This is a genomic window from Cupriavidus sp. 01L45, from assembly GCF_056399885.1.
Window position 1 is genome coordinate 1 of sequence record NZ_JBFTSG010000002.1, and the last position, 54,358, is coordinate 54,358.

Sequence of the window (54,358 nt, forward strand, 5' to 3'; positions counted from 1 at the left end):
TGATGTCTGCTACCGGGGGCCCCACCACGAATCCCGGAGGCTGGCAGATCCGTGGCCGCTCAAGCCGGTACCGGCAGAAGCCCGCCGGCACTCTGGGCCGTACGACGAAATCATCGATATTCGAGAGCCTGATTGCTCTGCCCCCGGCAGGGTCGGCTTTCTTCTCGTTAGTCTTCTTTGCCGAGGCAAAGAAGAGTGACCGGCGCCCCCCGCAGGGGGATGTCGTATTCCTTTGAGTGCAACATGCCACCACCGCTCAAAGAAACAACGACCACCCCAGCAGGCGGACGTCGTATGGCTGTTGGGTGCAATAACCACCACCGCTCAAAAAAACAACGACCACCCCCAACAACCTCCCCCCATCACTCCAACACCCCCCGATGCCGAGTCACCGCCAACAGGACAATCTCGTCCAGCCCGGCATCCTCACCACTGTCCATCCGCGCCAGCAACGCGCGCCGCATACGCGGCTCCCAGAAACGCTTGATATGGCTGGCGATATCCGCCACCGCTTCCTCGCGGTCCGGCATGGCCTCGAAGAAGGTGCCAATCTGGTTCGCCATCTTGACAAGGTTATCGGAGTTCATGCCTGTTCCGTCCTGCTGTGCAAACGTTGGGGATGAGAGTAGACCACGTGGCGCCCGGCGCGCACAAAACCGGCCAGCGTAACGCCGGCATCGAGCGCCAGACGCACCGCCAGCGCGGTCGGGCCTGAGACGGCGGCCAGCACGCCAACGCCGGCACTGGCGGTCTTCAGCACCATTTCGTAGCTGGCGCGGCTGGTGACCAGCACGGCGCCGCGCGAGCGGTCCTCGCCAGTGCGTGCCAGCGCGCCGATCAGTTTATCAAGCGCGTTGTGGCGGCCCACGTCTTCGCGGACCAATGCTACCTGGCCGTCAGCGCGCAGCCAGGCGGCGGCGTGCGTGGAGCCGGTATGGCGCAGCAGTTCCTGGCGCGTCTGCAACTGCCCGAACGCGGCGTACAGCACCGCATCGCTGAAGCTCGCCTTGCTGCTGACCGGCGCCGGCGCGCGCATGACTTCCTGCAGCGATTCCGTGCCGCACAGCCCGCAGCCGGTGCGGCCCGCCATGGCGCGGCGCCGATCCTTGAGCGCGGCGAAGGCTTCCGCCGCAATGCGCAACTGCACCGCGATACCCTCGGGACGGACCTCGGTCTCAATCTCATAAACGTCGCGCGGGCTGGCCACCAGCCCTTCGCTCAGGCTGAAGCCCAACGCGAAGTCTTCGAGATCGGCCGGCGAGGCCAGCATGACCGCATGCGAGATGCCGTTGTACTCGAGCGCGACCGGCACCTCCTCGGCGATCTCGTCGTCCTCCAGCGCCAGCTCGCCCAGGCGGCAGCGATTGACGGCGAAGGTGCTGTGCGTAGGCGGCTCGGCATCGCTGAAAGACGCCACCGCATCGGGCCTGGCCATGGCGAGTTCGCAGAGCGTCATGCCGAACCCGCCTCGGCGCTGGCCGCCTGCAGCAACTGCATCTGCTGCTCGTGGAAGTCGCGGTACTGCCGCTGCCATTCGGACGGCTGCGCCACCGGCATCACCTGCACCGCGGTGACCTTGTACTCGGGGCAGTTTGTGGCCCAGTCCGAGTTGTCGGTGGTGATCACGTTGGCGCCGGACTCGGGGAAGTGGAAGGTGGTATAGACCACGCCCGGCTGCATGCGCTCGCTGACGATGGCGCGCAGCACCGTTTCGCCCGCGCGGCTTTGCACGCCAACCCAGTCCCCGCCCTTGATGCCGCGTTCCTCGGCGTCGTGCGGATGGATCTCCAGCCGGTCTTCGTCGTGCCACATCACGTTGTCGGTGCGCCGCGTCTGCGCGCCCACGTTGTACTGCGACAGAATGCGGCCCGTGGTGAGGATCAGCGGGAACTTGCGATTCACCCGCTCGGCGGTGGGCACGTAGCGCGTGATGATGAACTTGCCCTTGCCGCGCACGAATGCGTCGATATGCATGGTGGGCGTGCCCTCGGGCGCAGCGTCGTTGCACGGCCACTGGATGCTGCCGAGTTCCTCCAGGCGCTGGTAGCTGACGCCACTGAAGGTGGGGGTCAGCCGCGCGATCTCGTCCATGATCTCGGACGGATGCTTGTAGTCCATCGGATAGCCCAGCGCGTTGGACAGCAGCACGGTGGCTTCCCAGTCGGCATAGCGCGCCTTGGGCGGCATCACTTTGCGCACGCGCGAGATGCGGCGTTCGGCGTTGGTGAAGGTGCCGTCCTTTTCCAGGAAGGACGAGCCCGGCAGGAACACGTGCGCGTACTTGGCGGTCTCGTTGAGGAAGATGTCCTGCACCACGATGCATTCCATCGACGACAGCGCGGCTGCCACGTGCTGCGTATTCGGGTCGGACTGCACGATGTCCTCGCCCTGGCAGTACAGGCCCATGAAGCTGCCCGACAGCGCGGCCTCGAACATGTTGGGAATGCGCAGGCCCGGCTCCGGGCTGATCTCCACGTTCCAGGCGGACTCGAACAGGCCGCGCGTGGTGGAGTCCGATACATGGCGATAGCCCGGCAGCTCGTGCGGGAAGGAGCCGATATCGCAGGAGCCCTGCACGTTGTTCTGGCCGCGCAGCGGATTCACGCCCACGCCTTCGCGGCCGATATTGCCGGTGCACATGGCCAGGTTGGCGATGCCCATCACGGTGGTGGAGCCCTGCGCGTGTTCGGTCACGCCCAGGCCGTAATAGATCGCGGCGTTGCCGCCGGTGGCATACAAGCGCGCCGCGCCGCGCAGTTGTTCGGCGGGGATGCCGGTAATCTCGGCCATCGCTTCCGGCGAGTTCTCCGGCAGCATGACGAAATCGCGCCATTGCTGGAACGCACGGTCCTCGCAGCGCTCGGCGATGAACGATTCGGCCATCAGGCCTTCGCTCACGATCACGTGCGCCATCGAGGTCACGACGGCGACATTGGTGCCGGGGCGCAGTTGCAGGTGGAAGTCGGCGCGCACGTGGGGCGAGTCGACCAGGTCGATGCGGCGCGGATCGATCACGATCAGCCTGGCGCCGGCGCGCAGGCGCTTTTTCATGCGCGAGGCAAACACCGGATGGCCATCGGTGGGGTTGGCGCCCATCACCATGATGACGTCGGCCTTCTCCACCGAGCGGAAGGTCTGCGTGCCGGCAGATTCGCCCAGCGTCTGCTTGAGGCCGTAGCCGGTGGGCGAGTGGCAAACCCGCGCGCAGGTATCGACGTTGTTGTTGCCGAAGGCGGCGCGCACCAGCTTTTGCACCAGGTAGCCTTCCTCGTTGGTACAGCGCGAGGACACGATGCCGCCGATGGAGTCGCGGCCATGCCTGGCCTGGATGCGCTTGAACTCGGAGGCCGCGTGGCTGATCGCCTCTTCCCACGACACTTCGCGCCACGGGTCGGTGATCCTGGCGCGGATCATCGGGTTCAGGATGCGGTCCTTGTGGGTCGCGTAGCCAAAGGCGAAACGGCCCTTCACGCACGAGTGGCCCTCGTTGGCCTGGCCGTTCTTGTACGGCACCATGCGCACCACTTCATTGCCCTTCATCTCCGCCTTGAAGGCACAGCCCACGCCGCAGTAGGCGCAGGTGGTGACCTTGCTGTGCTCGGGCTGCCCCATGCGGATGATGGAGGTTTCGGCCAGCGTGGCGGTGGGGCAGGCCTGCACGCAGGCACCGCACGACACGCAGTCGGAATCCATGAAGCTGTCGCCCTGCCCCGCCGTCACGCGCGAGTCGAAGCCGCGGCCGCTGATGGTGAGCGCGAAGGTGCCCTGGGTTTCCTCGCAGGCGCGCACACAGCGGTTGCACACGATGCACTTGGAGGGATCGTAGGTGAAGTACGGGTTGGATTCGTCCTTGGCCTCGGCACGGTGGTTGGCGCCGTCGTAGCCGTAGCGCACTTCCCGCAGGCCCACCACGCCGGCCATGTCCTGCAGTTCGCAGTTGCCGTTGGTGGGGCAGGTCAGGCAGTCGAGCGGGTGATCGGAGATATACAGCTCCATCACGCCACGGCGCAGGTCGGCCAGCTTGTCGGTCTGCGTCTTCACTTTCATTCCGGCTTCGGCCGGGGTCGTGCACGAGGCCGGGAAGCCGCGACGGCCTTCGATTTCGACCAGGCACAGGCGGCACGAGCCGAAGGACTTGAGGCTGTCGGTGGCGCACAGCTTGGGCACGTTCACGCCCGCCTGCACGGCGGCCCGCATCAGCGAGGTGCCGGCGGGCACGGTGACGTCGAAGCCGTCGATCTCAAGGGTGACCTGCTGTTGCGAATCGCTGGCCGGCGTGCCGAAATCGATTTCGTTTCGTGTATTCAAGGCGGACTCCCGCTGCGGCCGCGGGCCGCGTACTGGTGATTCAGAGGGCGCAGAGGCAGCGCCGGTTCGGTATGCCGTAGCGCTGCGTTCAGGCAGCCTTGGCTGGCACGGCCACGCCAAAGTCTTCCGGGAATCCGTCGAGCGCCGACAGCACCGGGTACGGCGTCATGCCGCCCATGGCGCACAGCGATCCGCCCAGCATGGTGTCGCACAGGTCGCGCACCAGCTTCACGTGCCTGACCGGCTGGTCGCCCGCGATGATCTTGTCGATCACTTCGACGCCGCGCGTCGAGCCGATCCGGCACGGCGTGCACTTGCCGCAGGATTCGATGGCGCAGAACTCCATCGCGTAGCGCGCCTGCTTCGCCATGTCGACGGTGTCGTCGAACACCACGATGCCGCCGTGACCCAGCACCGCGCCGAAGGCCGCGAACGCTTCGTAGTCCATCGGCGTATCCAGCCGCGAAACCGGCAAGTAGRCGCCCAGGGGACCGCCCACCTGCACCGCGCGGATCGCCCGCCCGCTGCGCGTGCCCTGGCCATAGTCCTCCAGCAGCTCGCGCAGGGTCACGCCGAAGGCTTTCTCCACCAGCCCGCCCTGCCGCACATTGCCAGCGATCTGGAACGGCAGCGTGCCGCGCGAGCGGCCCATGCCGTAATCGCGGTAGAACTGCGCGCCGCGCGCGAGGATCAGCGGCACGGTGGCCAGCGAGATCACGTTGTTGATGATGGTGGGCTTGCCGAACAGGCCTTCGATCGCCGGCAGCGGCGGCTTGGCGCGCACCACGCCGCGCTTGCCTTCGATGCTCTCCAGCAGCGCCGTTTCCTCGCCGCACACATAGGCGCCCGCGCCCTTGCGCACCTCCAGGTGGAAGCGCCGGCCGCTGCCGCGGATATCGTCGCCCAGCCACCCGGCGGCATGGGCGATGCCGATGGCCGCTTCCAGCATGGCAATGGCGTGCGGATATTCCGAGCGCACGTAGATATAGCCGTGCTGCGCACCCACCGCGAGGCCGGCGATGGTCATGCCCTCGATCAGCATGAAAGGATCGCCTTCCATCACCATGCGGTCTGAGAAGGTGCCCGAGTCGCCCTCGTCGGCGTTGCAGACCACGTATTTGGTGGGCGACTGCGCGTTCAGCACGGTCTGCCACTTGATGCCGGTGGGAAAGGCTGCGCCGCCGCGGCCGCGCAGTCCGGAATCGGTCACTTCGCGCACGATCTGCGCACCGTCCAGCGCCAGCGCGCGGGTCAGGCCGGCGTAGCCCTCATGCGCGATGTAGTCATCCAGCGAGAGCGGATCGGTAATGCCCATGCGGGCGAAGGTCAGGCGCTCCTGCCCCTTGAGGAAAGGGATCTCCCCGGTGGGGCCGAGCGCCAGCGCGTGCGCCCCGCCCGCCAGGAAGCCGGCGTCGAACAAGGCGGCGACATCGGCCGGCGTGACCGGACCATAGGCCACGCGTCCGGCGGCGGTCTGCACCTCGACCAGCGGTTCCAGCCAGAACATGCCGCGCGAGCCGTTGCGCACCAGCTCCACGGTGGCGCCGCGCGCCGCGGCTTCGCGCGCGATGGCGCGCGCCACGTCGTCGGCGCCCATGGCGAGCGCGCTGGAATCGCGGGGAACGAAGACGGTCACGCTCATGCCTGCACCTCCGCTGCCCGATCCTGCGACGCATCCGCGCAAGCCTTGACCAAAGCATCGAAACGCTGCGGCGTCACGCGGCCTACCAGTTGCTCGCCGACCATCACGGCCGGGCCGCAGGCGCACTGGCCCAGGCAATAGACCGGCTCCAGCGTGAACTCGCCATCGGCGGTGGTTTCATGAAACCCGCAGCCCAGCACGCGCTCGGCGTGGGCGGCAAGCGCCTCGCTGCCGACCGACTGGCACGCTTCGGCACGGCAGACCTGGATCACATGCCGGCCCGGCTTGCTGTCGCGGAAGTGATGGTAGAAGGTGACCACGCCGTGTACCTCGGCGCGCGACAGGTTGAGCGCGCGGGCGATCTCGGGCAGGGCGTCGGCGGGCACGTAGCCTACCGCGTCCTGGATCTCGTGGAGGATCGGCAACAAGGCGCCCGGCATGTCGCGGCGCGTGGCTACGATGTGCGCGATCCGGTCGCGCCGGGCTTCAGCAGCTGGTGAGGACATCGGGTCTCCTGGTGACGCAGCACGGCCCGGCGCTAAAAATGGACCCAAAGTCCGGGGCCGGGGGCAGACGGTGTGGCGCATTGGCTTGCGCGTCTGGCCAGGAACTGCTGCGGGGCGCGGCAAACCGGTTTCCGGCTGCCACTATATATGCTATTTTTTTCATATCTTGGGGGCACTGAACGGGCATAAGCCATGTCGCCTTGCTGTTTTAGCTGGCCTTTTTCGGTTTATCTGCCTCTTTGAGCGGACTATAGGCAGTTGGCCGCGTTCGAGCAATATGCTATTTTTCTCATATGATTCGCATCTCGATCCTGCCCCATCTGCAAATTCGCGACGACCAGCAAGGCGCCGGCCCGGCACTTGACGTGTCCCGCCTCGTGGCCTTGCTGGGTCTGATTGAAAGCACCGGCAGCATCAGCCAGTCGGCGCAGGCAACCGGGCTGTCCTACCGTTACGCCTGGGGCATCCTGCGCGATGCGGAGGCGCTGTTCGGCGGCGCGCTGATTGCCAAGACACGGGGTCGCGGCACGGCGCTCTCGCCACTGGCCCAGCAACTGGTGTGGGCCAGCAAACGCATTGCCGCGCGGCTGTCCCCCACGCTGGAAAGCCTGGCGTCGGAACTGGAGATAGAGCTGAAGAAGCTGGTCGACCAGTCAGGCCCCACGCTGCGGCTGCACGCCAGTCATGGTTTCGCGGTGGCCGCGTTGCACGATTTCCTGGATGCGCACCAGGTTCGCCACGACCTGAAGTATTGCGGCAGCCTTGAGGCGGTTGCGGCACTTGCGCAGGGCGCTTGCGATATAGCAGGCTTTCATGTCCCGATCGGCGAATTCGAGCAAAAGACGCTGGATCGCTTCGCCACGTGGATCCGCCCGGAGACGCATCTGCTGATCCACCTGGCGGTGCGCTCGCAAGGCATCTTCGTGCGCCCCGGCAATCCGCTGGAGGTCAACACGCTGCAGGACCTGTGCCGCGCCGATGTGCGCTTCGTCAACCGGCAGACCGGTTCCGGCACGCGGCTGTTGCTGGACCTGATCCTGGAAGCACGCGGCATCGACAGCAGCCGGATCGAGGGCTATAGCAATGGCGAGTTCACCCATGCGGCGGTGGCTGCCTATATCGGCAGTGGCATGGCCGATGCGGGGTTCGGCGTGGAAACGGCGGCGCGGCGCTTCGGGCTGGATTTCGTGCCAGTGCTCAAGGAGCGGTATTTCTTTGCGATCGAGCGGGAGCGCCTGCAGAGCCCGGCGCTTGCCGGCGCCGTGGCGGCGCTCAGGAGCGGCAGCTTCCGGCAGGTGGTGGATGCCCTGCCCGGCTACGACGGCAGCCTGACCGGCACGATACTGACGCTGGACGAAGCCTTTCCCGAGGACGCCGGGAGACGCGGCCAGGGCTAGGACTGCGCGGCATCCTTGAGCAGCATGGGCAGCTTGTTGTCCCGCCCGGCCCATTGTTCGTGCCCGGGCAGCGGGCCCTTGGCCTTGAGCAGCGGCTTCCAGCCAGCCTGGCGCGAGAGTTCAGCGTTGAGGGCCAGGAAATGGTGCTGGCCGGCTGGCAGATCCTCGTCCGAGTAAATCGCGCCCACGGGACACTCGGGCACGCACATCGAGCAATCGATGCATTCGTCGGGGTTGATCACAAGGAAATTCGGCCCTTCGTGCAAGCACGACATAGGGCAGACATCGACGCAGTCGGTGTAGCGGCACTGGATGCAGGCATCCGTAACGACGAAGGTCATAAGGCTGGGAGGCGCGGAAAGACAGCGGCAAGGATAGCGTTGCCGCGCCGGCACGGGGGAGACGTGCTTTGTGCGAGTCAGTCAAAAGACTTCATGTGCGCCATCAGGATCTTGCAGCCTGCCGGCGTCCGCCTACCGCCAAGGTGCGCCCGGCGCGGCGTCCACATGTTCGACGCGAATGGCCGGCGCCCAGGTGCCTGGCTGGTTTGCGCGCAGCACCACGCCGGTTACTGTCACCCGCTGGCTGCCCAGGGCCTGGGCCTGTTCCACGGGGAATTTTTCGAGAACCCATGCCTCGCCGTCGGCGGTAACCAGCATAGGCTGCTGGAACAGCGCGCTGCCCTTGACCATGACCGTGCCCGTCAACGCAATGGACCTGCCGGCGGGCACCGCATGCACACACGCGGCAAGCACGACGGACAGTGCGGCAATCAGGATCAGGATTCGGTGCATGAGGTTCGATGGGTTGGCGGGCCGGGCGGCGGATGCCGCCGCCCGGGGGCCGCCGGAGGCGATCCGGCGTGTCCGCGCGTTGCGCGCTCAGTATCAGTACACCACTACGGACAGCGTGGTGCCAGCCGGCACGCGCACCGTTTCGCTGTACGTCGTGCCCACATTGCCGCGGACTACCGGGAAGCTGCCGTACGGCTGCAGCGTGGCGGCAACCGCGCTGGGCAGCTTGCGCACCGAGCGGTACTTGGCCAGGTCCGGATCGATCAGCGGCAGCGTAAAGCCGCCGTCGACGCGGGCCGGGTAGCCGTATCGCGCCGGCGACGAGGCCGCGGGCATCAGCGAGTTGCTGGTGACGGTCCAGCGCAACAGTTCCTGGTCGAAGCCGGAGTCCGGACGCGCCGCCTTGATGGCCTGGTCGAGCACGGTCTTCGAATCCATGCTGCTGGTGCGGTTCAGCAGATCCTTGTAGAAGGCCAGGCCAAGCTGCCGGTCGAGGAAGCCGCCAAAACTGCCCGACACCGAATAGCTCTCGCAGGTCGCGCCGAAACCGGTGAACTGCAGCAGATTGCAGTTGAAGTTGCCATTGCCTTGCGACAGGTAGTCGAGGAAGCGCACGTCACGGATCGCGTTATAGCTGGAATCGATGCTGTAGCTGGCGAAGTCCTCCATCATCATCGCGGACATTTCTTCCAGCCAGGTATCGAATGCATACTTCTGACCGGCCTTGACGCCGCGGCGATAGAAGTTCTGCATATGCATTCCCTCATGCGCCATGGTCATCTTCATTGCCTTCATGCCTGCTGCGCCGGCCAGCTGGAGCGTCTCGGAGTCGAGATAGAGCGACAGCGATTCGTTGCTGCGCGCATCCGAGGCAGCCGTCAGGTTATGCAGTCCCCAGAAATAACCCACGGTACCGCCCGCCTTTCCATTCTTGTCGAAGTTGAGGATGACGATATCGATCGGCTGGCCGCTGGCGGCAATCAGGTTGTTGTAGCTGTGCGCGCCCCACAGCGGGCCGCCGACCTGGGTCAGCATGTCGTAGATGCCGCCGGCGCCGACGAAACTGGTGAGCAGATCGTTGACGATTGGGCTGCCGATGTTGGACGCTTCGGCGTTTTCCACCCAGATGTTGACGACCGTCCCATCGCTTGCAGGCAGTTGCTGGGTCAGCGTAGCCAGGCGGCGCGTGCCGTCAGTGTGATACCAGGTCTTCGTGGAATTGAGCGCGGAAGCGTGCGGCGGCGGCGGCGCCATCTCGGAAAAGCTGGCAACGCGCTTGCCGCCGGCCAGTGCCGCCCAGCCGGCGCGATTGAACTCGGCGATATCGCGCCGCGTGCGCTCGTCCTGCGTGGACGACAACGACTCGGCCGACTGGATCGAGAGATTGGCCAGTTCGGACTGGATGACCGACAGCGACAGCGCCGGCATGGCTTGCTCGGCCGCGCCATTGGTGTAGAGCAGCGTCACCGATTTTCCGCTCACGCCACCGATGGAAATCGGCAGATCGGCTGCGGCGCCGGTGGTATTGGAGGCCGACCAGACGCCGACACCCGAGCCCGAGTAATTGCTGCCGTCCGCGGCGCTGCAGCCGTTGCAGGCCGGAGCGAGGGCCGGCATGACCGGCACCGCGGGCACAGAGGGCACAACGGGCGCAGCGGGTACGCTGCTGACCGGCGCGGCCGTCTGGCTGGTAGCGGGTGCATCGCCACCGCCGCCGCAGGCGGCGACCGAGGCGGCGGCAAGCCATGCTGCGAGCAAGCCTGCGCGGAGGCGGAAAGTGGTTCCCGTCATACTGAAAGCTCCGATTTCTGTTTTTTGGGCGCCGGCACCGGCGGAAGATGCCGGGGCCAGCACAAATATCGGCATCCGGGGACAAGAGCTTTAGGAACCGGCGTCATCGCAGAGCGTGCAAACCGTCCTGGCATGGGTACGGCGCGGACCGCGCAATCGTGCAGGAGGTGGCCGCGAAGCCGGCGGCTTCAGGCCTTGGCGGCACCGCGCCAGCGCCGGTACATGGCCATCAGCGGCGTCGCCGATGAACCATGCAGGGCCACCGACAGCACCACCACGCACAGCGTGGCGTCGGCCAGCAGGGCCACGTAGCGGGGATCGGCGCCGTGCGCCAGGGCAAAGGCGAGGTAATAGACCGAGCCGATGCCGCGCACGCCGAACCAGGCAATGAGCCGCCGCTGCGCTGGCTGCAGCGCGACCCCGATGGTGGATATCGCGACGGCAAGCGGACGCACGGCCAGGATCAGCGCGAGCCCCAGGGCCAGGTATTCCCCGCGCAGCAGCCGCGTGGAAAGCAAGGCGCCCACCACCACCATCACGCTAAGCTCGGCGAGCCGCTCCAGGTCCAGCGAGAACTCGCTGACGGTATGCGCCAGGTAAGCGGCGGCCTTGTCCTGGTGCACGGCCACGCGCTCATGTTCGGCAGGCGTCATTGCGCCCAGCACTTCGTCGGGCGCGACGTCCTGGTTCTCCTCGTGTTCGACGTGACGCATGGCGATGCCGGCGGCGAACACCGCCAGGAAGCCATAGCCATGCACCGCCAGCGCGGTGCCGTAAGCCAGCCCGATCAGGCCGATGGTGAAGAAGCTCTCCATCCCCAGGGCGCCGCCCAGGCGCTTGCGCAGCGCCAGCACCACGCGGCTGCACAGCCAGCCCAGCCCCCAGCCCACCGCCAGCCCCGCCAGCGTGGCCCACAGCAGGTCGAGCCATAGCCAGCGCAGCCAGGCAGCGCCCGGCAGGCTAAGCGCCAGCATGACGAAGGGAAAGGCGGCGCCATCGTTCAGCCCGCCCTCCCCGCTCAGGCTGAACCGCGTCCGGTCACGGTCCTGCGTGTCGTCGACCTGCACATCGGAAGCCAGCACCGGATCGGTGGGCGCCAGGATAGCCGCCAGCAGCAATGCCACGCCGGGCGGCAGCCCCATTGCCCAGATCCCGATGACAGCCAGCATGGCAATGGTGAGCAACATGCCCAGCGTGGCCAGCCGCAGCGGAAGGCGCCAGATGCGATCGCGCGGATGCGCGCGCAAGCGCAAACCCACCGCGAACAGCGAGACCAGCAGGGCGATTTCCGTAACGATCTCCAGCACCGCCACATGCTCGCGACGGGTGATATCGAAATGGATCAGACCGAAGCCGAACGGGCCCAGCAACATGCCGAACAGCAGGTAAAGCGCGGAGAACGAAATGGGCAGGCGCTTCACCACCGAGCCGATCAGCCCGATGGCGACAAGCAGCGCGCCGATGATCCATGCCCAGGTGCCGAACAAGCGATATCTCCCATGGCGAGCGCGTTCACGAAAGGACGCCGGCCGCAGGTCCGCGCGGGCAGGCTGGCACGGCAAACCCGTGGCGCCAGGCCCCGCGGCGCGCTACAACAAGGGGACACCGTACGTCTATGCAAGGTATATGCAAGAATGACCGGCGGCGCTTGAAAAAATCACCTGCCAGGAAGCCTAGCCCATGCCCAGACCGCGCTTTCTTTCACTGCTGCCGGTGCTGCCGCTGATGGGGCTGGGCGCGTGCTCCACGTCGGACGTGCTGAATGGCCTGACCCAAAGCAATGCCTATGCCCTCACCGCCAGCGTGCCCTATGCCGACGGCGCGCGCGGCAAGCTCGACATCTATGCGCCCCGCGAGCCGGCCTGCTCCGGCAAGGCGCCGGTGGTGGTGTTCTTCTACGGCGGCACCTGGAACAGCGGCGAGCGGGCCGACTACGCCTTCGTCGCGGCAGCCCTGGCCGCGCGCGGCATCCTGACCGTGATTCCGGACTATCGACTCTACCCCGAGGTCAGCTATCCGGATTTCCTGGTGGACAACGCCCGTGCCGTCGCCTGGACACGGCGCGAGATCGCCAAATACGGCGGCGATCCGCAACGGCTGTTCGTGATGGGACACAGCGCGGGCGGCTACAACGCCGCCATGCTCGCGCTCGATGCGCGCTGGCTTGCCCGCGTCGACCTGAGCCCCGGCCAGTTGCGCGGCTGGATCGGGCTGGCCGGGCCCTACGATTTCCTGCCGATCGTCAACCCGCAGGCGAAACCGGTGTTCCATCACCCCGACTACCCGCCCGGCTCCCAGCCTATCGACCATGCCGACGCGCGTTCGCCGGCCGCCTTTATCGGCGTGGACGAAGGCGACCGCCTGGTCAACCCGCAGCGCAACTCAGCGCAAATGGCCCAGCGCCTGGAGCGCAACGGCGTGCCTGTGCAGTACCGCAGCTATGCGCGGCTCTCCCACACCTTACTGATCGGTGCCTTCTCCGACCCGCTGCACTGGCTGGCCCCGGTGCGCGACGATGTCGCCGACTTCATCCTCCGGCGCGCCGATTGCGGGAGCGCCACATGAATGTGAAATCGCCCTGCATCAAGATCTGCAAGTTCGACGACGCGACCGGCTACTGCAGGGGCTGCCTGCGCACGCGCCCGGAATGCAAGGCGTGGAAGGCACTCAAGAAGAAGCGCCGGCGGAAGATCATCGAAGCCAGGCCGCGGCGCGAGGCCGAGTTGCGGCAAGCGAAGAAGACGGACTGAGGCGAGGCGGAAGCGCAGGCTTCCGCCTCGCCCGGAGATCGGGCAGGGCAATGCTGGCGCGGCCCTGCCCGGATGATCAATAGACTTCCGGCACGATCATGGTGTCCGGCACCGGCTGGCGCATGTAGTCCTCGTGCCGCTCGCGCTGCGGCAGCACCACGGGCGGCTGCGCGCGCTCCTCGTAAGGCATCTGCCGCAGCAGGTGATGGATGCAGTTAAGGCGCGCCTTTTTCTTGTCGACCGCCTGCACCACCCACCACGGTGCCTCGTCGATATGCGTGCGCTCCAGCATGATTTCCTTGGCACGGGTGTAGTCCTCCCAGCGCCGGCGGGATTCGAGATCCATCGGGCTGAGCTTCCACTGCTTGAGCGGATCGTGGATGCGGCTCAGGAAGCGCAGGTGCTGCTCCTCGTCCGAGATCGAGAACCAGTACTTGATGACCTGGATGCCCGAGCGCACCAGCATGCGCTCGAACTCCGGCACCGACCGGAAGAACTCTTCGTACTGGTCGTCGGTGCAGAAGCCCATCACGCGCTCGACGCCGGCGCGGTTGTACCAGCTGCGGTCGAACAGCACGATCTCCCCCGCCGCGGGCAAGTGCGAGACATAGCGCTGGAAATACCATTGCGTGCGTTCGCGATCGTTGGGCGCGGGCAGCGCGGCCACACGGGCCACGCGCGGGTTGAGCCGCTGGGTGATGCGCTTGATCACGCCCCCCTTGCCCGCCGCGTCGCGCCCCTCGAACAGGATCACGACCTTGTGGCCGGTCTCCACCACCCAGCTCTGCAGCTTGACTAGTTCGCCCTGCAGGCGGAACAGTTCGCGGAAATACTGTCGGCGCGCGGCACGCTCTTCATCGTCCAGCCCGCCGCCGCCCTCGCCGAACAGCGTATCGACATGGTGGTCTTCCAGCTCCAGTTCGAGTTCTTCATCATAGTGATCGGCCACCTCGCGGTGGATGCGCCGAATCAGCTCGTTCTCGTCTGGTCTCATCGCTCACTCCTGTTCGCAACAACGCGGTGCCTGGCAGGCTAGCAGCAGGTTATGACGCCCGCATGAAATCCGTCCCCGGGACGCTAGTAATCCCCCTGCTTGCGGAAAGCCCAGCGGCCGGCCAGCACGGTGAAACTGGCCACCAGCACCACCAGCACCCAGAAGCCGTGCGGATGATCGGCCAGCGGAATGCCGCCCACATTCATGCCGAAGAAACCCGCCACGATATTGATCGGCAACGCCAGCACGGTGACCAGCGTCAGCGTGAACAGCGTGCGGTTCGTCTGCTCGTTGAGCTTGGCCGCGATTTCTTCCTGCAACAGCTTGATGCGCTCGACCAGCGCCGCCAGGTCGTTGAGCACCAGCGAGAACTCTTCCGTCGAGTCGCGCAGGTCCTGGATATCCTGCTCCTGCAGCCACGCCGGCGGTCGGTTGAGCAGGCGGAACAGCGCGCCGGGCTCGGGCGCGAGCAGCCGCTGCAGGCGCACCAGTCCGCGCCGCATGGAGCCGAGTTCGGCGCGGTTGCCATGCAGGCGCTGCGAGAGCAGGCGATCCTCGACCTGGTCCACGGTGCCGCTGGTTTCGCGCACGATGCGCACCAGCACATCGGCCTGGTCGCGCAGCAAATGCACCAGCAGCGCCAGCGGCGTGTGGAACAGCTCGCCCTGCCGCACCGAGGCGCGCAACTGGTCGACCGAGCGCAAGGGCTTCATGCGCGCCGTCACCAGGATGCGGCGGTCGGCGCAGGCCCATAGCGTGGAGATGTCGGTGGAACTCACGCCGAAGTTGTAGATCACGTCGTTGACCACCGCAAGGAGCGCCACGTCGAGCCGCTCGATGCGGGTGGAACGCGAGCCTTCGCGCAGTGCTTCGAAAAAACCTTCTGGCAGGTCGAGCTGGTTCTTCAGCCAGCGCTCGCAGGCGCTGTGCGACAGGTTGAAGTGCAGCCAGAGAAACTCGTCGCCCGGCGGGGGCTGCTTGAGCCACATGGCCGCGGCGGCGGAATCCATGGGCTGGCCCGGCTCGCCGGGCAGGAAGCGGAAGCCGCTGACCAGACCGACCGGATCGGAGCCGTAGCTGGCTTCGACGATACCCGCATGCATGTGGTGCCTCTTCGAAAGCGCGTATTCGCGAAGATGGGACATTAGCATGAGGGGATGAACGCATGAAGGCCGGCGCGCGGCGCCGGCCTTCATTGGGTCACTGCCGGACGCGAAGCGCTTAGCCGAACTTGCGGCGCGCATCCAGCGCGAGGCCGGAGCCAATGCCGCCGAACAAATCGCCCTCGATCCGCTGCGCCCCCGGGATCAGTTCGGACAGCCGCTCGCGCAGCAGGGGCACGCTGCTCGAGCCGCCGGTAAACAACACCGTGTCGATCGCGTCAGCCTGCACGCCCGCATCGCGCAGCATCGCTTGCACCGTTACCTCGGTCTTGCCGACCAGCTTGCCGATGGACTGGTCAAAGTCCACCCGGGTGATCGCCATGGTTTCTCCCGGCGCGATACGTCCCAGGTCGAGTTGCGTCTGCGCTTCGCCCGACAAGGCAATCTTGGCCGCTTCCACCTGGATCGCCAGCCAGTGGCCGGCGCGCTGCTTGATCAGGCTGATCAGGCGGTCGAGCTTTACCTTGTCGGCCGCATCGCGATAGTTGTCCATCACGTGCGACCACGCCTTGCGCGTGTACACCAGGTTGATGGTGTGCCAGCTGGCCAGGTCGAAATACTGCCCCGAAGGCATCGCCTTGCCGTTGCGCAGTTCGCTGCCCAGCCCCAGGAACGGCATCACGCTCGCCAGGCTGAGGCTCTTGTCGAAATCCGTGCCGCCGATGTGCACGCCGCCATTGGCCAGGATATCGCCACGGCGGTCGGTCTTGCCGGCGCGCTCTGGCGACAGGCGGACCAGCGAGAAGTCCGAGGTGCCGCCACCGATGTCGGCCACCAGCACCAGTTCCTCGCGGGAGATCGTGGCTTCGTAGTCGAAGGCCGCGGCAATCGGCTCGTACTGGAACTCGATGTCCTTGAAGCCGGCGTCCGCGGCAATCTCGCGCAGCGTCTGCTCGGCAAGCTGGTCGGCCTTCGGGTCTTCGTCGATGAAGAACACGGGGCGCCCCAGCACGACCTTGTCGAAACCCGCGCCGGCCGAGGTCTCCGCGCGCTGCTTGAGTTCGCCGATGAAATGCGACAGCAGTTTGCGGAAAGGCATGGCCTGGCCCATGACTTCGGTGCTGTCTTCCATCATCGAAGTGCCCAGCAGGCTCTTCAGCGAGCGCATCAGCCGGCCTTCATAGCCTGCCAGGTAGTCGCCGAGCGCGGCCCGGCCGTAGCTGACCAGCGGATCCTCCGAATGAAAAAAGATCACCGAAGGCAGCGTGAACCTGCCATCTTCCAGCGGCAACAGCGTGGGTTGTCCCGGCCGGCACCAGCCCACCGTGGAATTGGACGTGCCGAAATCGAGGCCGCAAGCGTTTGACATCATGTTTCTGGTTTCTTCCCTACTGCATAGTTAAGTCCGGGTCGGGATGGCTTTTCCCGCGCCGGATGTCGCGGCCAGCATGATAGCAAGCCCTGCATCCTCACACGCGGCCTTCGACGTGATCAGACAGGCGCATTCAGCAGCGCCAGTATCTGCTGGTGCAATTGCCGGTCGCCGCAGGCCACCACGGTGCCGCCCTGCTGTGCGTCGCCGCCGGTCCAGCTCGTCACGACGCCCCCGGCGCCTTCCACGATGGGAATCAGCGCCTGCACATCGTAGGCCTTCAGGCCGGCTTCCACCACCGCATCCACATGGCCCGCGGCGACCATGCAATAGGCGTAGCAATCACCGCCATAGCGCTGCATCCTGGCGGCATCGGCCACGCGGCGGAACGCGGCGAACTGCGCCGCATCGTCGAACATTTCCGGCGTGGTGCACATCACCTTGGCCTGCGACAGGTCGGCGCAAGGCCGCGTACGCAGAAGCTCGCCGTTAAGCCAGGCCTGCCGGCCGTCGCCGCTGAAGCGCTCGCGCGTGAACGGCTGGTCCATGATGCCGAGCACCGGACGCTGGCCATCGTTGAGCGCGATCAGCGTGCCCCACAGCGGCAGCCCGGTGATAAAGGCACGGGTGCCGTCAATGGGGTCGAGCACCCAGGTCAGTGGCGAGCTGCCGGCCACGCGGTCTTCTTCCTCGCCCAGGATGCCGTGCTCCGGATACCGTGCCCGGATCAGGTCGCGCATGGCGCGCTCGGCCGCCTTGTCGGCCTCGGTGACCGGATCGAAGCGGCGGCCGCCCTTGTCCTCCACCGCAGGCGCGCTACGGAAGTACGGCAGGCTGGCGTTTCCCGCCGCCTGCGCAAGGCCAGTGGCGAAGTCCATGTATTCGATAAGCTGCTCGGCGGTCAGAGGCATGCGGAGATCCTGGGTCCGTGGATGGTGGCTGGGAGACGGATGGCGCGGCGCGGCCGAAGCCAGCACGCGCAGCGTTGCGTTGGGCGCGCTGCCCGCCAGCATTGTAGCGGCACCCGCGGCCGGACTTCCCAGGCCGGAGCGGCCAGGCAGGGATTACCTTTGGTGTCCCGCCGGCACGGTGCTACTGTGAAGCGTGGGTAGCCGCCCATGCGTCGCCCGACAGTCCGTTCTTCCTTCTGCCGAGCCAGCCGAGTGACTTTTGGGATACCCATTGCCGACGCGCCCGCGTGCCAGAAAAATTTCCCGTTTCGCGTGTAAGTTCGTGCCGCCACCGTCGACAAAGGCACACAAACCGTTTGCATCAGCACGCGCTGCCGCCACGGGAACATTGGAGAACGACGGTGGATACTGCCTCCCAGCTATCGCGGCCCGCGCCCGGCCGCCACGGACATGCGTCCGCCCCCAGCCAGCCGGCATGGGTACGCCTGACCCACTGGCTCAACGCCATCGCCATCATCATCATGGTGATGAGCGGCTGGCGCATCTATAACGCATCGCCGCTGTTCGGCCTGCACTTCCCCAAGGGCATCACGCTCGGCGGATGGCTGGGCGGCGCGCTGCAATGGCACTTCGCGGCCATGTGGCTGCTGGTCGCCAACGGGTTGTTCTACCTGCTGATGAACGTCATTACCGGACGATTCCGCCGCCGCTTCCTGCCGCTGTCGGTGCGCGAGGCATTGCGCGATGTGGCCGCGGCGCTGCGTGGCAGGCTGGCGCACCCGGACCTGGCCCAATACAACGCGGCCCAGAAGGCCATGTATCTCGGCGTGGTGCTGGTCATCGTGCTGACGGTGCTGTCCGGCCTGGCGATCTGGAAATCGGTGCAATTCCCGCTGCTGCGCGAGCTGATGGGCGGCTACGACGCCGCGCGCTGGGTCCATTTCGTGTGCATGAGCGCCATTGTGCTGTTCACCGCCGTGCATGTGGCCATGGTTGCGCTGGTGCCGCGGACCTTGCTGATCATGCTGCGCGGCCACTGAACGCCATCCCGCCGAATCCAGAGAGCCGCCTCGCGGAGAATCACCATGAACAAACCCAAACCCATCGTCACGCTCGACCGGAACCTGATCCTGCACGATGCCGTGCGCGAACTCGATATGCCCTCGCGCCGCCTGTTCGCCAAGCGCGCCGTCACGCTGGGCGGCCTGTCGATGCTGACCGGCTGCAGCCTGACCGACGATGCCTCGGTGGAACGCTTCCTTACCGCGGTATCGCGCTTCAACGATCGCGTGCAAGGCTGGCTGTTCGATCCCGGCCGGCTCGCGCCTACCTACGACGAATCCCGCATCACGCGGCCCTTCCCGTTCAATGCTTTCTACGGCGAAGACGAAGTGCCCGAGGTCGACGCCGGCGACTTCCGCCTGGAAGTGGGTGGCCTGGTGGCACGCAAGGCGTCCTGGACGCTCGAGCAGCTCTACGCGCTGCCGCAAACCTCGCAGGTCACCCGGCATATCTGCGTGGAAGGCTGGAGCGCCATCGGCAAGTGGGGCGGCACGCCCTTCTCCGAGTTCCTGCATCGCGTGGGCGCCGACACCAGCGCGAAGTATGTGGGCTTTCGCTGCGCCGACGATTACTTCACCAGCATCGACATGCCCACCGCGCTGCACCCGCAGACGCTGCTGACCTTTACCTACGACGGGCAGACACTGCCGCCCAAGTACGGCTTTCCGATGAAGCTGCGCATGCCGACCAAGCTTGGCTACAAGAACCCCAAGCACATCATGGCGCTGTACGTCACCAACACGTATCCCGGCGGTTACTGGGAAGACCAGGGATACAACTGGTTCGGCGGATCCTGATCCGCTTGAAATTGGCCGGCATGGTGCCGGCTTGCACACCGGCTATCAGCCCAAGGAGAACACCATGAACAAACTGTTCGCAACCGCCCTGCTCTCAACCACCATGCTGTTTGCGGGCCACGCCTTCGCCCAGGACGCCATGAAGAAGGATGCCGCTCCCATGGCCAACGACAGCAGCATGGCAAAGGACACCATGAACAAGGACGCGATGAGCAAGGACAAGACGAAGAAGAGCAGCGACAAGATGAGCAAGGACAAGGCGGGCAAGGACAGCATGAGTAAGGACAGCATGAGCAAGGACGCCATGGGCAAGGATGCAATGAAGCAGTAAGCGGAAGGGCAGCCCGCCTGCCGGGCTGGCTGGCCGGCGGCAATGTGACGACGCCCCGTCTTTTGCGCGGGGCGTCGGTGTTTCGGTCATGCGGGAACCGCAAGCGCCACTCGCGGCGCATCGGAATGCATCGGGACATACCCGCAGCGGCGTCCGCTGAAAGCCGGATGAAAGCACGCAAGCCTACCGTGCTTGGTAAGCCATTGAGGCGCGCCCGACGTGCGCGCACCTGCTGTCGATGACGATCTGCGGGGGAAACCTGCACAGCGACCCGCTGCGCCGGCGTCCTCCGATTCGCGCGCCAATTCAAAACACAGCGCGCGGCCTGGCATGCGGACTCCGCCTTACGGCGGATGCTCCGCCCGGGTTTCACTGCAGGCGAGGGAGACAGCCTCATGGAACTATTCGAACACCTGGCCCTTGGGTTCTCCACGGCGCTGACACTGCAAAATCTTGGCTACTGCTTCCTCGGCTGCCTGCTGGGAACGCTGATCGGCGTGCTGCCCGGCATCGGGCCGCTGGCCACCATCGCCATGCTGCTGCCGGTGACCTACACACTACCGCCGGTGGCCGCGCTCATCATGCTGGCCGGTATTTATTACGGCGCGCAGTACGGCGGCTCCACCACCGCCATCCTGGTCAACCTGCCGGGCGAATCGTCGTCCGTGGTGACCACCATCGACGGCTACCAGATGGCACGGCGAGGGCGAGCGGGCGTGGCGCTGGCCACCGCCGGCCTGGGCTCGTTCTTTGCCGGCTGCGTGGCTACCCTGATCCTTGCCGCATTTGCTACGCCGCTGTCGGAACTGGCGTTCAAGTTCGGGCCCGCGGAGTACTTCTCGCTGATGGTGCTGGGCCTGATCGGTGCCGTGGTGCTGGCCTCGGGCTCGCTGCCCAAGGCGGTAGCCATGATCGTGCTGGGGCTGCTGATGGGCCTGGTCGGAACCGACGTGAATTCGGGCGCGGCGCGCTTCTCCTTCGACATTCCGGAACTGACCGATGGCGTCGACTTCGTCGCGCTGGCCATGGGCATGTTTGGCTTCGCGGAGATCATCGCCAACCTGGAACAGAAGGAGCACCGCGAGACCTTCACCGATCACGTCACCAACCTGTGGCCGACCAAGGCCGACTTCAGGCGCATGGCGCCTGCCGTGTTGCGCGGCACGTTCCTTGGCTCCGCGCTGGGCATCCTGCCGGGCGGTGGTGCTGCGCTGGCTTCGTTCGCGGCCTACTCGCTGGAAAAGAAAACCTCGAAGTACTCGCATGAGTTCGGCAAGGGCGCCATCGAGGGCGTGGCAGGTCCGGAATCGGCCAATAACGCCGCAGCCCAGACCTCCTTCATCCCGCTGCTGACGCTGGGCATTCCGCCCAACGCGGTGATGGCGCTGATGGTGGGTGCGATGACCATCCACAACATCCAGCCGGGCCCGCAGGTCATGACCAGCAACCCCGCGCTGTTCTGGGGCCTGATCGCCTCTATGTGGATCGGAAACTTCATGCTGATCATCCTGAACCTGCCGCTGATCGGGATCTGGGTCAAGCTGTTGCAGGTGCCCTACCGCTTCCTGTACCCGGCCATCCTGACCTTCTGCTGCATCGGCGTGTACTCGGTCAACAACCAGACCTTCGACGTATTCACGGCGGCTGGCTTCGGTGTGATCGGCTACCTGTTCATCAAGCTCAAGTGCGAGCCCGCGCCGCTGCTGCTGGGGTTCGTGCTGGGGCCGATGATGGAGGAGAATTTCCGCAGGGCGCTATTGCTTTCACGTGGCGAATTCACGGTGTTCGTGACCCGTCCGCTGTCGCTGGGATTGCTGATTGCCGCGGCGCTGCTGGTCTGCATTGTGGCGCTGCCGTCGATCAAGGCCAAGCGCGAGGAAGCATTCCAGGAGGAATGACACGGGCCGGCGGGTGCCTGACTGGTAACAGCGCTAGGGAAAGCACAGGCACGCGCCTACACTGAGGAGGTGCCGGTCCGGCACTGTCGGTCACCGAGGGGGTACTTCATGAATTATTGTCCCAGGCCGCCTGGTCAGCGGAAAACGCCGGCCACGCCCTGGAAGACGCACTTCCAGCAACCCGGCGAGAAAGGCCGGACCTCCCAGCCCGGCCAGTTCGATCCGCGAACCGAGCAACCCGCCGACAAGAAATAGCATCAGCGATGCGATAGCGTTTTCAGGCCCGTGCCGCCATGGCTGCGGGCCTTGTCGTTTTATCGCGCGCAATATGCTCTCCGGCGGCACGGCCGGTCATGTTCCCGCTACGACGCACTGTGCGCTTCCGCGCGGTCATGTCCCGCCCAGGTCAGGCGCCATCCGGAGGTGGCCGTCTTGGCCACCAGGCCCGAATCCTGAAGCAGCAGCAAATGGTGACTTAGCTTGGATGCCTCGGCATTGCCCAGCGCCTTGGCGAGTTGAAGATCCGTCATCATCGCCTGGCTGTCGGACCGCAGTGCTGACAGCACCCGGTCCGCGAAGGACATGTCACGCCTCATCTTGCACTCCCGCTATTTTTGAACGCCCTGACAGCTGACTAGCGAACGTCGCTTCATCAAGCAATGCCAGGCGCTGGGCGCGCGCATAGCGGCAGCACCCGGGCCTCCCGCCAAGGGGCAGGAATGGCAAGGTCCGGCCGACGCACCGCTTCAGTCCCGTCCAGATTACTTCTTCTTGCCCGTTGCGCCATCATTGCCGACGCGCGACTGGACTGCACCGAACGGGGCGGCAGGGGCGACCGGCTTCTTGGGTTGCTTGGGCTTCTTGGTTTCGCGATTGCCGCGTAATTGACCTTTGGCCATGGTGATGCTCCACGAGTGGTTACTGCATTGCTTGCCAGGCGGCAGATCCAGCATACCCGCTTACTCCCGCATTCAGGGAATTATCACGCGCACCGGGAAGCGTTTCGCACCATGAAAATCGCCATTCGTTATCGCTATCGCGCGATAACAGCATCGCCTTCCATTATGCGGAAAAGTAAATCGGACACCACCGGGCAAACAGCGTATGCTCGTTGAAGAAAGGAGATCAACATGTCTCAAAATCATGCGATCTACAAGGGGTTCAAGGTTTCGGCCAATGTGCGTCGCTCGTTCGACGACAGTCCCGATGCCGAACTCGCGCGGGCGAAATTTCTCGCGACAGTGACCATCACCCAGGTCAGCGGCGACAGCGGTTCGCTCAGGCTGGTGCCCCCGCTGCTCCAGCATATCGCGCAGACGCCGCACGATGCCATCGACCTGGCCGTGTCTTATGCCAGGACCGTCATCGACGATATGTCCACCTTCGTCAAACGAAAGTAATCCCGCCCCGCGCTTGTTTCTCCCGTCCGATGCCCGCGCGCTCCAGCGATGCCCCACCGGCGTCTTTCCACGACGCGGCATCCACGCACGGACTTCGCCCCGGCCCCTCGATTCGCCCGGAATTGCAGTCCATCGCGCGGCCGCCCTGACCGGCACAGCCGCAGCCACGCCCGGCAACACTTCCCCACGAAAACACAGGAGACGACCATGGAAAGACAAATCAAGAACAAGGCGGAGTTGCGCGCGATGATCCGCGCAGAGCAGCAAAAATGGACGGAGTGCAACGGTGCCTGCTTTGGCGACGTATGCTGGCAGGCGCCGGATGCAGGCGGATGCAACTGGGACCTCTCGACCATGGAAGGCGGCGACAGCGCCGCCTGCCTGGAGAAGATCCGGCCTTTCACGACCGCGCTGCGCGAGCAGTACAACATTCCCAACGAAGGGAAATAAGGCGGGCGAGCGCCTGGCGTGCTGAATCCGGAATGCGTTGCAGACGGGATTCAGGACTTTATTCGACCAGGCGCTCGATCCGTGCCTTGGCGTTTTCCAGCGCGTCGGCCTTGGCCAGTTCGCGGGTGCCGAATGCGCTGCCCTGGTTTTCGAAGCGGCCGTGCGTGTCCAGGGTGTAGATCCAGTGCCATTGACCGAAGGTGCGCTGCGTCAGCTCGAAGTTGACGTAGTGCCCCTTATAGAAAAAACTCTCCGGCATCGTCCACCTCGCGCTGTTGCGGCCTGCCCGGCGCCCGGCCCCGGCATCCCTGGGATACGATTGGCGGCGCTTCGCCACGAAAGTGCCGCAAGCGGCGCCACGCGCAACGCCTTGCCTATCGTACGCCCAAATCCGGACGCAAGCGCCGATAGACGGAAAATGGTATCATTGCCAGTCTTGGCCGTTTGCCGACCGCATCTAGTCATCGGCGCCAACGTGCCGGTCGCCGTACATCATCAGAACATTAACGGCGGCCTGTCGGGCGTACACCCGATTCGTTCAGGGCGGCAACCGCCCATCACCCTTCCGACCCGGCGGCATGTCCGCTCCGCAACCTGTGCGCATGTACCTGGCGCATCAGCCTGCGCAAGCACGGTCCACTCATCACCAGCCACCTTCCTAGCGCAACAGCGCCGGGCCTGACGCGGCTGGCAACTCAATCACGGCGACCGATCGCCCCAAGAGAGCACGCGGCGCATCATGAGATGCGCTCAACGTTGCCTCAGATCGTCCGCCCGCACAAGGGCAGCACTTTGAATCAAAGCTTCAATCAAGGCATCAACCGCAGCAACAGCGGCAATCCGTACACCGTATCGGTGTACCCAATCCAACAAGAGCCAGGCGTGTGGTTTGCGACCTACCTGATCGCCGAATACAAGAACGGCTCCGAATGCATCGTTGCCAACGTTTCGATGCGCCATGCCACGCATGGCACCGAAGCCCAGGCAAAACAGGCCGCCCGACGCGCGGCCGAGAGCGTCGCTGCCGGCATGCGCCTGCAATAAGCCGGCCACATAAAAGCAACCCGCATGCGTCTAAACCTAATGTGCAGCAGCACTTGCTGCAAAAGGATCATCCTTGGCTAAAGAAGAACTGGTGGAATTTGGTGGACAAGTATCGGAAGTATTGCCGRACAACCGCTTCCGCGTCATTCTGGAAAATGGTTTCCAGGTGTGGGCATATTCGTCCGGCCGCCTGAAGAAGAATCGCATTCGTATCCTGGCCGGCGATCGCGTGACGCTGGAAATGTCGCCCTACGACCTGACCAAGGGCCGCATCAATTACCGTCACAAGTATTGAGACCAAGGCCAGACACGCTGCCGCGCCGTCAGGCTGTAGACCCGCGGCCCCCTCCCAACTCTCTTATGAAAGGAAGAAACATGTCGATCAGCGAAGAATGGGAAGAGATGCACCTGACGCCGGGCGGCTGGGTAGGCGGAAGCTACCGCCACGTGCCTGGGCCCGAGGTCACGGTGGAACGCCCGGCCGATGAAGTGCTTACCGTACGCAGGCATGTCGCCGCCACCTACTGCGGCCCGTCGCGCGCAACCGAAGACAGGACGCCGCGCACGGAAGACATGGCACTGATCGAAACGCTGCTGGCACGCTTCGGCAGCCCGGCGTTCGGGGTCTAAGCTCCGATTACGCCTGGCCACGGCGCGCAACGCGCCCGTGCCTTCGCCGTGAGCGGCGGAAGCTCAGCCGGGAAAACGCATGCGTGGGACGCTGGCACCAACGCGAGAGCCGACCGGGCGCAATTCGCCCTCCCAGGGTTCCGCGTCCAGGTCCAGCACGAAGTCTCCCTCGCCGGCCTTGTCATACAAATTGTCACGAATCGCCTGCCCGATCGCCAGCCGGCACAACGCCTCGAAGCTGTCGACGGCCGTGCCGGCCAGGGCTGCCTCCCTGGCCTGAACCCCGAACGAGCGCCTGCCGTCGCCGACGAAGCTGGTGAAACGCACGCCTGTCGGATGGCTGGAGTCCAGAAAGCTGACAGCCACGTGGTAGGCGATGCCTTTGCCTTGCCCCGGTAGCGTGCAGAGGAAATTGGATGGTGTGGCAACCTTGTTCATGACGTATGCGCCCTCGGGCCGGCGCGATGCGCACGGCAATATTTGACAGGTAGACCCGACGCCACGGGCATCGCACCGGACGTCGCACTGGGCAACGCCGCGCCGCTGCGCCGGAATCATCTCCGGCACAACCCTTACAGCGTGGTCACCGACTCACCGGGTATCAGCCCGTTGATAATATCTTCGCCGAACTTCACGGCCCCCCTGCGCGCCGTACCGATATTCTCCCACGGCGTGCTTTCCAGGCGAAACACGCGAGTGCGTTCGCTGCCGGGCCGATGACCCTCGATGCAAATGACCACCGACGCAGTAAAGCTGCGGTCAGGCTTGGTCCGGGGCCACGATTGCGCGGGTTGAATCTTGTACACCAGGGGATAGAGGTCGAATCCCTTGTAGCTGGCGGAAGGCGTATTGTTCATGTAGTGCTCCAGGCGGCTGGATGCCGCCGATGCGGGCCTCGTAAAAATTCGCACACACTGGACAATGCCGGGACCCATTGCGCGGCCACGCGGGGCAAGCTAGGGAGCCATCAGGCGATCGACGACAATCGCGATCGCTTTCCCTGGCCTGTCCTGCTTGCAATGGACACCAAGGCGTGCGCGCAAAAACCGGTCAAGGCTGCGTTGCAGTTGATATAAGGCGCGCTGGTCGGCACTGCTCAGCTGTTCCGCGACTTCCTGCGCCATCTCGATTTCAAGCGTCCTGGCGGACCAGGCAAGGCTTCCGGCATCAGGGATCTGCCAGTTCGCGGTGACTACGCGCTGTCCTGTCATCCAGGTCCTGACATCTTGCCCGGTGATCTCATCAAGCACGGGCTTCACGAAGGCAACGAGATCTATCATGGCACCGGCCAGGCGCATAAGCGGCCCGTCGCCTGGCCGATGGGCGATACAGCCGCGGCGGGCGAACCCGCTCCACCCTCGCACCACAGCGGACCCTGCCGCATATCGCGACAGGCGTCAGAGCGATACGACGGATTGCCCGGGGATCGCGCCGTTGATGATGTCCTCGGCGTATCGGACGACACCACGGCGCGCGGCACCGATATTGTCCCAAGGCACTGTATCCAGGCGGAAAGTACGGGCTTTCTCGCCCTCGGGTTCACCACCTTCCCGGCAGATCACAACGGCGGCATCGAAGGTCCTGTCGGGCCTGCGCTCCGGCCACGTGCGCACCACCGCATGCTTGAATACGAGGGGGTACAAATCGAACCCTTTGTAGCTGGCAATCGGATTGGCGTCCATGATGCGCTCCGCAGTTACATTGATCCCCACTCTACTCCTATAGGCGCAGCATCATCACCTTTATTTTGGCGGCTCTGGAGATATGGAAGGCGCCGGGGAAGGCGACCCGGCGGACGGCGTGGCTGGCGTGGCGGCAACAGGTGCGGCCGCGCCCGGAGCCGTCCTTGCTGGCGCCGCCTTCGCCGGCTCGGTCAGGGTCAGCAGCATGTCCGCATACCAGGCCGAATTCAGTCCGAGCACCTCGTCCTCCGCCAGGTCGCGCGAACCCACGTCGAAGCGGGCAGAGTGAATACCCAGCAGCATCCACGGCAGGTCCAGTTTCTCGCCCCGGCCATCGCGCATGCGCGAGACCACCAGCGCACCGCTCGTGCCGCGATGGGTCCTTGCATCCGTGAGGAAAAAACCCTGGCCCTGGAAACGCAATCCGTAAGCGGATGCGACCACCGCCTGGCGCGCCACCGGCAGATGATGAAGCGCATCATGAAAACCCAGCGGGAATCCCACGATCAACAGCGAATCGCCCACCTCGACGTGGTCCGACGGCCGCGCCAGGTGCTCCGGCGTGAAAGCCCTGTAGACAAGCTTCGGCGGCAGYGCCTTGCGCTCCAGCTCCACCACCCCGACGTCGACCGGACCGCCGCCATCCTCGCCTTCCCGCCAGACCGCAAGGCCATCGCGGTACAGCGGAATCGAAAAGCCGATCGAGTCGGCCATGTTCTCCGGCTGGCTATGCAGTTCGATCTCGATGCGGTCGGGGTGATGTTTGCTCGGCTCGTCGAGCAGCACATGGCGGCTGGTCACCACGAAGAGCCGCCCGTCGCGCTCGAAAAAAAAGCCACTCGCATTGGTGAGCGGTTGCTGGCCGTCGAAAGACGAGACCCGGACGGCGGCAAGAAGGATGGATTCGACCACAGGCATGATGATTTGGCGCAGGCGCCTCGCTGATTCCCGGTCGGTAAAAAAAAAGCCCCGCTAGGCGGGGCTTTTTCTAGGCGATTCGATTCGGCTCGATCAGATCGGCTCGATCTTGGTCGCTGCGGGGCCCTTTTGGCCAACGCCTGCGACGTAACGCACCTTCTGGCCTTCTTGCAGCGACTTGAAACCGCCGCCTTGAATTTCCGAGAAATGCGCGAACAGGTCGTTGCCGCCTGCGTCAGGGGTGATGAAGCCGAAGCCCTTGGAGTCGTTGAACCACTTGACGGTACCGGTTTCCATGCTGGATATCCTTTAAACCTTAAAAGTTCTGGATGAGCCTGTTGCTCACCAGGCATGACGATCAAGGAAGGAACATGGAGCAAACGAACCGCCGCTTGGAGGGACGATCCATAACATCTGAGTAACCGCTTGAAAGATCCTGCATCAACAACAATACAGGCATGGAAGGGGCATGTCAACGTGCCCGCAAAGAAAGTGCGCCAAGGATGGCGGGTGGGCCCGATTTAGCGTCCGGGCACCCCTCGCCCGCGACGGTTTGTGGCCACATGAACGTGCTACAGTCACCCACCTACCGCTGCCGGATTCCGCATGTCGCCTTGCCCAGCCTGCCTCGCCATCGAAGCCAACCGCGGTGGTTCGCCGGGGCATGCCATGCTCAGGATCACCGACACGCAGCGCATCAAGGTGCCACGCCGCCCCGCGAGCACTATCAGCACTTTCGTGTGCCAGGCTTGCGCCACCAGCTGGATCTACCGCGACGAAAAGAACGTCGATACGCAGGGCTGGCAACTTGCCCTGCAACAAACGCTGGCTCAGGACCTGCGGTGACATAGGCCGGCAGGGCCATTTCCCATCGTCGTCGGCACGCTGCTCCCGCTGGCCCTCACCACTCACTGCCGCGATCTCACTGAGACCGTGCCGCACGCCCGCRCAAACCGCGCTGCGGCGGCGCGAAGCACGCGGCGCGGTAATCTTTCAGGACCTGGATGATCCAGCGCATCGGACTCTTTTTCACCATCAGCCTGCTGCGTTTGCTCGCCGCACTACCCTACAGCGTGTGCGCACGTATCGGCATGGGCCTTGGCGCCCTGCTCTATCGCATTCCGAGCCGGCGCCGCAGCGTCGTGCAGACCAACCTGCGGCTGTGCTTTCCGGATGCTAGCGAGTCGCACCGGCATGCTTTGGGCGAGGCACATTTCAGCCATGTGATTCGGAGCTACCTGGAACGCGGCGTGCAATGGTATGGCGACGCCGGCAGGCTGAACGACCTCGTCGAACTGGACTCCGCCATCGAACTCGGCAATGCCGACGCCGGCCCGACCATTTTCCTGGGGTTCCATTTCGTGGCGATCGAGGCCGGCTGCATGTTCTATTCGACCAGGCACCCGGTGGCCTCGCTCTACTCCAAGATGTCCAACCCCTTGCTGGAACAGTTGGCTAGGCAGCAGCGCGGCAGGTTCGGCACCGAGATGATCCCGCGCAACGGCAGCGTGCGGCAGGCACTGCGGGCGCTTAAATCCGGCACGCCGCTGATGCTCGCCGCGGACATGGACTTTGGCTTGCGCGACTCGGTATTCGTGCCGTTCTTCAACGTCCAGGCCTGCACGCTTACCTCGGTATCCCGCCTCGCCGCGCTTAGCGGTGCGCGTGTCATACCGTTCACAACCTCGGTCCTGCCCGGCTACCGCGGCTACAAGCTGAAGATATTCGATGCGATGGCGGGCTATCCCTCGGGCGACGAGAAGGCCGACGCGCTGCGCATGAACGCATTCCTGGAAACCCAGGTGCGCGCCATGCCGGAGCAATACTACTGGGTGCACCGCCGCTTCAAGCACCGCCCGGATGGCGAGGCGCCCGTCTATTGAGACGGCACCGCTCCACCCGTGCGAGCAGCCGCCGTTTAGTCCTGGTGGCCGTCCACGCTCACGCGATAGAGCGTGGCGCCCACCTTTTCCAGCAGCGCCCGCGCCGCGTCGGAAAACGCCTCGCTGGCTAGCAGCGCTGCCAGCCCCGCCACGGCGTCGTCCACCGATAGCTCGACCGTCTCGTCATTGGCAATGCGTTCGAAGGTGCTGATCACTACTGTCGGATCCATCCAGATTCCCCTGCAAAGGTCGAAGTCCGCCGCCTGGGCATGATGCCCACGCTGGCAAGCAGCGCGAATGGTAGCACCGCCACGCCCTCTGCCGGCATCTGGCTAGCCGCCATGGCAATGCGGCACCGCCCGGGCCGCAGCGCGACAGCTTGTCGTGGACAGGATTTGTCAGTGCCTTGCGGGCAACGCGCGCAGCCGGCGATTCACCTCGAGCAATGTCTCGCAATCGTCGCTGCCGGCGGCAGTGCGCTGCTGGATATACGTCGTGATGGCAAGCAGGGGACGCTTGCGCTCGCTGCACGACGAAGCGCCGGAACGGGCACAAGACACCGCCACCTCCCTATCCAGGCTATCCCGCACGATCGCGATCAGATCCCCGCACTGCGCCGCCTCCACGGAAGACGCCGGCTCGGCCACCTCGGCGCAGGCGACGCCTGCCCGCAGGCCGAGTGCGACGGCGGCAATGCCGAGCGCCACCTGCCATGCCTGGCGGGCCGATGGCTTCCTGGCTATCGTGGACATTATCAAAGCGGCGGCAGCGTGGCATATATTGCAAACCGTGGCCCGCGGGGGTTGTAGAAAATACAAACTGGGGGATCCTTGTCCGGTAAGTGCCTGCCCGCGGCCTGGCAGGCGGGGCCGCTCGCGCGCCTTGGGCGCGGCACAAGCGTAAGTGCCCCGTCTCCATGCAGGATTCATTCCCTTGGCTAACATCTTCAGATGTGCCGGGCACGATTGCTGCGTCGCATTGCGCACAACCCTGGCGGCCGGGCTGATTCCCCCGCTCCCCCGGCCGCCTTGCGCGGACTATCGCTGACCTGCCTTCCAAGGTGTACGAGATGCCAGGACCATTGGAAAAATACCGCCAGAAACGCAACTTCAGCGTCACCAGCGAGCCCAGGGGGACAAAGGTCAAGCCTGCCGCCAGGCTGTCCTTCGTTGTGCAAAAACACGCGGCCCGGCGCCTGCACTACGATTTTCGCCTGGAACTCGACGGTACGCTGAAAAGCTGGGCGGTGCCCAGGGGGCCAAGCCTGGACCCCGCCGACAAGCGCATGGCTGTGCAGGTCGAGGACCATCCACTCGACTACGGCTCCTTCGAGGGCGTGATTCCTGCGGGGCAATACGGCGCGGGTAAGGTCATCGTGTGGGATCGCGGCACCTGGGTGCCCACCGGCGACCCGCATGCGGGATACCGCGAAGGCAAGCTGAAGTTCTCCCTGCATGGAGAAAAACTGCACGGGCACTGGACGCTGGTACGCATGGACGCAAGGCGCGACCAGGATGCGGACAAGCCCGCCTGGCTGCTGATCAAGGAGCGCGACGAAGAAGCGCGCGCGGCGGCTTCATTCGACATCGTGCAAGCACTGCCCGACAGCGTGCTGCCCGGCAAGCGCAAAGCCAGCGCGAAGCCAGCGGGCAGATTGGCGCAAAACGCGGAACGCAAGTCCGCGCGTGCCGTCAGCCAGGCCACGGCCTCCCTGGGTCCCGACGATATGCCGTCCGCCGCCAGGTCGGCCGCCCTGCCTCTCATGCTGGCACCGCAACTGGCGACCCTGGTCGACAAACCACCGGCGGCCGATGACGAATGGCTATACGAGATCAAGTTCGACGGCTACCGCCTGCTCGCCCGCGTCGAAGGCAAGAAGGTGCGCCTGTTCACGCGCAACGGCAACGACTGGACCAGCAAGCTGCGCGGACTGGCGCAGGCTGTCGCAGGCCTTGGCCTGCAGTCCGGCTGGCTCGACGGCGAGATCGTGATCGCCGACAAGCACGGCAGGACCGATTTCCAGGCCCTGCAGAATGCATTTGAAAACGCGCAACTCGACGAAATCCGGTACTTCCTGTTCGACCTGCCGTATTGCAACGGCTTCGACCTGCGCAAGGTGCCGCTATCCGTGCGCAGGGACATGTTGCGCCGCGCGCTGACAGCCAGGCCTTGCGATCACCTGCGCTTTAGCGAGAGCTTCGAGGCCAGCGCCGCCGAGTTGCTGCCGGTTGCCTGCAAACTCCGGCTCGAAGGCGTGATCGGCAAGCGTGCCGATGCGCCCTACGTGTCGACACGCTCACGCGCCTGGATCAAACTGAAGTGCAYGCAGCGCCAGGAGTTCGTGGTGGTCGGCTATACCGATCCCGCCGGCTCCCGCCAGGGGATCGGCGCGCTGCTGCTCGGCGTGCATGACGAGCGCGGGCGGCTGCGCTATGCCGGCAAGGTCGGGACTGGCTTCGATGCGGATACGTTGTCCAGCCTTTCGCGCAGGCTCGTTGCCCTGCGGCAGGATGCCTCGCCGCTGGATTCCGCTTACGCGGGCCAGCCGGCAGGCAGGATGCCATCGCACTGGGTGAAACCAAAGCTCGTGGCCGAGATTTCCTTCGGCAGCTGGACGCAGGAAGGCCGTGTGCGCCATGCCGTATTCCACGGCCTGCGCACCGACAAGCCGGCCACCGCGGTCGCGGTGGAACGCGCTGCGCAGATCGGGCCGGATGGCAAGCGGAAGCACAAGAACAAGCCTGCGACACGCTCCACCGGGACAGCCAAGGCAACGCCCGAAGCATCTGCCGCACCGCGCGCGCGCATCAGCCATGCCGGGCGCGTCATCGATGCTTCGACCGGACTGACCAAAGGCGACCTCGTGGGGTACTACGAGGCCATCGCCCCGCTGCTGCTGCCGCATCTGCGCGGACGGCCCGTGGCGCTGGTGCGCGGCCCCAGCGGCATCGACGGCGAGCTGTTCTTCCAGAAGCATGGGGATGCATTGCGCATGCCCGGCATCAACACACTCGATCCCGCGCTATGGCCGGACCATCCGCCGTTGCTTGAAATTGCCACGGAAGCGGGCATCGTCGCGGCAGCCCGGTTCAACGTGATCGAGTTCCATACATGGAATGCCAACAAGCGCGCGCTTGGCAGGCCGGACCGGGTGGTCTTCGACCTGGATCCCGGCGAAGGGGTGCCGTGGAACCACGTACGCGAAGGCGCCGCGATGATGAAAACCGTGCTGGATGAGCTGGGCCTGCGCAGCTTCCTGAAGACCAGCGGTGGCAAGGGCCTCCACGTAGTAGTACCGATCTCCGCGCGCCACGACTGGGAGACCGTCAAGGAATTCGCCAGGCAAGTCGTGTTGCACATGACCAGCATCGTGCCGGAACGCTTCGTAGCCAGGAGCGGGCCCCGCAACCGCGTCGGCAAGACCTTTATCGACTACCTGCGCAACGGTTTCGGCGCCACCACGGCGGCCGCCTTTTCCGCGCGGGCGCGTCCCGGGCTTGGCGTTTCCGTGCCACTTGACTGGGACGAGCTGGACAGCATCGAATCCAGCGCGCGGTGGACCGTCACCAATCTGCACGAACGCCTCCGCGCGCGGCAGGAGGATCCCTGGGCCGGCTATGCCACCACCAGGCAGACACTGACCAAGCCGATCAAGCTGATGATGCTCTGAGCGGCCCTGCCGGTCCCTGCCTGATGGCCAGCAGCCGGAGCACGCTCCATGGATTGAGCAGGCATAGCCCGCGTGCCGCAAGCAGGCCGAGGCACTTTACCTGCCGGCGACTTGCCGGCGCTCTCCCGCGGTTCGCGCTACCGGCTCGCGGGCAATGCCGCAAGCCCATCGAGCAGCGCCTTGTGGAAGGCCTGGGGATCCTGCATCTGCGGCGCGTGGCCCAAGTCCGGAAACTCGACCAGTTTCGCATTCGGCAGCGCCTTCAGGGTGAGCTGCGCCAGCGCCGGATAGTTGCCGACTTTCGCGCGGACTTCGGGCGGTGCGGCGTCCTTGGCGATCGCCGTGGTGTCCTTGTCGCCGATCAGCAGAAGGGTCTGCGTCTTGAGCGCGCCCAGCTCGTACACGACGGGCTGCGTAAAGATCATGTCGTAGATCAGCGCGGAATTCCAGGCCACCTGCTGCTTGCCCGGACCGCGGTTCATGCCCGCCAGCATCTGCACCCACGGCTCGTACTCGGGACGCCACGTGCCCACATAGTAGGTTGCCTGCTCGTAGCCGCGAATCTTGTCGGCGCTGGTGGCCAGCTCGCGTGCGTACCATTGGTCGACCGACAGCGATGGCACGCCCTTCGCCTTCCAGTCTTCGAGGCCTATCGGGTTGACCAGCGCAAGCTGCTCCGTTTGCTGCGGGTACATCAGCGCATAGCGCATGGCCAGCATGCCGCCAGTCGAATGGCCGATCACCGTGGCCTGGCCCACGCCGGCCGATTCGAGCAAGGCGTGGGTATTGCGCGCGAGCTGCTGGAAGGAGTACTGATAGCGCGCCGGCTTGCTGGACTTGCAAAAACCGATCTGGTCAGGCGCGATAACACGATAGCCGACCGCGCTGAGTACCTTGATGGTGCCGTCCCAGGTCGCCGCGCAGAAGTTCTTTCCGTGCAGCAAAACCGCGGTGCGGCCGTTGGCGTGCTCCGGCTTGATGTCCATGTAGGCCATATGCATCACCTCGCCCTGCGAGGTGAACGCGAACTGCCGGACCGGCGCCGGGTAGTCGAAGCCTTGCAGTTCCGGCCCGTATGCCGGGCCATCGTCGGCCGCGGCGGCCAGCACGGCCGGAGACGTGGCGGCGATGGCCGCGATGAGGATGGCGAACAAGGATTGGCGACGGAACATCATGGCGGCTGGACTCGCTGGCGAAGAGAAGGTCGGAAAGCGCAAGCACGCGGGCGAGCTCGCGAAGTATGAACGAGAGCGCTGTGCAACAGATGCCGCGCGCGCCGATGACTCATGACGCCAGCCGTGCGCGGTCCGGCGGCGAGGCGAAATCAAGCACAGGACCCGCCGGCACTACGCCTGACGGATTGATCGAGAGATGGCTCTCGTAATAGTGCCGCTTGATGTGCTCGATACTGACCGTCTCCGCGATGCCGGGAAGCTGGTAGATGTCCCGCGTGTAAGCCGCGAGGTTCGTGTAGTCGGCGATGCGGCGCAGGTTGCATTTGAAGTGGCCGACATAGACCGCATCAAAGCGGACCAGCGTTGTAAACAGGCGGATATCGGCCTCCGTGAGAGCATCGCCGGTCAGGAAGCGTCGCGTCCCCAGGCGTTGCTCAAGCCAGTCGAGCGTCTCGAACAGCGGCGCGACCGCCTCTTCGTAGGCGCCTTGCATGGTGGCGAATCCGGATTTATAGACACCGTTGTTCACGGTGTCGTACACCCTCGCATTGATCTCGTCGATCTCGGTGCGCAATGCCTCCGGATAGTAGTCGCCGGCCCTTGCGCCCAGCTGATCGAAGGCCGTGTTGAACATCCGGATGATCTCCGACGACTCGTTGCTGACGATGGTCGATTGCCTCTTGTCCCACAGCACGGGCACGGTAACGCGTCCGGTGTAGTCCGGGGCGGCCGCGGTATAGACCTGGTGCAGCAGGCGCGCGTCGTTGACGGTGTCGGGGACCACGCCCGGGCCCTCGGCAAAGGTCCAGCCCTCGCCCCGCATCAGCCAGTGGACGGTGGAGATGCTGATCATGTCTTCGAGCCCTTTCAGGGCACGCATGATCAGCGTGCGGTGTGCCCACGGGCATGCCAGGCTCACGTAGAGATGATAGCGGCCGGCTTCGGCCCTGAAGCCGCCAACGCCGCTCGGGCCGGCCGCGCCGTCGGGCGTTACCCAGTTGCGGAAGGCCGCGTCCTTGCGGACGAAGCGGCCCCCGGTGGATGCGGTGTCATACCAGCGGTCTTGCCATTTTCCGTTGACGAGCAGTCCCATTTCGATACTCCAGGTGGCGCGATGATGCGCCAGATTTTTCAGTCGGCGCCAACTGCTTGCGACGGTGCATTGATAAAGCTCACGATGGCCGGGATGGTCTGCCCCGGCGCTTCTTCCATCAGCCAGTGTCCCGAGCCCTTGACGATCACGCCTTGCACATGGGTGGCGACAAGGCGTGCCTGGTCGATCAGGAAATTACCCGACGCCTTCTCGCCGGCCAGCACCAGCATGGGCATCGGCAGCGGCTGCTTCGCCAGGGCTGCGAAGTCCTCGGCATCCCGCGGGAACGCATGGAAGAATTCGAAGCCCGCGCGCATCCGGCCAGGCCGGGCGTAGGCCGCGGCGTAGCGCTGCCGGCTGGCTTCCGGCACCGAGTGCGCCGGGTCGGCGGCAAAGTCGTTCCAGAAATGCTCGAAGTACGTGCGCTCGCGTCCCTTCACCAGCTTCTCCGGCGTATCGCCGTAGAAATTGAAGTGCCACTTGTCGCGCAGCAGCCAGACCTTCTGCCAGTCGCCCACGCCGGGCAGGAACGCATCCATCAGCGTCACGCTCTCCACTTCGTCCGAGTATTGCGCCGCGTAGGCGTAGGCCACCATCAGGCCGATATCGTGGCCGACGATGTTGACCTTGCGGTAGCCAAGCGCCTGGACCCTTGCGTGAATATCCTGCGCGAGGTTCTTCTTCTCATAGCCCGACGGCGTGACTTCCGACKCGCCGGCGCCGCGCAGGTCCGGTGCGATCACGACACGCTTGTCACCGAGCCGAGTCATCAGCGGCAGCCACATATGGCTGGTTTCCGCGTAGCCGTGCAGCAGCACGACGGGCGTGCCGCTGCCTTGCCCGGTTTCAAGATAGTGCAACGTGACGCCATTTGCGTGGATCGTATGTGGCCGGACCGCGCTGCTGCCGGCGCGCTCCGCCGCGCTGGCGGGCGCCACAAAGGCGAACGCAGCGAATGTGAGCGCGGCTACGCCGGACATGAGTACCGCGACGCTGATACGGCGTGCCATGCAGTGGATGAGGGTCATGACGTTCTCCGGTGACAGCGCCGCCGCAGGACTGGTTGCCTGGCCGATGGCACCGCAAACAAAAGGGGTTTCGGGAATGCGATGAATTGCTGTGCATGAATACTGCCCCGGCGGCGCCGTTTTGCCGTACGATTTTCCCGATGAACTCGTTCGACGGAATTGAACATGTTGTCGGAAGACGAACTGGCGTTACTGGAAGCCATCAGGGAGAGTGGCAGCCTGTCCCGCGCGGCAGCCCGCCTTGGCAAAGCGCCATCGACCATCTCACATGCCGCGCGGCAACTCGAAGGCCGCTTTGACGCCCTGTTGTTCGACCGCCGCCGCTACCGGCTGCAGCTGACGCCGGCCGGACACCTGCTGGCCGACGAGGCCGCAAGGCTGATGCAGGACGTAGCCCGCATGACGCAGCGCGTGCGGCAGGTCGCCAGCGGCTGGGAAGACCGCTTGTGGATCGTCACCGACGAGGTGCTGGAGTTCGAATTGCTGATGCCGGTGATCCACAGCTTCGACACGTTGCAGTCCGGCGTGGCGATTCGCCTGACCCACGAAGTCCTTAGCGGCACCTGGGAAGCGCTGCGCGATGGCCGCGCGGATGTGATCGTGGGAGCGACCAACGAGCCGCCCGCCATTCCGGGACTGCGCTGGTTCGAACTGGGCGTGGTGGAGTGGGTATTCGCCGTGGCGCCGCGCCATCCGCTCGCCAGCGTGGAAGGACCGCTCACGCGGGAACGCATCTCGGCACACCGCGCGGTGGTGGTAGCCGATTCATCGCGCGGCACGGCGGGACGCGCCTACGGCCTGGTCGGCGGGCAAGCCTCGCTGGCGGTGCCGAGCATGCGCGCCAAAATTCTGGCGCAGCGCGAAGGGCTCGGTGTCGGCTGGCTGCCGCGGTACCGGGTGGCGTCGCTGCTCAAGCGTGGCGAACTGGTGGAAAAACGCACGGCCGATCCGCGCGAGCCCAATACGCTCTACGTCGCCTGGCGGGGCGACCATGAGGGCCGCGCGCTGCAATGGTGGCTGGATCAGTTGAAGCAGCCGCGCCTGGCGAAGCGCCTTGTGCAAGGCATGGACCTGTTCGCCTGAGCCGGCGGGACGGCTGAACGCGAACATCGCGGCGCAACAACGGAAAAGGGCCCCGATGGGCCCTTTTCCGTTTGCCGTTTGCCGTTCCGTGGCGCGGTTCACGCAGCGGAGTTGTCCGGTGCGCAAGCCGCCGCCGCTCGGCGGCAGCGCGAAATCAACCGGCGAAATTCTTGCTGGCGAAGTCCCAGTTCACCACATTCCAGAATGCCTCGACGTACTTCGGACGGGCATTGCGGTAGTCGATGTAGTAAGCGTGTTCCCACACGTCGCAGGTCAGCAGCGGCTTGGCATCGGTGGTCAGCGGAGTGGCGGCGTTGGAGGTCGAGACCAGGTCCAGCGAACCGTCGGCCTTCTTCACCAGCCAGGCCCAGCCCGAACCGAAGGTACCGACCGCGGTCTTGGTGAATTCTTCCTTGAACTTGTCGAAGGAGCCGAACTTGGCGTTGATGGCATCGGCCAGAGCGCCGGTGGGCTGGCCGCCGCCGTTGGGCTTGAGCGAATCCCAGTAGAAGGTGTGGTTCCACACCTGGGCGGCGTTGTTGAAGATGCCGCCGGAAGACTTCTTGACGATCTCTTCGAGCGTCGAGTTTTCGAACTCGGTGCCCTTGATCAGGTTGTTCAGGTTGGTGACGTAGGTCTGGTGATGCTTGTCGTGGTGGAACTCCAGGGTCTCCTTGGAGATGTGCGGGGCGAGCGCATCATGAGCGTAGGGCAGCGGGGGGAGAGTATGTTCCATTGTTCTGTCTCTTTCTGTGGGGTTGAAGATCAGGAATTGTCGATTGTAGGGGACTTGCCATACCCGCGCAAACGCGGCAAACAAAGCCCCTTCGATCATATTAGTTTGATCGATATGCGAGCGCTGTCGGTGGCCCGCCGACGCGCCGCCACGCCTACAGCTCGGCCAGCCGGGGCTGCACGCTGGCGATGCCGGCGTCGGCCACGCCTTCGGCCAGATGGATTTCGATCGTGGAGCCCGCATGCAACTCGGCCGGCGAGCGCAAGGCGCGGCCGCGCTGGTCCAGCAGCACGGCGTAGCCCCGCTCCAGGGTGCGCTGCGGGGCCAGCAGTTCCAGCGAGCCGGCGGCGCGCTCCCAGCGCTGGACGGCGCGCTCGTGCTGGCGCTGCGTGGCGTCGCGCAGCCGCAGGGCGGCCCGGCGCAGGTCGGCCTGGGCCAGCGCAAGGTCGGGACGCCCGGCCGCCCAGCGCATGGCGAGCACCTGCTGCCGGTGCCGCTGGGCCGCCACCGTATCGCGCAGCGCGGAACGCAGGTGGCGCATCAGGTTGTCGACCTGCAGGCGGCGCTCCTGCAACTGGGCCTGCGGGCTGCGCAGCCGGCGGGCCAGCCCGTCCAGGTTCTGCGCGCGCCGGTCGAGCTGGCGCTGCATGCCCTGGGCCAGCGCATCGCGCGCGCGATTGGCCTGCATCAGCATGTGGGCGCGGTCCGGGCTGACCAGTTCGGCTGCACCGGTAGGCGTCGGTGCGCGCACGTCGGCGACGAAATCTGCAATGGTGAAGTCGGTTTCATGGCCAACCCCGGATACCACGGGCACGGCGCAGCGGGCAATCGCCTGCGCCACGCTTTCCTCGTTGAACGACCAGAGGTCCTCGATGCTGCCACCGCCACGGCACAGGATCAGCACGTCGCACTCGTCGCGCTCGCTGGCGGTATCGATCATCGCGGCGATCCTGGCCGYCGCGCCGGCACCCTGGACCGGCACAGGGTAAACCACGACCGGCACATGCGGTGCGCGCCGGCGCAGCGTGCTGAGCACATCGCGCAACGCGGCAGCCTGCAGCGAGGTGATCACGCCGATGGTGCGCGGATGGGCGGGCACGGGCCGCTTGCGCTCGGGCGCGAAGAGCCCGGCCTGGGACAGCTTTTCCTTCAACCGCAGGAATGCTTCATAGAGATTGCCGAGACCCGCGCGGCGCATGGCCTCCACGCCGAGCTGCAATTCGCCGCGTGCCTCGTACATGGACACCAGCGCCCTGACCTCGACCGCCTCGCCCTCGCGGGGCATGAAGCCGACATGCTGGTTGCGGCCGCGGAACATCACGCAGCGGATCTGGGCGCGCGCATCCTTGAGCGAGAAGTACCAGTGGCCGCTCGCGGCGCGTGTGAAGTTGGAGATTTCGCCCCGGACCCAGGTAAGTGGAAAGTTGCGTTCCAGCACCTGGGCGATAGCGTGGTTGAGCTCCCCGACAGGGATCGCTTCGCGTGCGCCGGGAGGCGCCACAGGCTGCGGTTCACGCGAAAAGTTCAGCGGTTCTGACATGGCTCACGGCCGGGCAAGCGGCGTGGAATGGACATGTCCACAGCATAACCTGTCTGTCAAGCCTCCCTGCATTCGCGATGCAGCCACCCCGCCAGACCGCGTGACTTGACACAAGCCTTTGATTCTTATGCCCTTTCCGCCGTCTTATTTTTTAGGCAATGTAAGCAAACCCCTTATGCGTCAACGACTTACCGGCAGCACCCCCGGCTTGTTCACAAAGTTATCCACATTTTTTCTGGACAACCTTGCTGGAAGAGTCCTGCCTGTGGATAACCCACTGAAAGTCACTGACACAGTGTCGCCGATTAGCTAGGCGCGCCTTTTGCGGCGCTTTTTCGAGGCTCCACGTCCCGGCACCCCGGAAGTCGGCCGGGCTGCCGATATGGCCCCGTTAAACAAGCTCTGCCCATTTTTTAATCAACAACAATGAAGTACTTTCCAATCAATGGGTTACACCGCTTCTCAGATAGTTTTCCACAACCCGTCCACAAGACTGTCCCGGATGAATGTGGAAAGGGGGAGACTTGGCCGGTTTTTTCCCTTTTCGGAGGCGGACAGCTCTCTGGCGGCCCCATCTGGCGCGCTCTGCACATTATTTAAGCATTCCCTCTACCCCTCTTTTAAATCAATGAGTTAGGTGTCCTTTCAGGCTTCTGTCCACAACCGGTCCACAGCACTGTCCTGTTTTAATGTGGATAGCCGACGCCTGAGCGTTGGCCGTTTCCCAGCCGCTCGGAGGATGTCTTCGCCATTCGCTGGCTGCCCATTTTTTAAGCGATATATAATTTTTCCTTTCGAATCAGTAGCTTGACCTCTTTGTCAGCCCACTGTCCACAATTCATCCACAGCACTGTCCCTGTTCCATGTGGACATCCCGCCAGTCGACGCCCCGGGCACCACGGCGCGCGATGCGCTTCCGATACAACACGGTGCTGCGTCTTGCCGCGCCCGGTGCTGCGGGTTAGAGTGGCGCCTGATTTTTTCGAACACAGCCGGCACGCGAACCGTCGCGGCGGCTGGCATGAGAGACAGGCTGTCGAATCGGGGTCCCACGTGTTTTCTATCATTCAAGCGGCCGGCTGGCCGATCTGGCCCTTGTTGCTGGCTTCGGTCATCGCCCTCGCGCTGATCGTCGAACGTTTCCTTAGCCTCAAGCGCAGCAAGGTGCTGCCGCCCAAGCTGTACGACGAAGCCCTGTCGGTGGCACAGCAACGCCGTGCCACGCCGGAGGTGGTCAATACGCTGGAACAGAATTCCCCGCTGGGCCGCGTGCTGGCCGCCGGCCTGCGCCATGTGGTGCTGCAGCCGCATACCTCCCGCGATGCCGCCAAGGAAGTGGTGGAAGAGGCTGGCCGCGCGGTGGCGCACGAACTGGAGCGCTACCTGAACGCCCTCGGCACCATCGCCTCGGTGGCGCCGCTGATGGGCCTGCTGGGCACCGTGATCGGCATGATCGAGATCTTCGGCAGCCAGGGCGGATCTRGCGCCAGCCCCGAGCAACTGGCCCACGGCATCTCGGTGGCACTCTATAACACCGCATTCGGCCTGATCATCGCGATCCCGGCATTGATCTTCTGGCGCTACTTCCGCCGGCGCGTGGACGATTACGTGGCGGAACTGGAGTTCCGCGCCACCGCCTTCCTGGACGCCATCCTGCCGCAGCGCCGCGCCTGACCCGCCATGCAATTCCGATCCCGCCAGCGGCGCGAAGAACCGGAGATCAACCTCATCCCGTTGATCGACGTCCTGCTCGTGATCCTGATCTTCCTGATGATCACGACCACATACTCGCGCTATACCGAGTTGCAGATCCAGTTGCCGACCGCCGACGCCGAAAAGGCGCAACAGCGCCCCGGCGAGATCGTGGTGTCCGTGTCGGCCAAGGGTGTCTATTCGATCAACAAGCAGGTCATGGACCAGCAGGACGTGACCAGCCTGGCCCAGCGCCTGCGCGAGGTTGCCGGCCCGGCCGACGGCCAGCCGCCGGTGCTGATCGTCAATGCCGATGCGCAGGCCACGCACCAGTCCGTGATCAATGTCATGGAAGCCGCCCGCCTGGCCGGACTGCCCCGCCTGACCTTCGCCACGCAAAGCTCGCAGGCGCGCTGAACCGGCCCGACACCCAATATCCGATTCCCGCAAGCCGCGGCTTGCGGGGGGCGCAGCAAGGTGCCCATAATGGCTAGGTAGCATGCCGGTGCTGCCCGCCCGGGGCGCCGGTTCGCAGCGCGCTCGCTTCCCGCCCTTCACAACGCAACACTACCGCCCAGCCCAGCCAACCACGCCCATGTCCGCTCCCCGCCACGCCCTTGCCGACTTCGTGACCGCCCAATGGCAGCGCCGCGGCTGGTTCGCCTGGCTGATGCTGCCGCTGTCGTGGCTGTTCGGCCTGATCAGTGCCTGGCGGCGGCTGGCATATCGGCGCGGCTGGTACCGCTCGACGCGGCTGCCGATGCCGGTGATCGTTGTGGGCAATGTGACGGTGGGCGGTACCGGAAAGACGCCGGCGGTCATCGCGCTGGCTCATGCGCTGGCCGAGGCCGGCCTGCGCCCGGGCGTGGTTTCGCGTGGCTACGGCGTCACGCTCAAGCACCCGCGCCGGGTCAAGCCAACCTCGCAGGCCAAGGACGTGGGCGATGAGCCGCTGCTGATCGCTCGCGCCACCGACGTGCCGGTCTGGGTCTTCCCCGACCGCGCGCTGTGCGCGCAGACCATGCTGGTGTCGCATCCCGGCATCAACGTGCTGCTGCTCGACGATGGCCTGCAGCACTACAAGCTGCAACGCGATTTCGAGATCGTGATGTTCGATACGCGCATGGGCGGCAACGGCCTGCTGCTGCCGGCGGGCCCGCTGCGCGAATCGCTCTCGCGCCGGCGCGACGCCACCCTGATCAATGACCCCGACTTCCGCGCCAGCCCGGACAAACCGGATGTCTATGGCATGCGCCTGGTGCTCGACGACGCCTGGCAATTGGCCGACCCGTCCATGGCCAGGCCCTTGTCCGAGTTTGCCGGGCAGCGTGTGCTGGCCGCCGCCGGCATCGGCAACCCCGAACGCTTCTTCGCCAGCCTGCGGGCCGCCGGCCTGGCGCCCGACACCATGCCGCTGCCGGACCACTACGACTTCGCCGAAGACCCCTTCGCCGGCGATCCCGTCGCGCGCGCAGTCGACGCCATCCTGATCACCGAGAAGGATGCCGTAAAATGCGAGCGCCTCAGTGACCCGCTCGACCCGCGGATCTGGGTCGTCCCCACCACGCCCGTGATCGACGCGGGCCTGATCGACAAAATTCGCCGCGCCGTCGCCGCGCACGCCCAGGCCGCGCCCGCCGCGCAGGGTGCCGCGATCGCCGCCGGCCACACCAAGGAAACGCAAGATGGACAACCGGCTGCTTGAAATCCTGGTCTGCCCGCTGTGCAAGAGCAAGCTGGAACACGACCGCGCCGCCCAGGAACTGATCTGCCAGGTCGATAAACTGGCCTATCCGATCCGCGATGGCATTCCCATCATGCTCGCCGATGAAGCACGCCAGACCGTGCCCGGCAGGCTGGTCTCGCCGGAATAAGCGGGTCGCATCATGTCGCTGCCAGCTTTCACTGTCGTCATCCCCGCCCGCCTGGCCTCGACCCGGCTGCCCAACAAGCCGCTGGCCGATATCGGCGGCAAACCCATGATCGTGCGCGTGGCCGAGCGGGCTCATGCCTCTTCTGCGCAGCGCACGGTAGTCGCCACCGATGCGCCCGAAGTGGCGTCGGCCTGCGCGGCGCACGGCATCGAGGCTGTGCTTACGCGCGCCGACCATCCCTCGGGCACCGACCGCCTGGCCGAAGTGGCCACGCTGCTGGGCCTGGCGGATGACGCCATCGTGGTCAATGTCCAGGGTGACGAACCCTTGATCGAACCGGGCCTGATCGACGAGGTGGCGCTGCACCTGGCGCACCACGCCGATTGCGCCATCGCCACCGCCGCCCATCCGATCGGCGATATCGCCGACGTCTTCAACCCCAACGTGGTGAAGGTGGTGTGCGATGCCGGCGGCCGCGCGCTGTATTTCTCCCGCGCGCCGATCCCCTGGGCCCGCGATGCCTGGGCCGGCGTGCCCGCCGCGGCGGCTGCGACCGCGCAGGTGGCATTGCCCGCCATGCCGGTGCTGCGCCACATCGGCCTTTATGCCTACCGCGCGGGATTCCTGCGGCGCTTCCCAACGCTGGCGCTGTCGCCGGTGGAGCAGACGGAAGCGCTGGAGCAGTTGCGCGCGATGTGGCATGGCGAGCGGATCGGCGTGCTGGAGACGGCGGCCGCGCCTGCGCCGGGCGTCGATACGCAAGCCGACCTGGAACGCGTGCGCGCGCTGTGGGCGCAGGCCATGGCGCAAGAAGGACCTTGAGTGCACTTGGGGTGGCCGCCGGGCACCATGGCCATCCCGCAAGCCACAACATAAGTCATGACAGATGTCACCGCAGCGGCAAGCCGATTTCGCGCCGCCTCATGGCATAATGCTCGGCGATACAGAGCCGTCGGGCGCCCGGGCGCCCGGCCAAGGCTCGGTGGGGAGATGAAGAGTGAGCCCGTTCGGTACCCGCCCGCCGCCAGAGGCAGCGGCTAAAGCGTGCCGACCGTCAACAGACCAGACTCCGATCCGGGGCGCGCCGACCTGATGGCGCGGTAAGCCTCGCGTCAAGTTTCGGCGTTACCCTCCTTCCATTCCCCCTGCCATACCAGATTCAAAACTCTGAGGACCCGTAATGCGTTTGATCCTGTTGGGCGCACCTGGCGCCGGCAAAGGCACGCAAGCCCAGTTCATCTGCGAAAAGTTCGGCATCCCCCAAATCTCCACCGGCGACATGCTGCGCGCCGCGGTGAAGGCCGGCACGCCGCTAGGCGTGGAAGCCAAGAAGGTGATGGATGCGGGTGGACTGGTGTCGGACGACATCATCATCGGCTTGGTCAAGGACCGCCTGCAGGCGGCCGATTGCAAGGACGGCTATCTGTTCGACGGCTTCCCGCGCACCATTCCGCAGGCCGAAGCCATGAAGGAAGCGGGCGTGGCGATCGACTACGTGCTGGAAATCGACGTGCCGTTCGACGCCATCATCGAGCGCATGAGCGGGCGCCGCGCCCACGTGGCGTCGGGCCGTACTTATCACGTCAAGTACAACCCTCCCAAGACCGAAGGCCTGGACGATGTCACCGGCGAACCGCTGATCCAGCGCGACGACGACAAGGAAGAGACCGTCAAGAAGCGCCTCGATGTCTACTCCCAGCAGACCCGTCCGCTGGTGGACTACTACTCCAGGTGGGCCGCCGATGGCGATGCGTCGGCCAAGGTTTCGCCGCCACAGTACCGCAAGATCGCGGGCGTTGGCAGCGTGGAAGACATCACCGCGCGCGTGTTCGACGCACTGAAGTAATCTGCGCGCCGCAAGCGCTGCATGAAACAAAGAAAGCGACCTACGGGTCGCTTTCTTTGTTTCTGGGCAATGAGGGCCGGCCTTTGAGCGCGGATTGACGTTTACGTAAACGTTATGTCACCATCCCGTATCCGCAGCACCAGAAAATCAAAGAACCACACACTCAAGTTCAAGCGAGGAAGACAAGCATGGAAATCCGCGACAACGTATTTATCGTCACTGGTGGCGCCTCAGGGCTCGGCGAGGGCAGCGCCCGCATGCTGGCGGCCGCCGGCGGCAAGGTGGTGATCGCCGACCTCAACGAGGCCGCCGGCACCGCGCTGGCGGCCGAACTGGGCGGACGCTTCGTGCGCTGCGACGTCAGCAGCGAGGCCGACGGGCAAGCCGTCGTGGACGCCGCAACCGCGCTGGGCCGCCTGGCCGGCCTGGTCAATTGCGCCGGCATCGCCACCGCCAACAAGACTGTCGGCAAGAACGGCCCGCATCCGCTGGACGCCTTCGACAAGACCATCCGCGTCAACCTGATCGGCACCTTCAACATGATCCGGCTCGCTGCCGCGGCCATGGTGCGCAACACGCCCGACGCCGAAGGCGAGCGCGGCGTGATCATCAACACCGCCTCGGTGGCGGCGTTCGACGGCCAGATCGGCCAGGCCGCCTACGCCGCCTCCAAGGGCGGCGTGGTCGCCATGACCCTGGCCATTGCCCGCGATCTGTCGCGCGACGGCGTGCGCTGCATGACGATCGCACCGGGCATCTTCGAAACGCCGATGCTGCTGGGCATGCCGCAAGAGGTGCAGGACGCCCTTGGCAAAATGGTGCCGTTCCCGTCGCGTCTCGGCCGCCCGGCAGAGTACGCGAAGATGGTCGCCGCCATCATCGGCAACACCATGCTCAACGGCGAGGTGATCCGGCTCGACGGTGCCATCCGCATGCAGCCGAAGTAAGGCGCGTCAGCTTTCTTCCGCCAGCGCCCGCGCCGGCATCAGCATCACCAGCGTCAACCCCGGCGCGGCTGCCGGCACCAGCGTGAGCTGCTCGAAGTGCAGCAGCCCGCGCCGCGGATGGCGAAAGCCGCGGCGGCCGCCCTGGCGTTCTTCCACGTCCTGCGACAGCCAGTCCGTGCGGAACACCTGGCTCTCGGCAATCAATCCTTCCACCAGCGCCCGCGTCGGCGGGTCTTCGGCATGGCGGATGCTGTGCGCGCGGAATTCCGCCACCAGCCGCGCCGCCCGGTGCGGCCAGTCGTCCACCAGTGCCTGCAAGCCCGGTGACAGGAACATGCTGCGCAGCAGGTTGCGCTCGGCGCTGGCGGGATCGAGCCAGCCGACGAACAGGTCGGCCGCGGCGGCATTCCACGCCAGCGCGTTCCACTGCCGGTCCAGCAGATAGGCCGGTCCGGCGATGGCTTCCACGCTGGCCAGGACCGTGGCCGGGACGTGTTCGTCCTGCGCCTGCATCGGATCGCGCCGTCCGGCCAGCTCGAACAGATAGGCCCGCTCCGCGCGCGTCAGCCGCAGGGCGCTGGCCAGGCTGGCGAGCGCGCGCGCCGACAGCGCCACGGGCCTGCCCTGCTCCAGCCACGTGACCCAAGTAGCGCTGAGGCCCGACAGCTGCGCCAGTTCCTCGCGCCGCAAACCCGGCGTGCGGCGCCGGCGGCCCGGTGCCAGCCCGACTTGTTCCGGGGCCACGCGCTCGCGGTGCGCGCGCAGGAAGCTGCCCAGCACGGCCTCGCGCGTGAGTTCGCGTGCGCTGGCGGCATCGGGTGCGGCGGCGGACTGGCCGGACGATTCGGCTGTTGTGTCGTGATCGATCATGAGCGTGAGCGGACTGGGCGGAACGGGCAGGTAGCACCCCGCCAGGATGGAAACTGGTGCGTTTTATACCAGGATAAAAGCCTGACTTGTACCGGGAGAACAGCCTGCTACAGTACGTCGAACCCGTTAAGCGGGCAAGCACCGAATCCCTGCAAATCCCTTCACTAGAATTCACCAGCGGCCATCGCCGCCAGGAGAGCCTCATGCAACAACAAGAACTCGTTGCCGCCCAGTTCGGCGCCACCGCCAGCGCCTACCTCACCAGCGCGGTCCACGCCCAGGGCGCCGACCTGCAACAGCTTGCGCAGGAGCTGGCAAGCCTGCCGGCGGCGCGGGTGCTGGATCTGGGTTGCGGGGCCGGCCATGCGAGCTTCACGGCGGCGGGCGTTGCAGCCGAAGTGACGGCTTACGATCTGTCAGCCGAAATGCTGGCGGTGGTGGAAGGGGCAGCCCGCGACAAGGGCCTGGCCAATATCCGCACCCGCCAGGGCACGGCGGAATCGCTGCCCTTCGGCGATGCCAGCTTCGATGCGGTGATCTCGCGCATGAGCGCCCACCACTGGCGCAACGTGCCGGCAGCGCTGGCGGAGATGCATCGCGTGCTGAAGCCGGGCGGCAAGATCGTGCTGATCGACATTGCCGGCTCGGAAGACCCGCTGCTCGACACCTGGCTGCAATCGGTGGAACTGCTGCGCGATCCTTCCCATATCCGCGACTACACCGGGCCCGCCTGGCAAGCCATGCTGGAGGCCGCAGGCTTCAGCGCCAGCGTGTCCCCGGTCTGGCGCATCGAGCTTGAGTTCGCCACCTGGGTGCAGCGCATGCGCACGCCGTCCGTGGCGGTGGCCGCGATCCAGCATCTGTGGCAACTGGCGCCGGCGGAAGTACGCGACCACTACCTGGTCAAGCAGGATGGCAGCTTTGCGCTGGAAGCGGTGATGCTGACGGCCTCGCGCAGCTAAGCCTGCCGGCCGCCGATGGCTACGGCATGGCTGGCTCGGCCGGCAGCGGCAGGCTCCGCACCATCTGCCAGACGGCCGCCGCCGATGGCGACAGGGAGCGGTCTTCCCGGCACACCATGACGATGCGGCGTTCCTCGCGCGGCGTCAGCGGCCGCCAGACCAGCGGCGACGCGGCGGGCAGCGGGAGCGAGAACGAGGGCAGCACCGAGGCGCCGATGCCGGCCTCGACCATGCCGAACACGCTGGCCGAATGCCCCAGTTCCTGCACCACGTTGGGCGATATGCCGTGACTGGCGAAGATCCGGTCGATCAGGGGCCGGCTGCCCGAGGCGAAATCGAGCAGCACCAGCGGCATGCCATCGAGCGCCGACCACGGCACGGAATCGGCGTCCGCCAACGGGTGATCGCGCCGGCACACAAAGCAGAACGGATCGGTGGCCAGCGGCGCGATGGTCAGCCCTTCGGGCGCCTGCGGATCGATCAACACGCCGAAATCCACCGCCCCCGCCCGGATCTGCTCCAGGCCGTCGGCCTGCACGTTATCGCGAATGCTGAGGCGGATATCCGGATACTGGCGCGCGCAGGCCGATACATAGAGCGGCATCAGGCGGGCCGAAATCGTGGGCGCACTGGCAATCACGACGCGACCGCGATAGCGCTCGCCAAGTTGCCGCGTTTCTTCCAGCGTGTCGTCCAGCTGGCCAAGCAGGCGTTCGATCGCGGGCGCCAGCGCCTGCCCCGCATCGGTCACCACCACCTCCCGCGTGGTGCGGTCGAGCAACCGTACCCCAAGTGCTTCCTCAAGCTCCGCCACGCCGCGGCTGACCGCGGGCTGGGTCAGGCCGACGGCATCCGCGGCACGGCTGAAACTGCCATGCCCGACCACGGCAAGAAAGACGCGCAACTGGCGCAGGGTGTAATTCATGCGTCTATGAGATGAATGGATACGATAAATGAATTTGCATTCTAGGCTTCGCTAGCGTCCAATACTAGGCGAAACCCTAATCCAACCTTGCAGTCATGTCCGCCATCCTCTCACCCTTCAAGAAAATCTACGACCTGATCGACGGATTCGTATTGATCATGCTCACCGCCATCGGCATCGCGCTGCTGGCACCGGAACTCGGCACCGGCGACGGCCCGCTGCACCTTGGCATGGTGACCAACCTGGGCGTGGCCCTGGTCTTCTTCCTGCACGGCGCCGCCCTCTCGCGCGACAAGCTGGTGGCGGGCGCGCGCCACTGGCGCCTGCATGCCTTCGTGCAGAGCTTCACCTATATCGTCTTCCCGGTGGTCGGGCTGGCGCTGATGTTCGGCCTGCGCAACGCACTGCCCGCCGAACTGCTGCTGGGCGTGTTCTACCTGTGCGCGCTGCCGTCGACTGTTTCCTCCTCGGTGGCGATGACCTCGATGGCGCGCGGCAACGTGCCTGGTGCAATCTTCAATGCCACCATCTCCGGCCTGATCGGCATGGCCGTCACGCCACTGCTGATGGGCCTGGTGATCAGCGCCAGCGGTGCCTCGATGCCGCTGGGCAAGGCGCTGACCGGCGTGGCGCTGCAACTGCTGCTGCCGTTCGCGCTGGGCCAGCTGGCCCGCCCGCTGATCGGCAGCTGGCTTGCCAAGAAGAAGCAGATCACCAGCAAGATCGACCGCGGCGTGATCGTGCTGATCGTCTATTCCTCGTTCTGCGACGCCACGGCCGCCGGCCTGTGGCACAAATACAGCTGGGAAACCATCGGTGCCGTGATGGCGCTCGCCGCCGTGCTGCTGGTGGTGATCCTGGCCACCACCACCTTCACCGCACGCCGCCTCGGATTCTCGGTGGAAGACGAGATCACCGCGGTGTTCTGCGGCTCCAAGAAGAGCCTGGCCAACGGCATCCCGATGGCCAAGATCCTGTTCGCCGGCCACCCGGCGCTGGGCCTGCTGGTGCTGCCGCTGATGGTCTATCACCAGTTGCAGCTGATCGTATGCTCGGTGATCGCCTCGCGCTACGCCAGCCGCGACGCGCTGCCCGAAGGCGCTGCCGCCCGCGCCTGAGTTTCACCGCGTAGCATGGCAAACGGCCGGCATGATTGCCGGCCGTTTTGTTTCTTGCCCCGCCCTTTACCCATTACACCGACGGATTCTTCGACAGCGGCGGATTGCGCGCGAAATAATTGCGGATGCCGCGCAGGATGGCATTGGCCAGTTGCTCCTGATGACTCTCGTCGTTGAGCTTGCGCTCTTCCTCCGGATTGCTGATGAACGCCGTCTCGACCAGGATCGAGGGAATATCCGGCGCCTTCAGCACGGCAAAGCCCGCCTGCTCCACGCTGCCCTTGTGCAGCCGGTTGATGCCGCCGATCTCCGCCAGCACGGCCTTGCCCACCTGCAGGCTGTCGTTGATCTGCGCGGTGGTGGACAGGTCCAGCAGCACGCGCGCCACCTGGGCATCCTTGTTGCCCATGTTGGCGCCGCCGATCAGGTCGGAGGCGTTTTCCTTGTTGGCCATCCAGCGCGCGGCGCTGCTCGATGCGCCGCGCTCGGACAGCGCGAACACCGAGGCGCCCTTGGCTTCCGGCGACAGGAACGCATCGGCATGGATCGACACGAACAGGTCGGCCTGCACCCGGCGCGCCTTCTGCACGCGCACATTGAGCGGCACGAAGAAGTCCGCGTCGCGCGTCATCATGGCGCGCATATTGGGCTGCGCATCGATCTTGGCGCGCAGGCGGTGCGCGATCTGCAGCACCACGTCTTTCTCGCGCGAGCCGGACGCGCCGGTGGCGCCGGGATCCTCGCCGCCATGGCCGGGATCGATCGCCACCGTCAGCAGGCGGCGCATCTTGAAGGGGCGGTCCGCCGGCGGGTTGTTGGCCGGCAGGGACGGAGGCGGATTGTTCTGCGCCAGCGGCGGGATGGATGGCGCAACCGACGGTGCCGGCGGCTTGGGCCGGGTGGCGGCCATCGGCGGCAAGGCGGGCACCGGGTTGCCGCCCTTGTCGTCGAACTTGCGCACCAGCGCGCCGATAACGTCCTCCTCGCTAGTGGCGGGCGCGCCGGACACGCCGTCCGCGCCGGCCGGCGGCTGCGTGGCGGCAAAGCGGCGCTGCTTGTCCTCGGTATCGCGCACCAGCTTCCACAGGGGGTCGGGCGGGTTGACCGGATACAGGTCGAACACGAGGCGGTTGCGGTAGCTGCCGATCGGCGCCAGCGTAAACACCTGCGGCGAGACGTCTTCCTTCAGGTCGAATACCAGCCGCACCACGCGCGGGCGGTTCTGTCCCACGCGCACGGTCTGGATATAGGGGTCGTTGGAGGTGATCTTGGCCACCAGCTCGCGCAGGGTCGGCGACAAATCCAGGCCATCGATGTCCACCACCAGGCGGTCGGGGCCGTGGACCATCTGGTGGACGGCGGCCAGCGGCGCATCGGATTCGATGGTGACGCGGGTGTATTCCTCGGCGGGCCAGACCCGCACCGCGACAATGCCGGCGCCAAAGGCGATCTGCGGTCCGGCCAGTGTCAGCACCACGGTGCCGGCACTCGCCTTGAGGCACTGCGCCAGCCATTTACGGCGGGCCAGCTGGATATCGTCGGGGCGGTCGGTGGCGATTCGCTTGATCAGCATGCGCAAAGCAGGGTAAGTCCAGTCTGAGTATAGGCACTAAGCGTAACGATACGGCGTTCGGCCGCGTCGTCGGCGTCGCTTGTGTCCGATTGGAGCAACAGGTGCAGGTCCGGTTCCCCAAGCAGGCGGCCGGCCTTCTCCGGCCATTCCACCAGGTTAACGGCCGGTTCGGCAAAACAATCGCGAAAACCGGCATCGGCCCATTCCTCCGGATCGGCGAAACGGTACAGGTCGAAGTGATAGGCGGTCAGCGGCGAGCCATCCGCGCGCGTGACCGAGTAGGGCTCGCACAGCGTGTAGGTAGGGCTGCGCACCTTGCCGGCATGGCCGAGCGCGCGCAGGATGGCGCGCGACAGCGTGGTCTTGCCGGCGCCGAGGTCGCCCGAGAGCTGCAGGTGCACGGTCTGCGGCGGCAGCTTGCGCACGGCATCGGCCAGCGCCGCGCCCAGCCGGGCGGTGGCCGCTTCGTCGGGCAGGTTGAGTGTGCGTTGTTGGAGCAGGGGCATTGCGTACAATTCGGGAATGATCGACCGAGCAACCCTGGCGCCAGCCGCCTCGCCCCCTCCTGCCAGCGACTCCGACCCTAGGGGCGAGCCTGGCACCGGGCCGTCCCTTGCACGTCCGGGCACGGACGCCGCGGGGCTGGCGGACCTGGCGCGCTCGATCCGGACCTGGGGCGCGGAGCTTGGCTTCGACGCGGTCAGCATCGCCGAAGTGGATCTCAGCCGGGCTGAGGCAGGATTGATGGCGTGGCTGGCGCAGGGCTACCACGGCGACATGGATTATATGGCGAACCATGGCCTGCGGCGCGCCCGGCCCGCCGAACTGGTGCCCGGCACGGTACGTGCCATCGTGGCGCGCATGCCTTATCTGCCGGCCGCGGGCCCCGACGACTGGCGCGCACACGAACTCGCCCGGCTCGATGACCCCGCCACCGCCGTGATCTCGCTCTATGCGCGGGGCCGCGACTATCACAAGGTGCTGCGCAACCGCCTGCAGCAGCTCGCCAGCCGCATCGAGGCCGCCATCGGACCGTTCGGCTATCGCGTGTTCACCGATTCGGCGCCGGTCATGGAGGTGGCGCTGGCCGCCCAGGGCGGGCTGGGCTGGCGCGGCAAGCACACGCTGCTGCTCGACCGCGACGGCGGCTCGATGTTCTTCCTCGGCGAGATCCTGGTCGATGTGCCCTTCCCGGCCGACGCGCCGGAGCCTGGCCACTGCGGCAATTGCCGCCGCTGCATCGATATCTGCCCGACCCAGGCCATCCTGGAGCCTTACCGGATCGACGCGCGCCGCTGCATCTCCTACCTGACCATCGAGCACAAGGGCGCCATCCCCGAGACGCTGCGCGCGCCGATGGGCAACCGCGTGTATGGCTGCGACGACTGCCAGCTGGCCTGCCCCTGGAACAAGTTCGCCCACCGCGCCACGCTGCCCGACTTTGACGTGCGCAATGGCTTCGACGCGCCCGACATGGCCGAGCTGTTCGGCTGGACCGAGGCGGAATTCAACCAGCGGCTGGAAGGCAGCCCGATCCGCCGCATCGGCCACGAACGCTGGCTACGCAACCTGGCGGTGGGGCTGGGCAACAGCCTGCGCGCGGCAAGTGCCAGCGGCGACGCGGCGCTGGCCGCCCGCATACGCGCCGCGCTGGCGGCGCGCCAGCCCGAGGCCAGCCCGCTGGTGCGCGAGCATATCGACTGGGCGCTGGCGCAGGATCGCGCCGCCGAGGCCCGCGCTAGCTGACCAGGGACAGCCAGAACGGCGTGGTCACGATGGCCAGCACGGTCATGACGGAAATCGTCGCCGCCACCATCGGCCCGTTGCCGCCCATGCGCACGGCCAGGATATAAGCGCTCGACGCGGTCGGCAGCGAGGCGAATAGCACCACGATCTGCGACTGCAACCCGGTCAGCGGCAACATCCGCCCCACCGCCCAGGCAAAGCAAGGCATGGCCAGCAGCTTGACTCCGCTCCACCACGCCACCGGCCCCATCGCGCCCGTGGCGCCGCTCATTTGCAGGCCGGCCCCTACCGTCATCAGCCCCAGCGCGGTCGATGCGGAGCCGAGCCGGTTCAGCGTCATTGCCACCACGTCCGGCGGGTGCAGGCCGATCAGGTTGGTCAGCAGGCCGCCAGCGGTGGCCAGGATCAGCGGGTTGCGCGCCAGTTCGCGCCACAGCCGGGTTTCGCCGTGGCGGGCCAGCGCCCAGACCGCGGCCACATTGCACAGCGGCACCGTGCAGCCCACGATCACCGCCATCATGGCCAGCCCCTCGCTGCCGCCCAGGCGCGCGGCCAACGCCAGCCCGATATACGAATTGAAGCGGAATGCGGTCTGCAGCCCGGAGGCGAAATCCAGCGGTTCGGGCCGCAGCACCCATTTGACGGCATAGCCGCCCACCATGCCGAATGCCGTGGTCAGCAGCGCCAGGCCGAGCATGGCGGAGGTGGAGGAGAAATCGAACTTGGCGCTGTTGGTGGACTGCAGCAGCAGCGCGGGGAACAGCACGAAGTACACCAGGCGCTCCACGCCCGACCAGAAGGCCCGATCGAACGCGGT

60 protein-coding genes (1 of these 60 cut by a window edge) are annotated in these 54,358 nt (G+C 65.7%); 26 read left to right on the plus strand and 34 right to left on the minus strand.

What is annotated here, in order from left to right:
* Nucleotides 1–362 precede the first annotated feature (362 nt).
* The 5 genes from AC1DT6_RS01530 to AC1DT6_RS01550 all read right to left on the minus strand — a co-directional run bounded on the left by AC1DT6_RS01530 (nucleotide 363) and on the right by AC1DT6_RS01550 (nucleotide 6,456).
* Nucleotides 363–587, minus strand: coding sequence for a formate dehydrogenase subunit delta (locus AC1DT6_RS01530; RefSeq protein WP_441626536.1), 225 nt, complete (start codon nucleotides 585–587; stop codon nucleotides 363–365).
* Complete coding sequence (gene fdhD, locus AC1DT6_RS01535; RefSeq protein WP_441626538.1) at nucleotides 584–1,456, minus strand: formate dehydrogenase accessory sulfurtransferase FdhD; 873 nt, start codon at nucleotides 1,454–1,456, stop codon at nucleotides 584–586. Before fdhD ends, AC1DT6_RS01530 begins: the two co-directional genes overlap by 4 nt.
* Entirely contained in the window at nucleotides 1,453–4,308 is a 2,856-nt protein-coding gene (gene fdhF / locus AC1DT6_RS01540) for a formate dehydrogenase subunit alpha (protein WP_477103356.1), read from the minus strand. The genes fdhD and fdhF overlap by 4 nt, the downstream gene beginning before the upstream one ends.
* An 88-nt stretch (nucleotides 4,309–4,396) precedes the next feature.
* Nucleotides 4,397–5,950, minus strand: a complete 1,554-nt coding sequence (locus AC1DT6_RS01545) for a formate dehydrogenase beta subunit (RefSeq protein ID WP_477114418.1) — start codon at nucleotides 5,948–5,950, stop codon at nucleotides 4,397–4,399.
* Nucleotides 5,947–6,456, minus strand: coding sequence for a formate dehydrogenase subunit gamma (locus AC1DT6_RS01550; protein WP_045236679.1), 510 nt, complete (start codon nucleotides 6,454–6,456; stop codon nucleotides 5,947–5,949). The genes AC1DT6_RS01545 and AC1DT6_RS01550 overlap by 4 nt, the downstream gene beginning before the upstream one ends.
* Before the next feature lie 293 nt (nucleotides 6,457–6,749).
* On the opposite strand from AC1DT6_RS01550, the gene AC1DT6_RS01555 reads away from it, so the two are divergent.
* Nucleotides 6,750–7,853, plus strand: a complete 1,104-nt coding sequence (locus AC1DT6_RS01555; RefSeq protein WP_477103358.1) for a substrate-binding domain-containing protein — start codon at nucleotides 6,750–6,752, stop codon at nucleotides 7,851–7,853.
* Here the strand turns inward: AC1DT6_RS01555 and fdxA are convergent.
* From fdxA to AC1DT6_RS01575, 4 genes are all read right to left on the minus strand, one after another.
* On the minus strand, nucleotides 7,850–8,194 hold the full coding sequence (gene fdxA / locus AC1DT6_RS01560) for a ferredoxin FdxA (RefSeq protein ID WP_477103359.1): 345 nt from the start codon (nucleotides 8,192–8,194) through the stop codon (nucleotides 7,850–7,852). The two genes, AC1DT6_RS01555 and fdxA, sit on opposite strands and share 4 nt — an antisense overlap.
* A 132-nt stretch (nucleotides 8,195–8,326) precedes the next feature.
* Nucleotides 8,327–8,647, minus strand: a complete 321-nt coding sequence (locus AC1DT6_RS01565; RefSeq protein WP_441626548.1) for a hypothetical protein — start codon at nucleotides 8,645–8,647, stop codon at nucleotides 8,327–8,329.
* A 93-nt stretch (nucleotides 8,648–8,740) separates the two neighbouring features.
* Nucleotides 8,741–10,438, minus strand: a complete 1,698-nt coding sequence (locus AC1DT6_RS01570) for a M30 family zinc metallopeptidase (protein ID WP_441626550.1) — start codon at nucleotides 10,436–10,438, stop codon at nucleotides 8,741–8,743.
* A 188-nt stretch (nucleotides 10,439–10,626) separates the two neighbouring features.
* On the minus strand, nucleotides 10,627–11,925 hold the full coding sequence (locus AC1DT6_RS01575; RefSeq protein ID WP_441626552.1) for a cation:proton antiporter: 1,299 nt from the start codon (nucleotides 11,923–11,925) through the stop codon (nucleotides 10,627–10,629).
* Nucleotides 11,926–12,118: 193 nt separating this feature from the next.
* Between AC1DT6_RS01575 and AC1DT6_RS01580 the strand changes: the two genes are divergently transcribed.
* Nucleotides 12,119–13,003, plus strand: coding sequence for an alpha/beta hydrolase (locus AC1DT6_RS01580; protein WP_441626554.1), 885 nt, complete (start codon nucleotides 12,119–12,121; stop codon nucleotides 13,001–13,003).
* Nucleotides 13,000–13,188 (plus strand): DUF1289 domain-containing protein, encoded by a 189-nt coding sequence (locus AC1DT6_RS01585; RefSeq protein ID WP_441626556.1) that lies wholly within the window; start codon nucleotides 13,000–13,002, stop codon nucleotides 13,186–13,188. The genes AC1DT6_RS01580 and AC1DT6_RS01585 overlap by 4 nt, the downstream gene beginning before the upstream one ends.
* Before the next feature lie 76 nt (nucleotides 13,189–13,264).
* Here AC1DT6_RS01585 and ppk2 read toward each other — a convergent pair whose 3' ends face one another.
* The 4 genes from ppk2 to hisN all read right to left on the minus strand — a co-directional run bounded on the left by ppk2 (nucleotide 13,265) and on the right by hisN (nucleotide 17,568).
* On the minus strand, nucleotides 13,265–14,182 hold the full coding sequence (gene ppk2, locus AC1DT6_RS01590; protein ID WP_428180675.1) for a polyphosphate kinase 2: 918 nt from the start codon (nucleotides 14,180–14,182) through the stop codon (nucleotides 13,265–13,267).
* A gap of 83 nt (nucleotides 14,183–14,265) precedes the next feature.
* Nucleotides 14,266–15,285, minus strand: a complete 1,020-nt coding sequence (locus AC1DT6_RS01595) for a transporter (RefSeq protein WP_441626558.1) — start codon at nucleotides 15,283–15,285, stop codon at nucleotides 14,266–14,268.
* Between the two features lie 118 nt (nucleotides 15,286–15,403).
* Nucleotides 15,404–16,657: an Hsp70 family protein gene (locus tag AC1DT6_RS01600; RefSeq protein WP_441626560.1), complete on the minus strand. Its 1,254-nt coding sequence runs from the start codon at nucleotides 16,655–16,657 to the stop codon at nucleotides 15,404–15,406.
* 119 nt (nucleotides 16,658–16,776) lie between these two features.
* Entirely contained in the window at nucleotides 16,777–17,568 is a 792-nt protein-coding gene (gene hisN / locus AC1DT6_RS01605; RefSeq protein ID WP_441626562.1) for a histidinol-phosphatase, read from the minus strand.
* Between the two features lie 401 nt (nucleotides 17,569–17,969).
* Here hisN and AC1DT6_RS01610 point away from each other — a divergent pair, with 401 nt between their 5' ends.
* From AC1DT6_RS01610 to AC1DT6_RS01625, 4 genes are all read left to right on the plus strand, one after another.
* A complete protein-coding gene (locus AC1DT6_RS01610; protein WP_477103360.1) occupies nucleotides 17,970–18,608 on the plus strand; it encodes a cytochrome b/b6 domain-containing protein in 639 nt (212 codons plus the stop codon).
* A gap of 45 nt (nucleotides 18,609–18,653) precedes the next feature.
* Nucleotides 18,654–19,427, plus strand: coding sequence for a molybdopterin-dependent oxidoreductase (locus AC1DT6_RS01615; RefSeq protein WP_477103361.1), 774 nt, complete (start codon nucleotides 18,654–18,656; stop codon nucleotides 19,425–19,427).
* 64 nt (nucleotides 19,428–19,491) lie between these two features.
* Nucleotides 19,492–19,758: a pentapeptide MXKDX repeat protein gene (locus tag AC1DT6_RS01620; RefSeq protein WP_441626568.1), complete on the plus strand. Its 267-nt coding sequence runs from the start codon at nucleotides 19,492–19,494 to the stop codon at nucleotides 19,756–19,758.
* 395 nt (nucleotides 19,759–20,153) lie between these two features.
* Nucleotides 20,154–21,656, plus strand: coding sequence for a tripartite tricarboxylate transporter permease (locus AC1DT6_RS01625; protein ID WP_477103362.1), 1,503 nt, complete (start codon nucleotides 20,154–20,156; stop codon nucleotides 21,654–21,656).
* A gap of 362 nt (nucleotides 21,657–22,018) precedes the next feature.
* Here AC1DT6_RS01625 and AC1DT6_RS01630 read toward each other — a convergent pair whose 3' ends face one another.
* Entirely contained in the window at nucleotides 22,019–22,240 is a 222-nt protein-coding gene (locus AC1DT6_RS01630; RefSeq protein ID WP_035860877.1) for a hypothetical protein, read from the minus strand.
* A 177-nt stretch (nucleotides 22,241–22,417) separates the two neighbouring features.
* Nucleotides 22,418–22,609: a hypothetical protein gene (locus tag AC1DT6_RS01635; RefSeq protein WP_441635058.1), complete on the minus strand. Its 192-nt coding sequence runs from the start codon at nucleotides 22,607–22,609 to the stop codon at nucleotides 22,418–22,420.
* A gap of 177 nt (nucleotides 22,610–22,786) precedes the next feature.
* Here AC1DT6_RS01635 and AC1DT6_RS01640 point away from each other — a divergent pair, with 177 nt between their 5' ends.
* Both AC1DT6_RS01640 and AC1DT6_RS01645 read left to right on the plus strand, forming a co-directional pair.
* A complete protein-coding gene (locus AC1DT6_RS01640) occupies nucleotides 22,787–23,056 on the plus strand; it encodes a hypothetical protein (RefSeq protein WP_035860875.1) in 270 nt (89 codons plus the stop codon).
* Nucleotides 23,057–23,263: 207 nt separating this feature from the next.
* Nucleotides 23,264–23,506, plus strand: a complete 243-nt coding sequence (locus tag AC1DT6_RS01645; protein WP_276288522.1) for a hypothetical protein — start codon at nucleotides 23,264–23,266, stop codon at nucleotides 23,504–23,506.
* Between the two features lie 58 nt (nucleotides 23,507–23,564).
* Here the strand turns inward: AC1DT6_RS01645 and AC1DT6_RS01650 are convergent, their stop codons facing one another.
* Nucleotides 23,565–23,765 carry a hypothetical protein gene (locus AC1DT6_RS01650; protein WP_035860872.1) on the minus strand — a complete coding sequence of 67 codons (201 nt, stop codon included), beginning with the start codon at nucleotides 23,763–23,765 and terminating at the stop codon, nucleotides 23,565–23,567.
* A 485-nt stretch (nucleotides 23,766–24,250) separates the two neighbouring features.
* Here AC1DT6_RS01650 and AC1DT6_RS01655 point away from each other — a divergent pair, with 485 nt between their 5' ends.
* From AC1DT6_RS01655 to AC1DT6_RS01665, 3 genes are all read left to right on the plus strand, one after another.
* Nucleotides 24,251–24,550 carry an isochorismatase gene (locus AC1DT6_RS01655; protein ID WP_477111686.1) on the plus strand — a complete coding sequence of 100 codons (300 nt, stop codon included), beginning with the start codon at nucleotides 24,251–24,253 and terminating at the stop codon, nucleotides 24,548–24,550.
* Nucleotides 24,551–24,623: 73 nt separating this feature from the next.
* Nucleotides 24,624–24,845 carry a translation initiation factor IF-1 gene (gene infA / locus AC1DT6_RS01660; protein ID WP_477114419.1) on the plus strand — a complete coding sequence of 74 codons (222 nt, stop codon included), beginning with the start codon at nucleotides 24,624–24,626 and terminating at the stop codon, nucleotides 24,843–24,845.
* Between the two features lie 80 nt (nucleotides 24,846–24,925).
* Nucleotides 24,926–25,180 carry a hypothetical protein gene (locus AC1DT6_RS01665; protein ID WP_035860870.1) on the plus strand — a complete coding sequence of 85 codons (255 nt, stop codon included), beginning with the start codon at nucleotides 24,926–24,928 and terminating at the stop codon, nucleotides 25,178–25,180.
* Between the two features lie 63 nt (nucleotides 25,181–25,243).
* Here the strand turns inward: AC1DT6_RS01665 and AC1DT6_RS01670 are convergent, their stop codons facing one another.
* From AC1DT6_RS01670 to AC1DT6_RS01695, 6 genes are all read right to left on the minus strand, one after another.
* Nucleotides 25,244–25,618, minus strand: a complete 375-nt coding sequence (locus AC1DT6_RS01670) for a hypothetical protein (protein WP_441635063.1) — start codon at nucleotides 25,616–25,618, stop codon at nucleotides 25,244–25,246.
* A 134-nt stretch (nucleotides 25,619–25,752) separates the two neighbouring features.
* Nucleotides 25,753–26,037: a hypothetical protein gene (locus AC1DT6_RS01675; RefSeq protein ID WP_035860866.1), complete on the minus strand. Its 285-nt coding sequence runs from the start codon at nucleotides 26,035–26,037 to the stop codon at nucleotides 25,753–25,755.
* 99 nt (nucleotides 26,038–26,136) lie between these two features.
* Nucleotides 26,137–26,478 (minus strand): hypothetical protein, encoded by a 342-nt coding sequence (locus AC1DT6_RS01680; RefSeq protein WP_441635065.1) that lies wholly within the window; start codon nucleotides 26,476–26,478, stop codon nucleotides 26,137–26,139.
* Nucleotides 26,479–26,577: 99 nt separating this feature from the next.
* Entirely contained in the window at nucleotides 26,578–26,862 is a 285-nt protein-coding gene (locus AC1DT6_RS01685) for a hypothetical protein (RefSeq protein WP_035860860.1), read from the minus strand.
* Nucleotides 26,863–26,922: 60 nt separating this feature from the next.
* Nucleotides 26,923–27,774, minus strand: coding sequence for a trypsin-like peptidase domain-containing protein (locus AC1DT6_RS01690; RefSeq protein WP_441635096.1), 852 nt, complete (start codon nucleotides 27,772–27,774; stop codon nucleotides 26,923–26,925).
* Between the two features lie 99 nt (nucleotides 27,775–27,873).
* Complete coding sequence (locus AC1DT6_RS01695; protein WP_006157950.1) at nucleotides 27,874–28,077, minus strand: cold-shock protein; 204 nt, start codon at nucleotides 28,075–28,077, stop codon at nucleotides 27,874–27,876.
* Nucleotides 28,078–28,386: 309 nt separating this feature from the next.
* Here AC1DT6_RS01695 and AC1DT6_RS01700 point away from each other — a divergent pair, with 309 nt between their 5' ends.
* On the plus strand, nucleotides 28,387–28,626 hold the full coding sequence (locus AC1DT6_RS01700) for a hypothetical protein (RefSeq protein ID WP_441635067.1): 240 nt from the start codon (nucleotides 28,387–28,389) through the stop codon (nucleotides 28,624–28,626).
* Nucleotides 28,627–28,784: 158 nt separating this feature from the next.
* Nucleotides 28,785–29,663 carry a lipid A biosynthesis lauroyl acyltransferase gene (locus tag AC1DT6_RS01705; RefSeq protein ID WP_441635069.1) on the plus strand — a complete coding sequence of 293 codons (879 nt, stop codon included), beginning with the start codon at nucleotides 28,785–28,787 and terminating at the stop codon, nucleotides 29,661–29,663.
* Nucleotides 29,664–29,698: 35 nt separating this feature from the next.
* Here the strand turns inward: AC1DT6_RS01705 and AC1DT6_RS01710 are convergent, their stop codons facing one another.
* Both AC1DT6_RS01710 and AC1DT6_RS01715 read right to left on the minus strand, forming a co-directional pair.
* Nucleotides 29,699–29,893 (minus strand): hypothetical protein, encoded by a 195-nt coding sequence (locus tag AC1DT6_RS01710; protein WP_477103363.1) that lies wholly within the window; start codon nucleotides 29,891–29,893, stop codon nucleotides 29,699–29,701.
* 168 nt (nucleotides 29,894–30,061) lie between these two features.
* Nucleotides 30,062–30,415: a hypothetical protein gene (locus AC1DT6_RS01715; protein ID WP_441635073.1), complete on the minus strand. Its 354-nt coding sequence runs from the start codon at nucleotides 30,413–30,415 to the stop codon at nucleotides 30,062–30,064.
* A 317-nt stretch (nucleotides 30,416–30,732) separates the two neighbouring features.
* Between AC1DT6_RS01715 and ligD the strand changes: the two genes are divergently transcribed.
* A complete protein-coding gene (ligD, locus tag AC1DT6_RS01720; protein ID WP_477114420.1) occupies nucleotides 30,733–33,333 on the plus strand; it encodes a DNA ligase D in 2,601 nt (866 codons plus the stop codon).
* A 137-nt stretch (nucleotides 33,334–33,470) separates the two neighbouring features.
* On the opposite strand, the gene AC1DT6_RS01725 is transcribed toward ligD, so the two are convergent.
* From AC1DT6_RS01725 to AC1DT6_RS01735, 3 genes are all read right to left on the minus strand, one after another.
* Nucleotides 33,471–34,508 (minus strand): alpha/beta fold hydrolase, encoded by a 1,038-nt coding sequence (locus AC1DT6_RS01725; protein WP_477103365.1) that lies wholly within the window; start codon nucleotides 34,506–34,508, stop codon nucleotides 33,471–33,473.
* 109 nt (nucleotides 34,509–34,617) lie between these two features.
* A complete protein-coding gene (locus AC1DT6_RS01730) occupies nucleotides 34,618–35,601 on the minus strand; it encodes a glutathione S-transferase family protein (RefSeq protein ID WP_477103366.1) in 984 nt (327 codons plus the stop codon).
* A gap of 38 nt (nucleotides 35,602–35,639) precedes the next feature.
* A complete protein-coding gene (locus tag AC1DT6_RS01735) occupies nucleotides 35,640–36,629 on the minus strand; it encodes an alpha/beta fold hydrolase (protein WP_477114421.1) in 990 nt (329 codons plus the stop codon).
* 165 nt (nucleotides 36,630–36,794) lie between these two features.
* On the opposite strand from AC1DT6_RS01735, the gene AC1DT6_RS01740 reads away from it, so the two are divergent.
* A complete protein-coding gene (locus AC1DT6_RS01740) occupies nucleotides 36,795–37,712 on the plus strand; it encodes a LysR family transcriptional regulator (protein WP_441635083.1) in 918 nt (305 codons plus the stop codon).
* Between the two features lie 154 nt (nucleotides 37,713–37,866).
* On the opposite strand, the gene sodB is transcribed toward AC1DT6_RS01740, so the two are convergent.
* Both sodB and xseA read right to left on the minus strand, forming a co-directional pair.
* Nucleotides 37,867–38,448 carry a superoxide dismutase [Fe] gene (sodB, locus tag AC1DT6_RS01745; protein WP_006157940.1) on the minus strand — a complete coding sequence of 194 codons (582 nt, stop codon included), beginning with the start codon at nucleotides 38,446–38,448 and terminating at the stop codon, nucleotides 37,867–37,869.
* Between the two features lie 154 nt (nucleotides 38,449–38,602).
* Nucleotides 38,603–39,988: an exodeoxyribonuclease VII large subunit gene (gene xseA / locus AC1DT6_RS01750; RefSeq protein WP_477114422.1), complete on the minus strand. Its 1,386-nt coding sequence runs from the start codon at nucleotides 39,986–39,988 to the stop codon at nucleotides 38,603–38,605.
* Between the two features lie 1,053 nt (nucleotides 39,989–41,041).
* Here xseA and AC1DT6_RS01755 point away from each other — a divergent pair.
* From AC1DT6_RS01755 to AC1DT6_RS01785, 7 genes are all read left to right on the plus strand, one after another.
* Entirely contained in the window at nucleotides 41,042–41,662 is a 621-nt protein-coding gene (locus tag AC1DT6_RS01755) for a MotA/TolQ/ExbB proton channel family protein (RefSeq protein WP_477114423.1), read from the plus strand.
* 6 nt (nucleotides 41,663–41,668) lie between these two features.
* Nucleotides 41,669–42,097 carry an ExbD/TolR family protein gene (locus AC1DT6_RS01760; protein ID WP_035860827.1) on the plus strand — a complete coding sequence of 143 codons (429 nt, stop codon included), beginning with the start codon at nucleotides 41,669–41,671 and terminating at the stop codon, nucleotides 42,095–42,097.
* 178 nt (nucleotides 42,098–42,275) lie between these two features.
* Nucleotides 42,276–43,385, plus strand: a complete 1,110-nt coding sequence (lpxK, locus tag AC1DT6_RS01765; RefSeq protein ID WP_477103369.1) for a tetraacyldisaccharide 4'-kinase — start codon at nucleotides 42,276–42,278, stop codon at nucleotides 43,383–43,385.
* Entirely contained in the window at nucleotides 43,366–43,554 is a 189-nt protein-coding gene (locus tag AC1DT6_RS01770; RefSeq protein WP_043344047.1) for a Trm112 family protein, read from the plus strand. Before lpxK ends, AC1DT6_RS01770 begins: the two co-directional genes overlap by 20 nt.
* A 12-nt stretch (nucleotides 43,555–43,566) precedes the next feature.
* Nucleotides 43,567–44,376: a 3-deoxy-manno-octulosonate cytidylyltransferase gene (kdsB, locus tag AC1DT6_RS01775; RefSeq protein ID WP_035860822.1), complete on the plus strand. Its 810-nt coding sequence runs from the start codon at nucleotides 43,567–43,569 to the stop codon at nucleotides 44,374–44,376.
* Nucleotides 44,377–44,734: 358 nt separating this feature from the next.
* The gene (adk, locus tag AC1DT6_RS01780; protein ID WP_035860819.1) at nucleotides 44,735–45,400 is read left to right on the plus strand and encodes an adenylate kinase; all 666 of its coding nucleotides are present in this window, start codon (nucleotides 44,735–44,737) and stop codon (nucleotides 45,398–45,400) included.
* Nucleotides 45,401–45,588: 188 nt separating this feature from the next.
* Nucleotides 45,589–46,347, plus strand: coding sequence for a 3-hydroxyacyl-CoA dehydrogenase (locus AC1DT6_RS01785; protein ID WP_441635092.1), 759 nt, complete (start codon nucleotides 45,589–45,591; stop codon nucleotides 46,345–46,347).
* Between the two features lie 6 nt (nucleotides 46,348–46,353).
* On the opposite strand, the gene AC1DT6_RS01790 is transcribed toward AC1DT6_RS01785, so the two are convergent.
* Nucleotides 46,354–47,217: an MmyB family transcriptional regulator gene (locus tag AC1DT6_RS01790; protein WP_477103370.1), complete on the minus strand. Its 864-nt coding sequence runs from the start codon at nucleotides 47,215–47,217 to the stop codon at nucleotides 46,354–46,356.
* 203 nt (nucleotides 47,218–47,420) lie between these two features.
* Between AC1DT6_RS01790 and AC1DT6_RS01795 the strand changes: the two genes are divergently transcribed.
* Nucleotides 47,421–48,179, plus strand: a complete 759-nt coding sequence (locus AC1DT6_RS01795; protein WP_441637400.1) for a class I SAM-dependent methyltransferase — start codon at nucleotides 47,421–47,423, stop codon at nucleotides 48,177–48,179.
* A gap of 19 nt (nucleotides 48,180–48,198) precedes the next feature.
* Here AC1DT6_RS01795 and AC1DT6_RS01800 read toward each other — a convergent pair whose 3' ends face one another.
* On the minus strand, nucleotides 48,199–49,104 hold the full coding sequence (locus tag AC1DT6_RS01800; RefSeq protein WP_035860810.1) for a LysR family transcriptional regulator: 906 nt from the start codon (nucleotides 49,102–49,104) through the stop codon (nucleotides 48,199–48,201).
* A gap of 95 nt (nucleotides 49,105–49,199) precedes the next feature.
* Between AC1DT6_RS01800 and AC1DT6_RS01805 the strand changes: the two genes are divergently transcribed.
* On the plus strand, nucleotides 49,200–50,222 hold the full coding sequence (locus AC1DT6_RS01805; protein ID WP_035860807.1) for a bile acid:sodium symporter family protein: 1,023 nt from the start codon (nucleotides 49,200–49,202) through the stop codon (nucleotides 50,220–50,222).
* 73 nt (nucleotides 50,223–50,295) lie between these two features.
* On the opposite strand, the gene AC1DT6_RS01810 is transcribed toward AC1DT6_RS01805, so the two are convergent.
* Nucleotides 50,296–51,795 carry an N-acetylmuramoyl-L-alanine amidase gene (locus tag AC1DT6_RS01810; RefSeq protein ID WP_441637403.1) on the minus strand — a complete coding sequence of 500 codons (1,500 nt, stop codon included), beginning with the start codon at nucleotides 51,793–51,795 and terminating at the stop codon, nucleotides 50,296–50,298.
* Nucleotides 51,789–52,301: a tRNA (adenosine(37)-N6)-threonylcarbamoyltransferase complex ATPase subunit type 1 TsaE gene (tsaE, locus tag AC1DT6_RS01815; RefSeq protein ID WP_441637405.1), complete on the minus strand. Its 513-nt coding sequence runs from the start codon at nucleotides 52,299–52,301 to the stop codon at nucleotides 51,789–51,791. Before tsaE ends, AC1DT6_RS01810 begins: the two co-directional genes overlap by 7 nt.
* Nucleotides 52,302–52,317: 16 nt before the next feature.
* Here tsaE and queG point away from each other — a divergent pair, with 16 nt between their 5' ends.
* Nucleotides 52,318–53,541, plus strand: coding sequence for a tRNA epoxyqueuosine(34) reductase QueG (gene queG, locus AC1DT6_RS01820; RefSeq protein ID WP_477103371.1), 1,224 nt, complete (start codon nucleotides 52,318–52,320; stop codon nucleotides 53,539–53,541).
* Here the strand turns inward: queG and AC1DT6_RS01825 are convergent.
* Nucleotides 53,534–54,358: the 3' portion of an AEC family transporter gene (locus tag AC1DT6_RS01825; RefSeq protein ID WP_441635249.1), read on the minus strand. Its footprint extends 69 nt past the window's final position; the window shows 825 of its 894 coding nt (coding positions 70–894); its start codon lies beyond the right edge, outside the window; it ends in the stop codon at nucleotides 53,534–53,536. The genes queG and AC1DT6_RS01825 overlap by 8 nt on opposite strands.

Coding starts and splice junctions, on each gene's coding strand:
- AC1DT6_RS01530 (WP_441626536.1), bottom strand. CDS start 587: ATGAACTCCGATAACCTTGTCAAGATGGCGAACCAGATTGGCACCTTC.
- fdhD (WP_441626538.1), bottom strand. CDS start 1,456: ATGACGCTCTGCGAACTCGCCATGGCCAGGCCCGATGCGGTGGCGTCT.
- AC1DT6_RS01550 (WP_045236679.1), bottom strand. CDS start 6,456: ATGTCCTCACCAGCTGCTGAAGCCCGGCGCGACCGGATCGCGCACATC.
- AC1DT6_RS01555 (WP_477103358.1), top strand. CDS start 6,750: ATGATTCGCATCTCGATCCTGCCCCATCTGCAAATTCGCGACGACCAG.
- fdxA (WP_477103359.1), bottom strand. CDS start 8,194: ATGACCTTCGTCGTTACGGATGCCTGCATCCAGTGCCGCTACACCGAC.
- AC1DT6_RS01565 (WP_441626548.1), bottom strand. CDS start 8,647: ATGCACCGAATCCTGATCCTGATTGCCGCACTGTCCGTCGTGCTTGCC.
- AC1DT6_RS01570 (WP_441626550.1), bottom strand. CDS start 10,438: ATGACGGGAACCACTTTCCGCCTCCGCGCAGGCTTGCTCGCAGCATGG.
- AC1DT6_RS01580 (WP_441626554.1), top strand. CDS start 12,119: ATGCCCAGACCGCGCTTTCTTTCACTGCTGCCGGTGCTGCCGCTGATG.
- AC1DT6_RS01585 (WP_441626556.1), top strand. CDS start 13,000: ATGAATGTGAAATCGCCCTGCATCAAGATCTGCAAGTTCGACGACGCG.
- ppk2 (WP_428180675.1), bottom strand. CDS start 14,182: ATGAGACCAGACGAGAACGAGCTGATTCGGCGCATCCACCGCGAGGTG.
- AC1DT6_RS01595 (WP_441626558.1), bottom strand. CDS start 15,285: ATGCATGCGGGTATCGTCGAAGCCAGCTACGGCTCCGATCCGGTCGGT.
- AC1DT6_RS01600 (WP_441626560.1), bottom strand. CDS start 16,657: ATGATGTCAAACGCTTGCGGCCTCGATTTCGGCACGTCCAATTCCACG.
- hisN (WP_441626562.1), bottom strand. CDS start 17,568: ATGCCTCTGACCGCCGAGCAGCTTATCGAATACATGGACTTCGCCACT.
- AC1DT6_RS01615 (WP_477103361.1), top strand. CDS start 18,654: ATGAACAAACCCAAACCCATCGTCACGCTCGACCGGAACCTGATCCTG.
- AC1DT6_RS01620 (WP_441626568.1), top strand. CDS start 19,492: ATGAACAAACTGTTCGCAACCGCCCTGCTCTCAACCACCATGCTGTTT.
- AC1DT6_RS01625 (WP_477103362.1), top strand. CDS start 20,154: ATGGAACTATTCGAACACCTGGCCCTTGGGTTCTCCACGGCGCTGACA.
- AC1DT6_RS01630 (WP_035860877.1), bottom strand. CDS start 22,240: ATGTCCTTCGCGGACCGGGTGCTGTCAGCACTGCGGTCCGACAGCCAG.
- AC1DT6_RS01635 (WP_441635058.1), bottom strand. CDS start 22,609: ATGCTGGATCTGCCGCCTGGCAAGCAATGCAGTAACCACTCGTGGAGC.
- AC1DT6_RS01640 (WP_035860875.1), top strand. CDS start 22,787: ATGTCTCAAAATCATGCGATCTACAAGGGGTTCAAGGTTTCGGCCAAT.
- AC1DT6_RS01645 (WP_276288522.1), top strand. CDS start 23,264: ATGGAAAGACAAATCAAGAACAAGGCGGAGTTGCGCGCGATGATCCGC.
- AC1DT6_RS01650 (WP_035860872.1), bottom strand. CDS start 23,765: ATGCCGGAGAGTTTTTTCTATAAGGGGCACTACGTCAACTTCGAGCTG.
- AC1DT6_RS01655 (WP_477111686.1), top strand. CDS start 24,251: ATGCGCTCAACGTTGCCTCAGATCGTCCGCCCGCACAAGGGCAGCACT.
- AC1DT6_RS01665 (WP_035860870.1), top strand. CDS start 24,926: ATGTCGATCAGCGAAGAATGGGAAGAGATGCACCTGACGCCGGGCGGC.
- AC1DT6_RS01670 (WP_441635063.1), bottom strand. CDS start 25,618: ATGAACAAGGTTGCCACACCATCCAATTTCCTCTGCACGCTACCGGGG.
- AC1DT6_RS01675 (WP_035860866.1), bottom strand. CDS start 26,037: ATGAACAATACGCCTTCCGCCAGCTACAAGGGATTCGACCTCTATCCC.
- AC1DT6_RS01680 (WP_441635065.1), bottom strand. CDS start 26,478: ATGCGCCTGGCCGGTGCCATGATAGATCTCGTTGCCTTCGTGAAGCCC.
- AC1DT6_RS01685 (WP_035860860.1), bottom strand. CDS start 26,862: ATGGACGCCAATCCGATTGCCAGCTACAAAGGGTTCGATTTGTACCCC.
- AC1DT6_RS01695 (WP_006157950.1), bottom strand. CDS start 28,077: ATGGAAACCGGTACCGTCAAGTGGTTCAACGACTCCAAGGGCTTCGGC.
- AC1DT6_RS01700 (WP_441635067.1), top strand. CDS start 28,387: ATGTCGCCTTGCCCAGCCTGCCTCGCCATCGAAGCCAACCGCGGTGGT.
- AC1DT6_RS01705 (WP_441635069.1), top strand. CDS start 28,785: ATGATCCAGCGCATCGGACTCTTTTTCACCATCAGCCTGCTGCGTTTG.
- AC1DT6_RS01710 (WP_477103363.1), bottom strand. CDS start 29,893: ATGGATCCGACAGTAGTGATCAGCACCTTCGAACGCATTGCCAATGAC.
- AC1DT6_RS01715 (WP_441635073.1), bottom strand. CDS start 30,415: ATGTCCACGATAGCCAGGAAGCCATCGGCCCGCCAGGCATGGCAGGTG.
- AC1DT6_RS01725 (WP_477103365.1), bottom strand. CDS start 34,508: ATGATGTTCCGTCGCCAATCCTTGTTCGCCATCCTCATCGCGGCCATC.
- AC1DT6_RS01730 (WP_477103366.1), bottom strand. CDS start 35,601: ATGGGACTGCTCGTCAACGGAAAATGGCAAGACCGCTGGTATGACACC.
- AC1DT6_RS01740 (WP_441635083.1), top strand. CDS start 36,795: ATGTTGTCGGAAGACGAACTGGCGTTACTGGAAGCCATCAGGGAGAGT.
- sodB (WP_006157940.1), bottom strand. CDS start 38,448: ATGGAACATACTCTCCCCCCGCTGCCCTACGCTCATGATGCGCTCGCC.
- AC1DT6_RS01760 (WP_035860827.1), top strand. CDS start 41,669: ATGCAATTCCGATCCCGCCAGCGGCGCGAAGAACCGGAGATCAACCTC.
- lpxK (WP_477103369.1), top strand. CDS start 42,276: ATGTCCGCTCCCCGCCACGCCCTTGCCGACTTCGTGACCGCCCAATGG.
- AC1DT6_RS01770 (WP_043344047.1), top strand. CDS start 43,366: ATGGACAACCGGCTGCTTGAAATCCTGGTCTGCCCGCTGTGCAAGAGC.
- kdsB (WP_035860822.1), top strand. CDS start 43,567: ATGTCGCTGCCAGCTTTCACTGTCGTCATCCCCGCCCGCCTGGCCTCG.
- adk (WP_035860819.1), top strand. CDS start 44,735: ATGCGTTTGATCCTGTTGGGCGCACCTGGCGCCGGCAAAGGCACGCAA.
- AC1DT6_RS01785 (WP_441635092.1), top strand. CDS start 45,589: ATGGAAATCCGCGACAACGTATTTATCGTCACTGGTGGCGCCTCAGGG.
- AC1DT6_RS01790 (WP_477103370.1), bottom strand. CDS start 47,217: ATGATCGATCACGACACAACAGCCGAATCGTCCGGCCAGTCCGCCGCC.
- AC1DT6_RS01795 (WP_441637400.1), top strand. CDS start 47,421: ATGCAACAACAAGAACTCGTTGCCGCCCAGTTCGGCGCCACCGCCAGC.
- AC1DT6_RS01800 (WP_035860810.1), bottom strand. CDS start 49,104: ATGAATTACACCCTGCGCCAGTTGCGCGTCTTTCTTGCCGTGGTCGGG.
- AC1DT6_RS01805 (WP_035860807.1), top strand. CDS start 49,200: ATGTCCGCCATCCTCTCACCCTTCAAGAAAATCTACGACCTGATCGAC.
- AC1DT6_RS01810 (WP_441637403.1), bottom strand. CDS start 51,795: ATGCTGATCAAGCGAATCGCCACCGACCGCCCCGACGATATCCAGCTG.
- tsaE (WP_441637405.1), bottom strand. CDS start 52,301: ATGCCCCTGCTCCAACAACGCACACTCAACCTGCCCGACGAAGCGGCC.
- queG (WP_477103371.1), top strand. CDS start 52,318: ATGATCGACCGAGCAACCCTGGCGCCAGCCGCCTCGCCCCCTCCTGCC.